Genomic DNA, 57671 nt, shown 5'->3' with positions numbered 1-57671 from the left:
ACCTCTAATTTACACGAAAAATAAGGCATAATAGAACCCGCACGGCTCATTGCTTCACTTTACAAGCCTAGTTTAAGGGCGTATGATGAGTTCAAATGAACTTGAAATGTAATAAAGGGAGGAAAGCAGATGGAGTCTTTTACGCTCACTCGCCGTGATATGGCTCATTTGCTGCAGGCCATGGAAGGTCGCAGTGAATTGCAGCCTTTGGCCGTTCTCCAGGACGCCTGGAGGCGCACTCATAGCCATCTTGCCCGTTCCGGTAGCACTATGCCGACATTTCTGTACACCGAGGTGACGCCTGTGCTGGATAAAATCATCAAGGGCAAGCATAGCGCAGCCTTTTCACTGCAGGAGATCGTTTCTCTAGGCCAACTGGTTGAATATAGTCATGTCTCACTGGCCTCTATGCAAAATTGGGTCAAACGTGATTTCAAGGAGTTCCTCGGGGCTCCAAAGATCGGCAAAAAATACTCAGTCAACCAGGCTGCCATATTGCTTATCGTGGAAGATTTAAAATCATGTCTTGATTTTGAATCCATTCGTCAGCTATTTCATATCCTGTTCCAACAGCCTGAAGATGATACAGATGATCTGATTCAACCGGTCGATCTGTATGCAGCATATTCAACTTTATTTGAAGAACTGGATGCGAACGGAGACCAACTGCTCGATGTGGCAGCAGCAGGGTATGCAAAAGACAACGGAAATTCTGCTACAGGACAGCAGCGTCAAGAGACTGCGACAGAAGAACTGCTGGTTCAGGCCGCAGATCAATATACTTGTCGGCTACAGCATCTGACCTTTAACCAGCGTGAAGCAGTGCGTAATACTTTGCTGGTGGCGGCGGTATCGGTACAAAATAGTTATTTTCTGTCCATGGCGCGTCGGTATGTGAATGCGACATTATTTTTGGATTTTCAAGGGTAGATCAGGATTGGCGTAAGAAGCCGATCCTATTTTTTTTGCTCTTTTTGAGGATTGTCTACCCTTTTGGAGACTGAAAAAGTATACAAAAGAGGTATATACACTCAAACGCTGTCAAAGATACAATAAACATATATAATCCAGCAATTGGAAAAACTTTGAATATCTCTTCCAAAGCATATGGATACACACACAGGAGGTAATGGCATGTCCGATGTCTCCATCATCATTTGTACCCGCAACCGGATTGAAGACCTGACACGCTGTATACAATCTATTGCTGTACAGCAGCAATTGGAGCATACGGCTGTAGAACTGCTGATTGTTGATGACGGTGATATTTCCGACCAACAGATTGAACAGTATCGTCACATGGTATCTGGATTGCCTCAAGGCGTTCTGAAATATTATAAAAAAAGTCGTCCCGGCGTTTGGTTATCCCGCTATGAGGCCTTGTCTCTTGTGAGATATGATATTGTGCTGTATTTTGACGATGATGCCGAACTGGACGATAAACTCTATATCCGGCGCTTGCTCGATACCTACGAACAGGATGAAACGATTGTAGGTGTTGGAGGGATTGCAAAGGGACTACATTCGAGCCGGGCAGGAAAGCTGCTGGGCGTTTTGACTTTTCAGATGTCTTCTTCTCTCGGCAAGCTTTCGCCCAGTAGTCTGGCGGGATCATTGCTGCGTTGGGGTGAAGCAACCGAGACTTTTGATACTGAATTTTTCCATGGCTGCAATATGTCATTTCGGAGGGACGCGCTTCGTGATATGAAGCCGTATCCGTGGATGACCAGCTATGCCGTGGCTGACGATTTGTACATGTGCCAGCTAGCGAGCCGTTATGGCAAGCTAGTGATCAATCCTGACTTAAAAATCATTCATCATGAATCTCCAAGCTCGCGCGATAAGGCAGGCAGAGTAGCCAAGGCTACAGCGATTAATCACTATTATTTTCTTGCCCTGAAAAAGGCAGGAGCCATACAGTATGGAGCTCTTTTATGGACCTTAACCTACTTGATGCTCAAAGAAACGCTGCGTCGTAACTTTAATGCCGCAGATGGATATAAGCAGGGGGTGTTGTTCGTTCTGAACCCGCGTAAGCAAAAATATAACGAATATTTAGGCCCGGCGGTTCAGTAATTCGCTTTATACACATTGACAGGATAAAGGGGGAGTATGATGTTAAGCTTGTCCATTGCTCTGTGCACCCGCAATCGGGTTGATGATCTGACCCGATGCATCAATTCAATTGCCATGGGGGGAGCACCGGAGTCATGTGAAACTGAGCTGTGGATTATTGATGACGGAGAACTGCCAAAGCATGTGCTGGAACGTTATGAGCGTCAGTTGGGCAGAGCGGGAATTACCTACAGATATCATCGTAAGGAGCAGCCCGGATTATGGTTATCACGTGTAAAGACGGTGGAGCTGGCGCAAGGTGACATCATTTTGTTCCTTGACGATGATGTTGAGCTGCCGAGCAACTACTTGAATGAGCTAATACGTACCTATGAGGCATATCCGCAGGCGGCTGGTGTTGGCGGTATAGCACAGGGAATGAGCAACAGCTTTATGGGGACCATTCGCTGCTTGCTTTCGTTCCAGCAGTCCTTGTCCAAAGGAAGATTGTCACTTAGCGGTCAGTCTGGCTCGATGTACAACTGGCACAAGGCCAAGAAGACGTTTAAGACCCAGTTTTTTCATGGTTGTAATATGTCATTTCGCCGTGAGGCAATTCTAAGTCTGGAGCCGGTACCATGGCTGCAAAGCTATAGCGTCGGCGAGGATCTATTACTTTCCCGTATCGCCATGAAAAGTGGCCCCTTATATATAAATCCGGCCCTTACGCTGCTTCATCACGAATCGCCATCCTCGCGTGACAATATGGAGCAGGTTACTTATATGCGGGTGATGAATCATATTCATCTACTGCGTGACGAGGGAGCTGGTCCGATCGGTTATGCAGCATTATATTGGACAACGTTGTATCAGATTTTAAGGGAAAAGCCCAAAAAAAATCATAAAGCCATCCAAGGCTATAGAAGAGCACTGAAAGAGATTTTCTCAAGTACGAAGGAGCCTGTAGGCAGAGGACAGCTGCCAGAACGTAATTCCAAAAAAACGGTAGGCTGATGGAGGTGCGTCAAAAGACGCAAGGTGAGCATAGAGACGAGAGGCTTAATAAGGAACAGGAGTTGGACGTAACATGAGCACATGGACAGCAGCAAGGAAAGTATTCACGGGTGACAGTCTCGCCAAAACGATCATGCGCACGAGCTTTAACAATTTTTTTGTGCTAATCGTCACGACCCTGACTTCCATCCTGACCGCACGTATGCTCGGAGTAGAGGGAAAGGGTGAACTGGCCGCTGTTCTGTTCTGGCCTACGCTGATCGGTAGTGTATTGAGCTTCGGCTTGCCAACCTCGTTAATTTATAACCTCAAGAAGAAAACAGGCACAACAGAAGAACTGCTGGCGTTGTCGCTCTGGATTCAGTTGCCTGCCAGTTTGTTGGCGGGAGCGGTAGCATGGATATGCATGCCGCTGTGGCTGAATGGCTATGGTGCGGACATCATCCAGCTGTCGCAGATTTATTGTGCGGCAGCAGTGCCACTAGCGGTGCTGACAGCACTCACGACGGCATTATCGCAAGGATTGGATCGCTTTAGCGTATATAACGGTCTGCTATTTTACTATCCATTACTAAATTTCATCGGTCTAGTGACTCTCTGGCTGATGGGCTTACTTAATGTGCATCTGGCGGGGACCGTGAATTTTGCCGCGAGCTTCCTTGCGCTCATATGGGCGTTCCTCCGTTTGCGCAAGCATATGAATTTGCGTGCGTTTCGTCCATTGACCAGCCGCCAGGTACTGCGTCCTTATTATAGCTATGGAGCGCGGGTGTATGGGATGGAGTTGATGGGTACGCTGTCCACACAAACGGACAAAATCGTCATTGTGGCACTGTTGTCACCCAAAGCGTTCGGTCTGTACTCTGTAGTTTATGCTTTGTCCCGTGTGTTTAATGTGGTGCAAAATGCCGTCACTAATGTAACCTTCCCGAAGGTGACCGGGATGGAGCACAGTAAAATTGTCGAAACGGTAGGGCGTGCTTTTCGCATCTCCATGGCTGCGATGCTCATCGTCATTGTGCCGGCTCTCTTCATTGGTCGATACATGCTGGGTTTGCTGTACGGCCCTGCTTTTCTGGAAGCATCGCTAACGTTCTACCTGCTGTCGCTGGAATGTATTATCGGAGGCGGCTCATGGATTCTGGCTTCGGCTTTTAACGCACTCGGTCGTCCGGGACTGGTACTGTTCCGGCAAATTGTAGCCTATGCGATCACCGTCGGTCTGTTTTTTATTTGTACACCGATCTTTGGTCTGGACGGCATTGCTATTGCTCTGCTTGTAGGTGCTTGTGTACGCTTAGCGTTCTCGCTGTTCTCGTTCCCGATGTTTTTCAATGTTCCGCTATCCCGGATCATTTTTGATAAAAGTGATATTACATTTGTTTTGCAGACTATACAAAAGAAGCGCAGGAAGGGAGAACTGAAAGATGCCGAATTCGCATCCCATGGCTAAACTGAAAAATAAGCTGAGCGTCATTCTCGACGTAGTCCCTCAAGGTTCGAACATTATTTATGTCGATTATCCCGTCTATAATAACGGTGGGGACGTACTGATCATGAAAGGCACCGAAGCGTTCTTCAAGGATAATGAAATTCGTGTCCGTGCACGTTATAGCGCCATGGATATTCCCGATCAGCTTCATATTCCGGGCGACTGGATTATCGTGTGCCACGGCGGCGGCAACTTCGGCGATTTGTACGCAAATCACCAAAATTTGCGGGAACGCATCGTTCGTGATTTCCCTAACCACCGAATTGTCATCATGCCGCAGACGATCCACTTCCAATCTGAACAGAAGGCTAACGAGGTGGCTGCCCTGTTTAATGCTCACCCGGACCTACATATGTTTGTGCGGGATACACGTTCTTATCAGTGGGCTAAGGATAAACTGGGCCAGTGCAGCATCACCTTATGTCCTGATATGGCGCATCAGCTCTGGCCATTGAAGCCGACTACGGAAACCGTGAAGGACGTATTGTATTTCCTGCGTACGGATATTGAAACGGTAGGGGAACAAAAGAAATTTGATGACGAGGCAGATGTCTCTCACCGTCTGGACTGGGATACTTTATTCACTCCGCTGGAAGTGAAGGGGATTGTCTATTTCCAAAAGTTTTACCGTCTGAATAAGAAAATCGGTGGCCCGTTGCCTACCCGTACATTTTGGTACAAGTATACTGACCATCTCATGAACAAGGCGGTTACGCTGTTCAGTTCTTACCGCGAGGTTCGCACTTCACGGCTGCATGGTCACATTCTGGCCTGTTTGCTTGATATGCCGCATGTTGTCATCGATAATTCCTACGGCAAGAATTCACAATATTATAATACCTGGACACAGCCGAATCCGAAGGCGAAGCTGTTCACTGAAACACCGGATGCATTAGAGCAGCCGTCTTAATCGGAAGAAAAGCTATTTAAAAGACCTCCTGAACACTTCATTGGTTTAGGAGGTTTTTGGTTCCGTGCTATAAAGAGCATAAGTATAATTTAATTAGATTAACAATTAAGGCAGTGAATATTTAATGGCTTAATATATAGAGGGCGGAATCGTTCTGAAGAAGCGCAGCGGTCTCTAATACGCCAACCTTTCTCCCATACCGCTCTATTTTGACAATTCATTTCATGAATAGATATAATTTATGGGATAAAACTTGCAGAAAAGCGGAGAATTCTCCAGCTTTTGCTGTACATCACATGATCGTATATTTATCTAATGAATCGAGGCTGACAAATGAGCAATCAATCGATGGACATGCTTCTCACGAAGGATATCGTGCGTGAAGGGGAACCGATTTTGCGCACAAAGGTTGATCCGGTATGTCTGCCGCTGTCTGAAGAGGATCTTCAACAGATGCAGTGGATGCTGGATTATCTGAAAAATAGCCAAAATGAAGAGCTGGCCACCCGCTATGAGCTGCGCCCAGGTGTAGGGCTATCCGCCAACCAGGTTGGGTTGAATAAAAGAATGTGTGCTATCTATTATGAAGATGGAGAACAAACGGTAGAGTATGCGCTGTTTAATCCGAAGCTGGTCAGTCACTCTACATCGATGATTTATTTGGAACAGGGCGAGGGATGCCTGTCTGTAGATCGGTATATACCCGGATATGTCCCGCGCTACGAGAAGATTCGCATCAAGGCCAATTTACCGGATGGAACCCAGGAGCTGTTAACGTTTAAGGGGTATGCAGCGATTGTAGTACAGCATGAAATGGACCATCTGGATGGCATTATGTTCTATGACCGTATCAATTCGGAAGATCCGCATAAGCTGCCACAGGGAGTGCATATCGAACCTTTTGTACGTAAATAGTTCGTGATCTGTAAAGTGTGGTGACTCCGTTCACCACTTTTTTATTTCGCAAGAAAATATGGATATAAATGTTGTGAAGCTTTAAACTGGAAACACGTAGGCCGTGATAGAGGATATGAAAACGTACATAAATGTAAGCGCTTATCTTGTGGGAGGGATGGCATGTATCGTGGAGTACGGCATCTGATGAATAATATGCGTATGCGGAATAAGCTTCTCTTCTCCTACGTACTGATTGTCATGATCCCAGTGCTGGTGGTTGGCGGCTGTGTTACTTTTTATTTGCGAGAGCAGGCACTGGACAGTGCGATTGCCCAGACGGTAAATAATGTGGAAAAAATTAAAAGCCAGACAGCAAATTTATTACGGGTGCCAACGGATATTTCAAATGGGCTGATGTTCGATAAAAGGCTAAAGGAGATGGCGAACCGTCGTTATTCCGGCATGGTGGAGCTCATGAATGCGTACCATCAATTCAAGGATTTTAATGAGTTTACCCAGCAATATAGAGAGGTTGCTACCATTCGGTTCTATTCGTACAATCCAACAATAGTCAACAATCTGGAGTTTATTCCTGTGGACGCTAACACTGAGCGGCAGCCGTGGTTTCAGGCGGCTTTGAAGGGGACGGCGATTAACTGGTTTTACATTCAGGATAAAGAGGATAACCCGATTAATCGTCTCAGCCTGGTACGGCAAATTCCATTTCCCGAATACAATACCAAGGGAATTTTGATGATTGCACTGAGTCAGACCGAGCTGAATCATATGCTAAGCAAGGAGCCCTTTGAAACATTGATTGCGGATCGTAACGGGATTGTGGTCGCAGCTACCCATCCGCAGTCGGTAGGCCAGACATTGACGGATTTACATTTAGGCTTTGATGTCCAGCGTGCAGGTAAGGGGATTTATGAAGCAAAAATCAATGGAACACCCTCAAACATTATTGTGGATGAGCTATTGCCAGCCTCAAGTGTGAGCGGATTGACAATTATTTCGGTGTTTTCGACGGAACATATCGTGCAGGGGGCGAACCGGGTCAGCCTGATCGGTGCATTATGTGTTCTAGCGGTACTGATCATGGCGCTGATTCTGATTACCATCATTTCCTGGCTTATTACCAAACGGCTTCAGCGGCTGAGCTATGAACTGGGCAAGGTAGCTGCGGGTGATTTTCATGTGGTATCAAGTGTGGAGGGAAGGGACGAGATCGGTGATTTATCACGCCGTTTCAACCATATGGTGAGTAGTATCCGCCAGCTTATGACCCAGGTCTATGAGACGAGTGAGCATAACAACAAGCTTGAATTGGCACAAAAGGATATCAAGCTAAAAATGATGGCAAGTCAGATTAATCCACATTTTCTATTTAATGCGTTGGAATCCATCCGAATGAAAGCACATCTGAATGGGGAAGCGGAGATTGCTACGACGGTACGTTTGCTTGGCAGGCTGATGCGTAGGAATTTAGAGATTGGTAGTGGTAAAACAAACGTATTACAGGAGCTGGATATGGTGAAATCCTATTTGCAAATTCAGCAGTTCAGGTTTGGGAATCGTTTGATCTATGAAGTGAATCTGGAAGAAAGCGCGAAGGACATGTCGATTCCTCCTTTAATCATACAACCGCTGGTGGAAAATGCAGTCATTCATGGCCTGGAAAATAAGGAAGAGCCCGTTACCGTGAAGGTAGATATTACAATAGAACAAAGAGAGCTGCACATTAAAGTGGCTGATGATGGAATTGGCATGGAGGAAGAGCAATTGACCCGACTGTTGGCTAGGATCACGAGTACGGAGGAGCCGGAAGGGAGCAGTATTGGTCTACGTAATGTTCATCAACGTCTGACATTGATGTATGGTGAACGTTATGGTCTGCATATTGAAAGCGCATTACTGGTAGGAACAACCGTATACTTTTCCATACCAAGGGAGGAAGCGTCGAATGTATAAAGCGATGATTGTAGACGATGAGCCTGCGATTCGTGAAGGCTTATCTTCCATTATTGACTGGGGAGATTGTGGATTCCACATTGTTGATACGGCAGAGAACGGACGCGAGGCTCTGGAGAAGTTCGGAGAGCATCGACCGGAATTAGTCATTGTAGATATTCGTATGCCTGGGATGAGTGGACTGGAGGTTATACAAAGCATTCGCCAAATGAACGGGGAGCCGTTTCACTTTCTCATTTTAAGCGGATATGCAGACTTTAATTATGCAAGGCAAGCCATGGGATTCGGGGTGGATGGTTATCTCTTGAAGCCCGTCGATGAGGAAGAAATGACGACAGAGCTGAAACGGGTACGGAAAAGCATTGAGGACGAAAAGGGAGATGGAAAGTGGGGGAGTCCGTCTTCGCATGAGCGCGATTGGATCGAAGCACTGTTGTTCCCGGATCAGCGAGAGCACGGACAACAGCTTGCATTACCAGCATTAGGCTGGAGTAGCTATCAGGTAACTCTGCTGGATTTGCGTATACCTGACTGGGATCGGCAAGCCCGGCAGCTCGCAGCCAAGCAGCGGCTAACGGAATTGTGTCGAGAGCAGGGTACAGGCATTGTGTTTGAGGCTGGAATATATACGGGCCTATTGCTTCCTGGCATGTTAAAAACTGAGGAAGATGCCGTTCAGTTGCTGGCTGCATGGCGACAGGAGCTAAAGCCGTGGGTAACTGAAATTTACGGAGCTGCGGGTACTTCAGTAGACATGCTTGGCGATATCTCCAGATCTTTTGAACAGGCGTTACGATTACTGGAGCGTGCGTTTTTGTTCCGGGCAGAGAGAGTCATGCTTCCCGGTGACCTACAGGAATGGGAGACAGTCCAGGCTGAAACGGATGAAGCGTCTGATAAAGCTTCGGATGATCCTGCGCGTTATGCAGAAAAGCTGTACTATGCGCTGGATATGGCTAACGGTAAAGCGGCGACCCGTGTCATTAAGGAAATGGAAGTCCAATTTCCACAAATTTATCGTACAGAATCTGCAATCAAGGCGGCATTTGCCCAGACATTCACACTGGCACTGAACAAGTACGCAGCTGGACAGGAGCACAGCCGAACTGTGCTGGAGGAGCACTCCAGCTTGATTACCAATGTATATGCTTATTCAACATTGGGCGAACTGGTGGATCACTCGCTTGAGCATGTGTTGCAGTGGATTGGCCAGACTGATACGGGTGGCAAGGAGATCATCATGAAGCAAATGATTGACTTTATACATGGTCATTATGATGAAAATCTTCGACTGGAGTTACTGGCAGATATGTTCAATTACAATAGTGGATATTTGGGCAAACTGTTCAAAAGTCATACAGGCGAGGCCTTTAATGCCTACCTGGATAAGGTAAGGATTGAGCGAGCAAGGGGACTGCTTGCACAGGGGATTAAGGTACACCAAGTGGCGGGACGCGTGGGGTATGCGAATGCAGATTATTTTCATAGTAAATTTAAAAAGTATGCCGGGATGTCACCTTCTTCCTACCGTAATCAGGTTCAAAAGAACGGAGAAACTGATGGCTGCTGATCAATCCCATAGGTTAACGTTATGAGTCTCTCTTGCACATGTCGGAGGTATGTCCTCTGAATGAAGAGAGGCTCTTTTTTATATGTTGAAGAAAGGACAGATCAATAGAAAATGTCACATTGATTATGGAATTTGGAGTGTTTTCATAGAAAAGACATCATTATGACACAACTTTGACACGATGTTCACATTTTTGATTCTATTTCATTTAAATTTATTCTATATAATGGGGATAATCTGAAGCCAAGTTATGGCAACCATGCAATTGAGCTGAGTGAGTCATTTCCTAAATGAGTGACGATTTCATATATAATAATGTGAATACAATCACAAATACAAAAGACTTCAGATTACAAATATCATAAATCGTTGTTAGGAGAAGTAAAGGGGAGGAGCAGCATCATGGACGTATTGGATTTGGCACGGTTGCAGTTTGCAACCACTACAATTCTTCATTTTGTTTATGTGCCGATCTCCATTGGATTGTCGTTGTTGGTGGCAATTATGGAGACTATGTATGTTATCAAGAAAAAAGACTTGTACAAAAAAATGGCTCAATTCTGGGGAACATTTCTGCTGATTAACTTCGCGCTGGGCGTAGTCACCGGGATTTTGCAGGAGTTCCAGTTCGGAATGAATTGGTCGGACTTTTCCCGTTTTGTCGGGGATGTATTTGGTACACCGCTAGCCATTGAAGCATTGCTCGCATTTTTCCTGGAATCAACCTTTATCGGCCTATGGGTATTCGGCTGGGAAAGATTATCTAAAACTGTCCATTTAGTTTGCATGTGGTTGGTAGCGATCGGTACGATGCTCTCGGCTTTGTGGATTCTGGCTGCCAATTCATTCATGCAACGTCCCGTAGGATATGGAGTTGTAAATGGACGAGCAGAAATGCAGGATTTTGCTGCTTTGTTAACGAACGAGCAGCTTTTGTGGGAGTATCCTCACACCATCTTTGCTGCCATTGCAACCGGGGCTTTCCTCGTAGCGGGTATCAGTGCTTGGAAGCTGATGCATAAAAAGAATATGGACTTTTTTAAACCTTCTTTTAAATTGAGCATTATTGTTGCATTAATCTGTGCCATTGCTATTCCTTTGTTTGGTCATGGACAGGCTCAATATTTGATCAAAACACAGCCCATGAAGATGGCAGCCAGTGAAGCTCTGTGGGGAGACAGCGGCGACCCGGCGCCTTGGACGGTTATTGCAAATATTGATCCTGATAAGCAGGAAAATACCTTTGAGATTAAGGTTCCGTTTGCACTGAGCTTTCTATCATATAGTAAGTTTTCCGGCTCTGTGCCTGGGATGAAGGAGCTTCAAGCACAGTATGAAAAAACCTACGGCCCGGGTGATTATATTCCGCCAGTCCGTACAACCTTCTGGAGCTTCCGCATTATGATTGCAGCGGGATGTGCCATGATTGCACTTGCTCTGTACGGAGCTTATCTGAGTTTTCGACAAAAATTGGAGGGCTCTCATCGTTGGTTCTTCCGTCTTATGCTGTGGGGGATATCACTCCCGTTCATTGGCAATACCGCGGGCTGGATCATGACAGAAATGGGACGTCAGCCGTGGACTGTATTTGGTTTGCTGCAAACAAAAGATTCCGTTTCACCTACCGTTGTAGCAGGAGAAGTATTGTTCTCACTGATTGCATTTACGTCGCTGTATCTCATTTTAACGGGTGTACTGGCATTCTTGTTTGCCCGCACCGCTCGTAAAGGTCCAGATATTGAACCGCATCAGCATACGGTAATTCATGATCCATTTGCTCAAGGGGGTGGCAGCATTGACATTAAATGATTTATGGTTCTTATTAATCGCTGTGCTGTTTACAGGCTTCTTTTTTCTAGAGGGCTTTGATTTTGGCGTGGGAATGGCTACTGGATTAGTGCCGCGCAATGATCAACAAAAACGTTTGATGATCAATACGATTGGTCCATTCTGGGATGCCAATGAAGTGTGGCTGATTACAGCAGCAGGTGCGATGTTTGCCGCCTTCCCGCATTTTTATGCGACGATGTTCAGCGGATATTATCTGGTATTTGTGTTTATTTTGCTAGGTTTGATTTTGCGAGGAGTCTCCTTTGAATTCCGTGGCAAGGCCGAAGGGAAAGGGTGGACAGGAACGTGGGATGCTTGTATTCTGATTGGCAGCTTCCTGCCGCCGATGCTATTTGGCATGGCCTTTGCCGCTTTAGTGAAGGGTGTACCTATTCAGCAAAACATGAATTTGAAAGCTGGATTGTTGGATGTGTTCAATGGATACACCGTATGGGTTGGACTGACAGTGGTCGGGATGTGCCTCATGCACGGGCTGACGTTCGTTTCGCTGCGGACGATTGGTGAAGTAAGAGATCGTGCTCGTGTGATCGCGTCGAGGTTTCTTCCGGTGTTGGGAATTCTACTTGCTGGCATGGTGGTATGGACTTATTTTGCAACGGATTTATTTATACGTCGTGGTGCCTTTATGTATGCTGCGGTTGCGGTGGGGATTGTCGCCTATGTGCTAACATGGTATTTCCTGAAGCAGCGCCGCGAAGGATGGGCTTTCGGGATGACAGGTGCCATCATTTTGCTAAGCTTCGTCTCGTTATTCGTTGGATTGTTCCCGAGATTTATGGTGAGCTCGATCAACAGTGCTTTTGATTTGACGATATATAATGCAAGCTCCAGTCCTTACACATTGAAAAATATGACGATTGTTGCAGCAACGCTTTTACCCTTTGTGTTGGCTTATCAGGCGTGGAGCTATTTTGTTTTCCATAAGCGTCTCAGTGAGAAGGATCATCTGGAATACTAATGGATAAAGCCTGGTTTGAATTAAAGGGCATTCGGCCAGTAATGCTGCTGCTGGCCGCCCTTTCCCTGCTCCAGGGAGCAGCGGTAATTGCACAAGCCATCTTTTTGGCAAAGGCTGTTACGATTTTATTTGAACACAATCCGCTGGTAATGGCTTGGCCATCGCTGGCGTTGTTTTTCGCGGCTTTTGCAGTGAGGCATACGACGATCTGGCTGCAACGCCGGACAGCCGGTCGTTTTGCCGAAGCAGCAGGCGCTTCCTTACGGGAGCGTCTGCTTGCGCGTTTGTTCGAGCGGGGCCCGGGCTTTGCTGCGCGGGAAGGAAGCGGCAAGTTGGTGACGCTCGCGCTGGATGGCGTGGATCGATTTCGCAATTATTTGGAAATATCCATTCCTCGTGTAATAGACATGATGGCTGTAACCTTACTTGTGCTTGTGTATGTTTTCACATTGGATATGATTTCAGGTGTGATTTTGACGACTACGATGCCGATTCTGGTGGGCTTCTTTATTTTGCTGGGTTTGGCGGCGCGCAAGCAGGCAGACAAGCAGTGGCGTTCCTATCGTCTGTTATCACACCATTTCACGGATTCGTTGCGTGGGCTACAGACATTAAGGTTTTTGGGGCGCAGTCGGACCCATGGGGAAACCGTAGGGAAGGTCAGCGACCAATATCGTACAGCCACGATGCGTACGCTGCGAGTAGCGTTTCTTTCTTCATTTGCTCTTGATTTTTTCAGTATGCTGTCAGTTGCTTTTGTAGCGGTAGGCTTGGGTCTGCGCCTGATCAGTGGTTCAGTGGGGCTGGAGGCAGCGCTTGCGGTGCTTATTCTGGCACCGGACTATTTTATGCCTATACGCCAGTTGGGATCAGACTATCACGCCTCATTGGATGGTAAAGAGGCTTGGGGAGCGATACGCTCCATTCTCGGTGCAGAGGATGAAGCGCTGGAGCCGAATGCACAGACAGCTAATGATAAAGGATTAGACATCACGGGGCAGGATATCCTCAAGCTGTCCGATGTGTGTCTTCTTAATGAAGATGGCTCCGCCCGACTTGAGCATGTGTCTGCAAGTGTTGAACCGCACATGAACATGATTGGTATCGTTGGAGCGAGTGGTGCAGGCAAAACGACATTGCTTAGTCTGCTTGGCGGCTTTTCTGACCCCACTTCAGGCGAGCTGATCCTTAATGGATGCCGATTATCTGCGGATACCAAAGCTGAATGGCAACGGCATATTGCCTATATTCCACAGCATCCTTACTTGTTTAGCGCTACTTTGGCAGATAATATTCGCTTTTATGAACCGGAAGCATCCAACCAGCAGGTTGAGTGGGCGATTGATGCCGTCGGCCTACGTGAACTGGTGGATGGTCTTCCGAGTGGATTGAATGAGCCTATTGGGGAAGCAGGTCGGACATTGAGCGGAGGGCAGGCACAGCGGATTGCCCTGGCGCGGGCTTTGCTTAGTAACCGTCCGATCATATTGTTGGATGAGCCTACGGCACATTTGGATATTGAGACAGAATGGGAATTAAAGCAGACCATTTTGTCCGTATTGAAACATAAGAGGATGTTTCTTGCCACCCATCGACTGCATTGGATGCCGGATATGGACTGTGTCTGGATGATGAATCAAGGTCGCCTGGAAGAGGTAGGTTCCCATCAGCAGCTGGTTGCACAAAAGGGAGAATATTATCGATTGCTGACGGGAATGTCGGAAGGAGGGAACGGACGATATGAGAGCAACGGGCGATAGCAGCCAAGGCTGGTTTTTGCTTTATCTAAAACAATACTTTTGGGCCTTTCTGGCAGCTGCTCTTTTGGGCGCACTGTCTATTGGATGTGCAGGGGCGTTGCTCTTTACGTCCGGTCATCTGATTACCCGCTCGGCCTTAAAACCTGAAAATATATTAATGGTGTATGTGCCCATTGTGCTTGTGCGAACATTTGGCTTTAGTAAAGCCGTCATTCAGTACCTGGAGCGCTTGGTAGGCCATGATGCTGCCTTGCGCCTGGTGTCCCGTATGCGGGTACGACTATATCGGGCAGTAGAACCGCAAGCACTGATGATTCGCAGCAAATTCCGTACAGGGGATCTATTAGGGTTGCTGGCAGAGGACATTGAGCAGCTCCAAAATATCTATCTGAAGCTAGTCCTGCCTGCGTTATCGGCTTTACTGATTTATGGAGCAGGCATCTTGGCGCTTGGCTGGATGGACGGGACATTTGCCTTGCTGATGGCGCTGTATGGGGGATTTTTGCTTTTTATCGCCCCAGCTATCTCGCTTTGGACCTCACTCGCCAAACGGCGTACGTTCAAGCAGGAACGAAGTAAAACCTATCAGGAACTGACGGATGCTTTGTTCGGCATGAGCGATCTGGTGTTGAGCGGACGAACTGGGCATTTCCTTAGCACCTTTACACAACAGTACAAGAGGGCTGCCATGGTGGAAAATTCACTTCGCCGGAAAGAGTGGCGTTCTCATTGGATCGCACAATGCCTTGTAGGCGGCGGAATTGTGATTATGACTGTGTGGGCTGGAGGACTGGTAGCGCAGAATCGCATTGAAGCCACATGGCTGGCATCCTTTGCCTTAGTAACTTTTCCGTTGCTGGATGCGTTCGTTCGTGCCGGAGAAGCGGTGGTTCATGCGCCGGAGTATCAGGATTCACTTCGACGGCTAAAGGGTTCCGAGAAAAATACATCTGCACTTGCAGCACGATCGGATGCAGGACAATCAGCAGTAGGCGATGCTGCGGACACGATCAAGGAGCAGGCCACCGCTCAGCGATTAAGTCATGGGGGAGACCTGCTGCTGAACAACGTAAGCTACCGTTATGCAGCAACACAGGATTGGAGTGTGCGTAATATCTCCCTACACGTACCCCAGGGGGGCAAGGTTGCATTGCTTGGCCGCAGTGGTGCGGGCAAGTCTACGCTACTGAATTTGATTCAGGGAGCAGTGCAGCCTGATGAAGGGAGCGTTACTGTCGCAGGGAAACCCGTATTTACAGATGGAGCATACTCCAGTCTGTTTGCGGTGTTAAACCAGCAACCGTATTTGTTCGATACAACGGTAGCGAATAATATTCGTTTGGGACGACCCGACGCCACGCTGGATGAGGTTCGTGCAGTGACGGAGCAGGTAGGGCTTGGAACCTTGATTGATTCTTTACCAGAGGGTTACGATACTAGAATGCAGGAGACGGGTCTTCGCTTTTCGGGTGGAGAAAGACAGCGCATTGCACTGGCGCGAATTTTACTGCAAAATCACCCGATTGTTTTGCTGGATGAGCCGACAGTGGGGCTTGATCCGCTGACGGAGCATGAACTTATGCAGACAATGTTTCGCGTGCTGGAAGGCAAAACACTGATCTGGATCACTCACCATCTCACGGGAATGGAGCATATGGACGAGGTGATTTTTATGGAACAGGGCACCATTTCCATGCGAGGCAGTCATGATGAGTTGTGGCGCGATCATACCCGGTACCGCAATCTGTATAAGCTCGATCATCCGGGTCTATAAAATAGTGAGGATTGCCGTACGGATATATGATTATCTGCTAGAAGCTTTGAAACAGGGTATTTAAAATTTCGATTAACTTTTATATACTGGTTAGAGTTGATGCGTCACATGCTCATGTAGACATTCAACTGAAGGGGGCTGATAGGAATGAAAACACTCATCTCTAAACATTGGCATTGGATGCTGATTGGTTTTGTAGCCCTGATCATGGGTGGATTTGTCTTGTTTTATTTTCAGGGGAGTGTTTCGTCGTTTCCGGCCATTCAACCTAAACAAGCTCAGGAAGAGACAGACAAGACCCCATACGAGGTGGTTACAGTGGGTGTAAAAGGGGACGGTTTCTATCCTAAAAATATTGAAGTAAAAGCTGGCGTGCCAACCAAGATCAATTTCAAGAAAATGACATCCTTTACTTGCATTGATGAAGTACAGTCGTTGAAGATCGGAATGGACGTTTACCTGGATCACGAAAATAATTACTTTACCGTCAAGGACTTGAAACCGGGCGTATATGAGTATAATTGTGGCATGTATATGTACTACGGGACGATTACGGTAAAATAAATCAAAAAAGCCTTCTGGCACATGGGACTGACCCCATTGATGCTAGAAGGCTTTTTTTCTTTCAACTAGGTAAATTGCGACAGTAATATACCATCATCCACCTATGGTGCAATATGCATTATCCTTTATCCTTTACCTGTGATCGGCTTACATTGGCTGATCTTTTGCTTTTTACTTCCCTCAGAAAAATTACATGAGAACGGAACAGGCGGAATGGTGCTGTACAAGCAACAGCGATGGGAAGCACCATCCGCATGTGTAGTGGCACGAATATAAATCTTAATCCACTCCCCATATATCTAATTTTGAACTGATTTTTCTCCTAATTCGTCGGGTACCCGCATTGGGGTCAGCAAAGTATGATAATAGTATCTAGAGATGAGGAGGAGCTTGTTATGGGATCTTCAACTGAAACCGCTTCCAGCACTGATGCTGTAATTCCTGAATCCAATCGGGGAAAACCGCGCAAGGTTCGCGGATCGAAGCCTGAACGAGGTGGAAAAGGCTTGTGGTACAGTATGAAGCAGCAGAAGTATCTTTATTTTATGTCCATTCCTTTTGTCATATGGGTGTTTGTTTTCAGTTATTTTCCACTGTGGGGCTGGACAATGGCATTTCAAAATTATAAGCCAGCCAAATCGTTTTGGAATCAAAAGTGGGTAGGGCTAAACAATTTTATTGAGCTTTTTCAGGATGAACGTTTTTATCTGGTATTACGCAATACACTGGCGATGAGCTTGATGGGTATTGTTTTTGGTTTTGTTGTACCGATCTTTTTTGCCATTCTGCTAAATGAGCTGCGTGGTATGCTGTTCAAGCGAGTTGTGCAGACAGTATCCTACCTTCCGCATTTTGTATCCTGGGTAGTGGTAGCCGGACTGGTTACGAAAATGCTGTCCATTGACGGAGGGATTGTTAACGATATACTGGTAGCGCTTCATATTGTGGATGAGCCGATTCAGTTCATGGCCAAGGGCAACTGGTTTTGGTACATTGTAACCGCTTCCGACATATGGAAAGAGACGGGCTGGAATACGATTATTTATTTAGCGGCCATCACCGGAATTGACCAAGAGCAGTACGAAGCTTCGCGTGTGGATGGGGCCAGTCGCTGGAGACAGATGTGGCATATTACACTGCCAGGTATTCGCTCGACTATCGCTATTCTGTTTATTATGGCGATTGGACATCTGGTCAGCAATGGTTTTGAAAAGCAGTTCTTGCTTGGCAATAGTCTCGTAACGGATTATTCGGAAGTACTGGATTTGTATGCACTGAATTACGGGATTAATTTGGGCCGCTTCTCTTACGGGACGGCGATAGGTATTTTCAACTCACTGGTTAGCATTCTGTTGTTGTTTACAGCGAACGGTATATTCAAAAAATTGACCAAAGAAAGCATCATGTAGGGAGGGAGAAGCGAAATGACGAATAAGGCATTTAATGCTACACGGTCTGAAAAGCTGTTTGACCTGTTCAATTATATCCTCATGGCTCTGATCGTGGTGTTGACGCTGTATCCGTTTCTGAACGTACTGGCGATTTCCCTGAACAACTCGACGGACACGGTGCGTGGCGGTATTTATATATGGCCTCGTCAGTTTACACTCGAAAATTACAAGACGATTTTCCAATATGATGGCCTTCTTCGGGGTCTGCAGATATCGATTTTACGTACTGTGGTTGGAACGGTGCTGGGACTTATCTGTGCTTCTATGCTTGCATTTACACTGAGTCGGGTCGATTTCCGCGCGCGCAAGTTCATATCTACGTTTCTAGCGTTGACGATGTATTTTTCCGGTGGGATGGTGCCTGTGTTTATTTTGATGCGTGATTTGCATTTGCTGGGCACGTTCTGGGTGTATATTTTTCCTGGGCTGATCAGCGCGTTTAACGTTTTTGTCATTCGCTCCTTTATGGATGGATTGCCGTATGCGTTACAGGAGTCTGCCAAGCTGGATGGAGCCAATGACTTTACAATATATTTGAAGGTTATTTTACCGCTGTGCAAGCCTGTGCTGGCTACAATCGCTCTTTTTTTGGCGGTAAATCAATGGAACGCATGGTTTGATACGTACTTGTACAACGGGACCGCCGCACAATGGACAACACTGCAATTTGAGCTGATGAAAATACTGCAAAGTACGCAGCAAGGCGGCGCTAATATGGCGAATAGCAACGATATGGCCAAGCAAATGGCCCAAATTTCGCCAGAATCGATTAAAATGGCAATCACGATTACCGTTACGCTTCCCATTTTGCTCGTATATCCATTCCTGCAAAAGTATTTTGTAGGCGGTATGACACTGGGAGCTGTTAAATCATAGCAATCCAATCGTAACACGTAACAGTTCATTCACAACGGTAAAATCTTACGAATGCAGGAGGTTTTGAACATGAAAAAACACTGGACCAGATTTGCACTGATTCCCTTGCTCGCCGTATCGCTTGCCGCACTCGCAGGTTGCGGTGGAAGTGATAAAACAGCGAAGGAGAGCTCATCCAGCGGCACAGATCCGATTACATTTAGCTTCTTTGGAGCAGATACAAGCCCGCAATGGAATGGAATGAAGGATGACATAGGCAAGGAAATCACCAAGAAAACAGGTGTAACCTTGAATGCGGAATTTGATGTCAGCGGCGGAGGTGGGGATGACCGGATCGCTTTGATGGCAGCAAGTGGTGAATACCCAGACCTGGTCTCTCCTAAAGCAAATATTAACAAGCTTGTGGATGCGGGGGCGATGATTGATCTGACCGATCTGATCAACGATCACGCACCCAATCTCAAAAAGCTATACGGACCCTATATGGATCGGCTGAAATACAGCAATAAAGATCAAGCCATCTACGTTATTCCTACGTATGCAGGGGTGGGACAGGAGAGCTTTGACGCGACGGGAGGATTTGAAATTCAGCATAAGGTGCTGAAGGAGCTGGGGTATCCCAAGGTGAGAACATTACAGGATTTTGAAAACGTACTCAAAACCTACATCGCCAAGCACCCGACAATTAACGGCAAAAAAACGATTCCTCTCACGCTGGACGCAGACGACTGGAGAATTATGATTACGGTAACGAACCCTGCCTTCCAGACGACTGGAGCGCCAGATGATGGTGAATATTTTATTGATCCCAAAACTTTTGAAGCCAAGCTTCATTACAAACGTCCGGAAGAAAAAGAATATTTCCGTTGGTTGAACCACATGTACAATGAAGGACTGCTTGATAAAGATTCGTTTGTGCAAAAAAGCGATCAATACAAATCCAAAATTGCCAGCGGCCGTGTCCTTGGTCTAATCGACCAGGAGTGGGGTTATCAGGATGCCGAAAATGCATTAAAAGCGTCAGGCAAGGCTGATGCCAGCTACGCGCACTTTCCAGTAACACTTTCAGAGGAGTACAAGGATCGTTCCTTCCAGGATACAGGCTTTGCGTCCGGTTATGGTGTAGGGATTACGGAAAGTTGCAAGGACCCGGTGCGGGCTATTAAATTCCTGGATTATCTAGCTTCCGATGAAGGACAGGTGCTGGTGAACTGGGGAATTGAAGGTAAGCACTATGAAATTAAAGACGGCAAACGTGTCATTCCTGCCGACGTATTGGAGCAAAAAACGAACAATACAACCAGCTTCAATAAATCCACTGGAATAGACTTGTATACATTAATGAGCGGACACTATGGTGACGGAGTGAAGGACCCTACGGGTAACTACTACACTGCCAAATTCCCGGAACAAATTATCGCGGCTTATTCGAAGCCGGAGAAAGAATCACTTAAAGCGTATGGCGTAAAAACGTGGAAGGAACTGTTTCCAGGAAAAGAAGAATTCGATGTGAAGCCATGGGGCGCAGCCTATAACATAACGACAGACAATGAATCCAACTATAACGTTACATTCAAAAAGACGACAGACATTATCCGCAAACGTATACCGGAAGCTATTTTAGCACCGACTTCCAATTTTGATACGGTATACGACAACATGATTAAAGAACTGGATGCCGCCGGAGCTGTCCAAATGGAACAGCAATACACGCAACTTGTGAAGGACAGAGTGGAGCTATGGAGTGGTAAAGCTACTAAATAGCAAGTCAATGTATCCAAACTTTGAAATCTCGGAGTGACAGAGCGTTACGCCAAGGACAATTTGGGAGCAGCGCTTTGTCTGACCTTGATGAGGGAGGGTTTGATGTGACGAAAGGCGAAAGGCCACAGTCCCTGCGGTTATGGTATCGCCAGCCTGCTGAGGCATGGGAGGAAGCATTGCCAGTCGGCAATGGACGACTGGGTGCTATGGTATTTGGCGGAATCAGGGAGGAGCGTTTGCAATTAAACGAGGATACGCTCTGGTCTGGATTTCCAAGAGATGGCGTTCAATATGATGCATTGCGATATTTGCAGCCTGCCAGAAAGCTGATTGCAGCTGGAAACTACAAGGAAGCAGAACGGCTGATTAATACAAACATGCTGGGTCGCGATACAGAAGCCTATCAGCCTTTGGGAGACTTGTGGATTACGCAGGAGAACCTAGGGGAGATTGCGCATTATGAACGGGAGCTGGATATACAGACCGGAACGGCAACGGTTACTTTTCAGAGTGATGGAGTCCGCTATACCCGTAAAGTTATCGCCAGTGCACCCGATGGGGTCATTATGGTGTCCCTGACTGCGAATAAGGTTGGAAAAATCCATGCATCTGTACGTATTACCACACCCCATCCTTGTGAAAATGAAGCTGGAGAGGATGTACATTATGGTGATTCCTCTGCATGGGCTAGCGATGATGATCCATCCGAGGAACCGACCAAAGACTTCATTACGGTGACTGGACGAGCGCCCAGTCATGTGGAATCTAATTATCACGGCGATCATCCACAGTCTGTCGTTTACGAAAATGATTTGGGGATGGCTTTTTCAGTTCAGGCGAGGGTTATTCCCGAGGGAGGGACCTTAACGTCGAGGGATGACGGGGCATTGACCGTCTCGGGCGCAGATAAAATCACGGTGTATTTGGCAGCAGCTACCGGATTTCGGGGATTTCATGCTATGCCAAATAGTGATGCAACGGAGTCAGCAGAAGCTTGCGAGGTCATTCTAGACGGAGCGATTTCGCTGGGAAGTGAGCAGGTGCGGCAACGCCATGAGCAGGATCACCGGAAGCTGTTTGACCGTGTTGCATTAGACCTGGGAGGTGACACGCTAACCGAGGAGTCCGCTCTCCCGACCGATCTGCGATTAGAACGTTATCAGAATGGTCAGGCAGACCGGGGGCTGGAAGTGCTGTTATTTCAGTATGGACGCTATTTGCTTATGGGCAGTTCGCGTCCGGGCAGTCAGCCCGCCAATCTTCAGGGCATCTGGAATGACCGGGTACAGCCGCCGTGGAACAGTAACTATACAACCAATATTAATACACAGATGAACTATTGGCCCGCAGAGGTATGTAATCTTGCCGAGTGTCATGAGCCATTGCTGCACATGGTTGGAGAAGTCGGTCGTACGGGACGCAGGGTCGCTTCCCTTAACTATGGGGCTCAAGGATGGACAGCTCACCACAATGTAGATGTGTGGCGAAACGCCGGACCGTCAGGTGGCCATGCCAGTTGGGCCTTTTGGCCGCTTGGGGGTGTATGGCTGACCGCTCACCTATGGGAGCGTTATCTGTTCACCTTGGATACAACCTATTTGGCAGAACAGGCTTATCCGCTTATGAAAGGGGCAGCGGCCTTTTGCCTAGACTGGCTGGTGGAGGGGCCGGATGGTCGGCTCGTAACGTCCCCCTCCACTTCGCCTGAAAATAAATTCCTCACGCCCGAAGGCGAGGATTGCAGTATATCCATGGGCTCCACGATGGACATGACGCTGATTAAGGAGCTATTGAGCAACTGTATTCAGGCCGCGGATCTGCTGGAATTAGACGATGAATTCCGTAGACGCTGCGAGGAGACTAGGGAACGATTAATACCCTATCAAATTGGCCGTCACGGCCAGATACAGGAATGGTCGGTTGATTTTGAGGAAGCAGAGCCTGGGCATCGACATGTTTCGCATCTTTACGGGGTTTACCCCGGCCGACAGATCCATATCCGTGACACTCCGGAGCTGGCTGAGGCGGCCCGCATATCGCTACACCGCCGGCTCGATCATGGTGGCGGGCATACCGGGTGGAGCTGTGCCTGGTTGATTAACCTGTACGCCCGGCTGGAAGATGGCGACACTGCGCATCGGTATGTTCGCACGTTGCTGTCGCGGTCGACCTACCCTAATTTATTCGACGCTCACCCGCCTTTTCAGATCGACGGTAACTTTGGTGCGACGGCGGGCATCGCAGAAATGTTGCTGCAAAGCCGACCGGGAGAGCTGACCCTATTACCGGCCCTGCCATCGGCATGGCCGGAGGGACGGATCAGCGGTTTGAGGGGGCGTGGCGGGGTCACTGTCGATCTGGAGTGGACCAACTCACGGCTCGTCCGTGCGAAGCTTATCGCATCCGTCCAGACAGGAAGCTTCACTATTCGCAGTGCACATCCGTTTCGCGATGATACTCGTCAGGCTCAGCTTGATCCTAAGCACGGAGGATTTATTTTGTCATGGATTTTTACCAAAAATCAGGAAAACACGAATGAACACACGATTATACTTGAAGGAGAGGAAGAGACACAATGACTATTTTCCAATTTCCGCAGGACTTTATGTGGGGTACCGCAACCGCAGCTTACCAAATTGAAGGGGCTTATCAGGAGGATGGGAGAGGGCTATCGATCTGGGATACCTTTGCGCATACACCTGGCAAAGTGTTCAACGGGGATAACGGCAATGTAGCATGTGACAGCTATCATCGCTACGAAGAAGATATCCGCCTCATGAAGGAACTGGGCATTCGTACATATCGGTTCTCGGTGTCCTGGCCGCGTATATTCCCTAATGGTGACGGTGAAGTCAACCAGGAGGGATTGAACTATTATCATCGTGTAGTTGATTTGTTGAACGCCAACGGAATTGAACCGTTTTGTACACTGTACCACTGGGACCTGCCTCAGGCGCTGCAAGATGCCGGAGGATGGGCAAATCGCCATACAATTCAGGCATTTGTCCAGTTTGCAGAAACGATGTTCCGCGAGTTTCACGGTAAAATACAGCATTGGCTCACATTCAACGAACCGTGGTGTATCGCCTTTCTATCCAATATGTTAGGAGTTCATGCCCCGGGTCTGACGAATCTGCAGACTGCGATTGATGTAGGGCATCATCTGCTGGTTGCGCATGGTTTATCTGTACGCCGATTCCGCGAGCTTGGCACCAGCGGTCAGATCGGTATCGCTCCCAATGTCTCCTGGGCTGTTCCTTATAGCACCTCTGAGGAAGATAAAGAGGCTTGTGCGCGCACGATTTCTCTGCACAGTGACTGGTTTCTCCAGCCTATTTATCAAGGCTCGTATCCTCAGTTTTTGGTAGACTGGTTTGCGGAGCAGGGAGCTACTGTGCCGATTCAGGACGGGGATATGGATATTATCGGTGAGCCCATTGATATGATCGGTATTAATTATTATAGTATGTCGGTTAATCGCTTTAATCCCGATGCAGGATTTCTCCAATCTGAGGAGATCAATATGGGACTACCAGTGACGGATATCGGCTGGCCAGTGGAGTCGCGTGGGCTGTATGAGGTACTACATTATTTGCAAAAATACGGGAATATTGATATTTACATCACAGAGAATGGAGCTTGTATCAACGATGAAGTTGTGAATGGAAAGGTACAGGATGACCGCCGAATCTCCTACATGCAGCAGCACTTGGTACAGGTACACCGGGCGATTCATGACGGCCTTCATGTTAAAGGCTACATGGCATGGTCACTTATGGACAATTTTGAATGGGCAGAAGGATATAATATGAGATTTGGCATGATTCATGTCGATTTCCGTACACAGGTCCGTACCCCCAAGGAAAGTTACTATTGGTATCGAAATGTAGTAAGTAATAACTGGTTGGAGACTAGACGCTAAACGTAGAGAGATGATATGAAACTGAAGCAGTTTTAGACCTGTCTCTGCTCCCGTTTGTTTAAATAGGAGGTCCTCTGGGGTAATAATAGCCAAGATGAATTTCAAATGGTTCTAGTATGTAGAGACCAGCAGGAATAAAAAAATAAAAAATGTGCATACTGAAAAAAAATACCTGGCGAGGGCGCTTTTTAAACCATTTTAAACTAAAGGGAGTGGAGGGTATGGCTTCGAATTTTAGGAAATCAGGATCAAGTGATAACCAAATGAGCCGCACGGTATCTATTATTGCTTTGATTGCTTGTATTGCAGGTATTATTCTAATTTTGCTTGATATAGGGAATTTAACTGATCGTAATATCTATCTGATGACAGGCATTGGTGCTTTTGCGGCCGGAATTTTTATTTTTCTAATTGGCAAATCATTTGTCATTGCCCGCAAGAAGGAAGACCAAGAGAACGGACGTCATTAATACAATTGAAAATACGGTACAGAAAACGGATAATGAAAACAACAGCGCGGGGCTTCGAGCAGTGTAGCATGATAACTGTAAGGAGTCCCGATTTTTGCTTTAATATAGCTTTTTTAAGATACTTTAAGATGCATAATTAACGTTTTTATATGTCATTTTTGAATTAAAAAGAAATTTTGAATTTGCAAGAGAAATTTTATTTTTAGAGAGGTTTTTCACAAAAATCGGACAAATAATCGACAATTCTGTTAACAATAAAAAAAGTGGCCGCTTTTCTGCTATCTTATATAAGGGCAACATTACAGGAGTTCGTTAGTTTTGAGTAATTTACTATTTTAAGGAGAGGGGAACAACATGAACAAAAAACCAAAAGCGATTATTGCGTTGGTTTTGACCGTGCTCACGGTAGCATTGCTCATCTGGACGTGTTTTTATGCTGGCGGAAAATACGTTGTTTTCGATCCGAAAGGACCAATTGGGCAAGCACAAAAAGAGCTGATCATTCTTACAACTGCATTGTCTGCGCTTATAATTGTACCGGTTATGATTTTGACTTTCTTCATCGTTTGGCGGTATCGCGATACCCCAACAAACAAGGTGAAGTACCAACCTCACTGGGATGACAGCAAAAAGCTGGAGACCACATGGTGGGCTATTCCAATTATCGTTATCCTTATTATTGCGGTCATCACTGCGAGATATACCTACTTGCTGGAGCCTTCCAAGCCGATTGCAAGTACGCAAAAGCCAGTAACGATTCAAGTAACTTCATTGGACTGGAAATGGCTCTTTATGTACCCAGAGGAAGGTATAGCTACTGTTAACCAAGTTCACATTCCTAAAGGTGTTCCAGTCCGTTTTGAGCTGACTGCTGACGCCCCGATGAACTCGTTCTGGATTCCGCAATTGGGCGGTCAAATCTACACCATGTCAGGCATGGCCATGAAACTGCATTTGCAGGCCGATCACGAAGGAACTTACTTTGGCTCGGGTGCAAACTTTAGCGGTGAGCATTTTGGACAAATGCGTTTTGATGTAGAAGTCCAGTCGGATGAAGAGTATAAAAACTGGGTCGCTGACATCAAAAAGCAGTCTAAGCCGCTGACGAAGGACGGCTATTTGGCGCTTGCAAAACCAGGTTTGTCCCAGCCTGATGAGTATTCTTCGATTCCAGATGGCTTGTTCAAAGAGATTGTCAACAAGTATGTAGTGGAAGGTTCTTCTAATCCCCATGCTGGACATGGTGAAGCTACCTCCACAGAAGATTCATCCAAGACCGGCACAGAAGAGCATGCTGAAATGGATATGAGTCATATGAATATGAGCGGACACAATTAAAATGATTATAGGGAAGGAGGCCCCCAATGCTTGACAAAATAAAAGAGTTTGCATCCACTTTCTTCGTTACTGGAGATCCGATGATCTATGGAGCGGACGTTTCCATCGCACTAGCCACGATCGGGATCGTGTTTGTGCTCACTTATTTCAAAAAATGGGGCTGGCTTTGGAAAAACTGGTTGACTACGGTTGACCATAAAAAAGTCGGTATAATGTATATTCTTGCGGCCATCTTGATGTTATTCCGCGGAGGCGTGGATGCATTATTGATGCGTATTCAGCTTGCTACACCGGATGTGACACTCCTGCATCCTGAGCATTACAATCAGATTTTTACAACTCACGGCACAATCATGATCTTGTTTATGGCGATGCCGTTGATGTTTGGTTTGTTTAATATCGCCGTACCTCTTCAAATCGGTGCGCGCGACGTTGCGTTTCCTTTCCTGAACGCATTGAGCTTCTGGCTATTCTTTATGGGTGCGATGTTGTTCAACTTGTCCTTCGTTATCGGCGGTTCGCCAGATGCAGGCTGGTTGAGTTATCCACCGCTCTCAGAACTGCAATTTAGTCCTGGCGTCGGTCAGAACTTCTATATCTGGGGTATTCAGATTTCCGGTATAGGTTCATTGGCTACAGGGATCAACTTTATTGTTACCATTATTAAAATGCGCGCTCCTGGTATGACTTGGATGAAAATGCCTGTCTTTACGTGGTCCGTATTTTCATCATGTGTTATTATCATTTTCGCGTTCCCAATTCTGACGGTTACTTTAGCATTGCTATTCCTTGACCGCTTCGGGGGAGGACACTTCTTTACCCTTGATTTCGGCGGTAACCCGATGATGTATATCAACTTGATCTGGATGTGGGGTCACCCTGAGGTATACATTGTAGTATTACCTGCCTTCGGTATTTATTCCGAGGTCATCAGCGTATTCTCTAAAAAGAAATTGTTTGGTTACAAATCCATGGTTTACGCCATGTTCATTATTGCGATTCTGTCCTTCTTTACGTGGGCGCATCACTTCTTCACAATGGGATCAGGCGCAGATGTTAATGCATTCTTTGCAATTTCGACGATGGTTATCGCAATACCAACAGGGGTTAAAGTATTTAACTGGCTGTTCACGATGTATCGGGGTAAACTCGAGTTTAAAACTCCGATGATGTGGTCTATTGCATTTATTCCGAACTTCCTGATTGCAGGTTTGACGGGCGTCATGTTGTCTGTAGCGCCTGCGGACTTCCAGTTCCATAACAGTTACTTCCTGATCGCTCACTTTCACTCTGCTCTGATTGGTGGGGTAGTGTTCGGTTATCTGGCAGGTCTGTACTACTGGTGGCCTAAAATGTTCGGTTTCACATTGCCTGAAACGCCTGGTAAATGGGCTTTCTGGTTCTGGAATATTGGTTTCTATGTATGTTTCATTCCGCAATATTCTCTCGGTCTGATGGGTATGACTCGTCGTCTGAGCACTTACGGCTGGGATACTGGCTGGCAGCCGCTTAACATGGTTTCCACCATTGGGGCATTCCTGATGGGGATTGGTTTCTTGTTCCAGGTTCTTCAAATTCTTCTGGGTATCAAAAATTACCGCAAGCTGAAGGATACAACTGGCGACCCTTGGGGTGGTCATACGTTGGAATGGTCCATTCCTTCACCTGCACCGGAATACAATTTTGCTACCATTCCACAAGTAGAAGAACGCGATGACTGGTGGGCAGAAAAAGATAAACGTGCAAAAGGTATTTTCAGAAAGCAACCGCCAATTGAAGCGATTCATATGCCGAAAAACTCGGCGATTCCATTCATTATGTCGGTATTCTTTTTCATTGCAGGTTTTGGATTCGTATTTGGATGGTCGTTCTTCTATATTCCAGGACTGATCGGTGTGGCAATTTGTATGATTTGCCGTTCGTTCTTCTCCTATGATGGCGACTACTATATCCCTGCGGATGAAGTAAAACGCACGGAAGCGGCAATAAGGGGGTCTGTATAATGGCACAAGCAGCAGCACATCACAGCCATGATCATGACCACGGGCATCACGATCCGCAAGAGCTGAAGATGCTTGGTTTTTGGATCTTCCTCGTAACGGACGTAATCCTGTTCAGTACCTTGTTCGCAACCTTCGTTGTCCTTCGGAATAACACAGCCGGAGGACCAGGTGGCGCAGAGCTGTTTAACATGACGGGCGTTATTATTGAAACGTTCCTCTTGCTCACAAGCAGCTTCACAAGTGGTCTGGCTGTGTTGGCTATGAACAAAGGAAGCATGAAGGGATTAATCAGCTGGTTAATCGTAACCGCGATCCTGGGTCTTGGTTTTATCGGTTTTGAGGTTTACGAGTTTGTTGAAATGGTACACGAAGGAGCCAATTACGGAACAAGTGCGTTCCTGTCGGCATTCTTCACACTGGTTGGTACACACGGACTTCACGTTTCCTTGGGTCTGGTATGGATGATTGGACTCATGTTCCAGGTGAAAAAACGTGGGCTTATCCCTGAAACCAAGGGTAAAGTTTCGGCATTGAGCTTGTACTGGCACTTTTTGGACGCTGTCTGGATCTTCTTGCTGACAGTCGTCTATTTGATGGGGGTGATGTAGATGGCACAGCATCAATCAGGAGCAGGTTCGCATGGTCATGATGATTCTCACGGTTCAGTGAAATCCTATGTTATCGGGTTTATTCTGTCCATCGTACTGACCATCATTCCTCTCGGCGTGGTTATGAATCATATGTTGAGCCGCACTTCGACCATGGTTGTTATTTTAGCCGCGGCAGTGCTGCAATTTCTGGTTCAGCTTTTCTTCTTCATGCACATCCGTGAAAGCAATGGACCACGTTGGAATGTTATGACTTTGATTTTTGGTGTAGTGATCCTGTTGACTGTCGTTGGCGGTTCTGTATGGATTATGGAATACAACATGGTAGCACACTAATAAATCACACTTATTTAATTAAGAAGAAGCGGCTCTGTACCGCTTCTTCTTTTTTTATAAGGAGCCTGCCTAAATTTAAACTGTGGCTTCTTGAACTCAAGTTTGCATATGTGTAAAATGGAATTGTATAACAGAAGAGTGAAAAAGATAATACTAAATGAAAAAAGATAATACTAATGGAGAGTGAGGAAAACGTCATGAACACCGAAATATTGTTTAAACCTTTTAAGATAGGGAACTTATCTCTTCCCAATCGGATCGTTATGGCTCCCATGACACGGAGTTTTTCTCCTCAAGGTATTCCGGGGCCTGAGGTTGCCGCATATTATCGGCGCCGTGCGGAAAATGCTGTTGGATTGATTATTACAGAGGGAACGGCTATCAATCATCCCGCAGCTGTGGAGCACACAGGTATCCCTAACTTTTATGGTGAGGGGTTAAAGGGGTGGGCCAAGGTAGTAGAGGAGGTCCATGCGGCAGGCGGCAAAATTATACCGCAGCTCTGGCATGTGGGTACAGCCCGGAAAATAGGTGCGGATAACCAACCGAATCCCGAGGCCTTGCCTGTTGGCCCCTCAGGTATTTCTCCCGCAGGTGAAAAGGTAGTTGAGCCATTGACAGAGGCCGAAATTGCGGATATCATTGCAGCCTTTGCTCAAGCCGCTGCCGATGCCAAGCGGGTGGGATTTGACGGCATTGAGCTTCATGGAGCACATGGTTATTTAATAGATCAATTTTTCTGGGAAAAAACGAATAAGCGTACGGATCAATATGGAGGCGATTTGGTTCAACGCACCCGATTTGCTGTCGAGGTTATTGAGGCTTGTCGTCGTGCAGTGGGTCCGGATTTCCCAATTGTACTGCGGTTCTCCCAGTGGAAGATGTACCATTATGGAGAAAAGCTGGCACAGACACCGCAGGAGCTTGAACAGTTTCTTGCACCATTGGTACGAGCCGGGGTGGATGTATTCCATTGCTCAAGCCGCCGTTTCTGGGAACCAGAATTTGAAGGATCAGATTTAAACCTAGCAGCTTGGACCAAAAAGATAACCGGCAAGCCAGTTATTACAGTGGGGTCAATTGGCTTGGAGAAGGCCTTTTTAAGTGATTTGGAGAAAAATGATAATCGCCAGACTGAGCAATCCAGTAATGTAGAGGCCAGATTAGAGCAGCTCGTGGAGTTACTAGAACGAGAGGAATTTGATTTGGTTGCAGTTGGACGTGCATTGCTGGTTGATCCGGCATTTGCAGTAAAATTGCGTGATCAACAGATAAAAGAAATAATTCCTTACAGTGATGAAGTATTAAAAACGTTGAAATAAGAAAATTTCCGTTACAGGGCAAGCTGTAATATAAGCTATTCGTAAACTCTACGAATTTGCTATAATAGAAGCATCAAGTCGAAATACACGGGGTGAAAAGGATGAATTCTGAAACGGAAGCTTTGGATTGCGAGCCGGCTTGTCACGGTTCAGATCAGGAAATTGAGCGTATAAAATCTTCCCTTGTTGAGGATTCCATCGCATACAAAATGTCGGAGCTGTTTAAGGCGCTGGGTGACCCGACACGGATCAAGCTGATTTATGCCCTGGCCCAAAAGGAACTATGTGTTCATGATCTAACCCAAGTGTTGAACATGGGCCAATCTGCGGTATCTCACCAGCTTCGTTATTTGCGCAACCTGCGTATTGTCAAACGACGCAAGGAAGGCAAGACAGTGTTTTATTCACTGGATGATAATCATGTGGAGCAGATTTTTTTGCAGACCCATCAGCACATATCGCATCAATGATGTTTGAAAAAACAACAGTAGGGCGCCAAGTTATTGGCGCTCTTTTGGTGTTAACCCATTGAATTCGACTTTTTTGTTAAAAAGGGCTAGGATCATTGACTTTTGCCCCTAAACCTGAATATAATGGCTTTAACAAATAATATATGAACAGTTGCTCATATATAGTTAATTGGAGGCCAATTATTATGGATGCTCTAAAAAGAAATGAACGGCATGAATGGATTTTGGAAGGTTTGGATTGCGCCAACTGTGCTCTAAAGATTGAAAATGGGGTCAGTAAGATAGAAGGGGTCATGGATTGCTCGGTCAATTTTGTTACAAAAACGTTGACGATGACCACAAGCTCGGATCAAAAAGAAGAGGTTTTACGCCAGACGGAACGGAAGATTCACAGACTTGAGCCTCATGTTCGGATGGTTGCTAAAAATGCCAGTGGACGCCTGCGGGAAAGCAGTCGAAGTAATGCTGGTGCAGTAGAGGCAAGCTGCACAGAGGATTGCGCATGCGGTCATGAGCATGATGGTGAAGGACATAATCACAAGGATGGACAACATGCTGCTCACAGTCATGTTGGCCATAGTCATGAAGCACATGGCACGCATGGTGGGCACGACCACGATAATCATACACACGTACATCACAATCATCATGCAGTGCATGAACATGGTGAAGCTACCCATACTCATGCTCATTCACATGGTGATGATAGCCATGCTGGGCATACACATGATCATGGTACGGGCGGTATGCGCCGCATGATTGCGCGTCTGTCCATAGGTGCGGTTATTGCAGCTGTTGCCTGGTGGTTACCTGTCGAAGGTGTGGGCAAGCTGGCTCTATTTTTAGTGGCATACATCATCGTTGGCGGTGATGTTGTCTTGCAGGCTGCGCGCAGCTTAGTGCGTGGAATGGCCTTTGACGAGTACTTCCTGATGACACTGGCTACTGTCGGCGCATTTGCTATTGGGGAATACCCCGAAGGCGTAGCTGTCATGTTCTTTTATCAAATCGGAGAGCTATTCCAAGGCATTGCAGTCAACCGTTCACGCAAGTCCATCAGTGATTTGATGGATATTAGACCAGACTATGCCAACTTGAAGACCGCTGAGTCTGTACGGAAGGTTTCCCCAGATGAGGTTCGCGTTGGAGATCTGATCGTGATCAAACCGGGTGAGAAGATCCCGCTGGATGGTAAGGTTGTAGAAGGCAAGTCGCATGTTGATACCTCAGCGTTGACTGGTGAATCTGTGCCTCGTACCGTTGAGCCGGGAAGCAGTGTGATGAGTGGATTTGTGAATACGAACGGACTTCTGACGGTAGAGGTCGGCAAAGAATTTAGTGAATCTGCAGTCTCTAAGATTTTGGAACTGGTGCAAAATGCGAGTGCCAAAAAAGCGCCGACCGAAAAGTTTATTACGAAATTTTCCAGATACTATACTCCTATAGTGGTTATTGTAGCGTTGTTGCTGGCGGTTGTTCCCCCGCTTGTTGTGCCGGGTGCACAGTTTGCAGATTGGTTATATCGGGCGCTTGTTTTCCTCGTTATTTCTTGTCCATGTGCACTGGTAGTGTCCATTCCACTGGGCTTCTTTGGCGGAATCGGGGCTGCCTCCCGTTCTGGTGTGCTGATCAAGGGTGGTAATTATCTTGAAGCCCTGAATCACGTGAAATACGCTGTTTTCGATAAAACAGGTACGCTCACCAAAGGTGTTTTCCACGTGACAGGGATTTATCCTGCCGAAGCTTTCACGAAGGAAAACCTGCTGGAGATCGCTGCATTGGCCGAGATGCACTCCACGCATCCTATCGCTGCCTCCCTGCGCGAAGCTTATGGCAATGAACTTCAACCGGAGCGAGTGCAGCAATATAGTGAAATATCCGGTCACGGGATTCAGGCACAGATCGATGGGCGCCTGGTTTTGGCCGGGAACGCTAAGCTGATGGAGCGGGAGCATGTTGCTTTGAATGCAGTACAGCAAGCAGGATCAATGGATGAAGGAACGGTCGTACATGTGGCTGTAGACGGAACATATACCGGGTGCATTTTGATATCGGATGAGGTTAAGGAGGACGCGGCCAAGACGATTGCTTCGCTGAAAAAGCTAGGGGTGGTAAAAACCATCATGCTAACAGGTGACAATCGGACAGTTGCCGAGGCTGTAGGGCGTCAGCTAGGCCTGGATGAAGTACGGGCAGAATTGTTGCCTCAGCATAAAGCCGAAGCCATTGAGCAGTTGTCTGCAAGTAAAAAACCGAGCGATAAAATTTTGTTTGTAGGCGATGGGATTAATGATACGCCTGTGCTTGCTTTGGCAGATGTCGGCGTAGCGATGGGCGGTTTGGGCTCAGATGCTGCGATTGAAGCAGCAGATATTGTAATCATGAATGACGAGCCTTCAAGACTGGTGACGGCGATTCATATTGCCCAGCGAACACGCCGTATCGTATGGCAAAACATTATATTTGCGCTAGGTGTCAAAGCAGTATTCCTCACATTGGGCGCATTCGGTATTGCTACTATGTGGGAGGCTGTATTTTCCGATGTAGGTGTGACACTGCTAGCCGTATTAAATGTAATGCGTGTACTGAAGGTTGGTTCTGACGAATAAAATGGGAGCACCCCCGTTAGCATAGGAATGCTAATAGGGGGTGTTTTTTTATAGCTGCCTTTTTTATGTAGGCATGTCCTATCAGTAGTGTAGAGGATTATTTTTATCCTATATAGCAGTTGTGCAGAGATGTATAAATGTGGGGAGGTCCTAATACGTTAAGGTAGGGACTTTATACGTAAGGCCCATGGAACATTCGGTTGCTCATAAATGAGTAAGCGTTTTCTTTGTCTGGAAGGGTACTCGAATTCGTGTGTGCCAACTTGCTGAAGAAAGAAAGGATGGATTAATAGCATGGAGGCTAAGCTGATGCATGTATTCGCAGAGCTGTTGAGTGGCATAAACAGCCGGGATTGCAACGTTCCAGAGCCAGGAATGGTGTCTGCTGCACGGAAATTGGCTATGGAGACACTAAGAGCAGGAAGCCGTCAAGTGTCTGCTGCACAGGAGGAAGATCCATTAGGCTGGCTGGTTGGTTTAGCCGAGCAGGGTGCAATCAGTCGAGCGGAGGCATTACTGGCTGTAAACCCTGAATTACTTGGGGAATCGATGCTGAATAACGGCAATGATACGGGGCAAGCCAAAGACACTCTTTTAAAATGGAGCGATGAATACAGCCACACCTCCATACGGCTTTATGCTGACGCTCCTGCAAGTATGTTTCGTAAAAGTACAGAGGAAGCATCAGGGCTAGGCGGTCTTGACGGTTATAGTCTTCTGCATGGTCCATTGTCACTGGCATCCGGCCGCGTGAGGGAATTATGCTATGCCTATTTGGACGCGGCAGAGTCTGGACAAAAGATTCATGTCCCTGACGGAGAGCCTGATCCCATCCTTGTCCCCGGTTCCCGTGCATCCGAGACGTACACAACATTTAATAAAGCATCCGGTTTGCCTGGATTGTGTGAGCACCTGTCTCGAAGAATCATTGGCCTGCTGGAAGCAGAGTACGAGGGCTTGTTTGAATTGCTGGACGGATTGCCGCTGACGATAGCTTTGGCTGAGCAGAACAATGCGGTGGGCATTGGAAGCCTGCAAGATATGCAGTTGGAGGCATTACTGCGTGCAGCGTTGCGGAGCATACACCAAGGGAGAGAACCACGGCTGGAGATTATTGTGCGCAATCCGGCTGACGTAAATCAGTTCCAAATCATCCGAGACTGGATTGACGGGGTTGCCGAGCAAACGTTATGTGGTCGTCTGCGGTGCGTTCCATATCGGGTAGGCGTACTTTTGACGGTTGATGCAAGTTTGGTGCCTAATGCAGGCCAAACAGGGGATGAGCAATCCACACAGCCGGGGAAGTCAGTCAATGCCATTAACATGTCCGAAGTCAGCGCGCGACAGACCAAGCAGGCGGCTCAGGCCGCAGATTTGGCGCGTTTTGCCGATACGGTCATTTTAGAAGTCATACCAGCTCCTTCTTCCTATGATAGCGAAGCTGGCGAGCAGTTAATTCCAGCCACTGTAGATGGGCATGAGAATGCTAATGATACGATAAAATGCATAATGGAAGCTGTTCGGCGTGTAAAGCTCGAGCTTCCTATATGGGTGGCGATAGATGAGATTCACCAGATTCTGGATGGTATTTGGATCTGTGAGAACGGGCTGACGGGCATCATTTGCTCAGACCCAGCAGTTCCGGCTGTACGCCTTACCGCTGCACGTTGGAGACTGCAACAGCAAGCCAATTGCCAACATGTTGCACGGTCTGCACACACCCATACTTGGAAGTTTCCACTGTAGTCTAAAGATAACCTCAATGTATGTAATAGAATGCTTTGAAATATAGAGGATACCTGCGTTGTTTGCGCAGGTATTTTTTTTATTTTGGCTATTAGCAGTTTACAAGCGGAAAAGAAAGGGTATATAATAAAACAAAAGTTTCACTAAACCAAAATAATTGTATAGACGCAAAAATGATTATCATTCTCATTGCCAAACATGCTGCTTCGGGCTTCCCGAAGCAGCATGTGCTATTTTAGGGCACTTAACAATGGGTATCATTCTCAATGAGATGGAAGTAAAAGGACTAAAAAAATGGAAAGGAACGTGACATGATGCAAGCAGTTCAACGACTACAAGATACATTGTCTCCCTCTAACCAAGCACTTCAAAAGAACAGTGGCAGCGGACGGCCTGGTCCCAATCGCAAGCCGCAATTTCAGCTTAAAAGCATGCTGAAAAACAAGGAGATGCAGGCTGCCCTAGGTAGTGGAATGCTAATGCTGATGGCATGGGGGATCTCACACTGGTGGCAATGGCTATCCGTAATTCTCTATGTCGTGTCTTATGCACTTGGAGGCTGGTCCAAAGCCAGAGAGGGGGTTGAGACCTTGGTCCGAGAGCATGATCTGGATGTTAATTTGCTCATGATCGCTGCGTCTTTAGGAGCCGCGGCCATTGGCTACTGGAATGAAGGGGCCATGCTGATCTTTATTTTCGCACTCAGCGGTGCGCTGGAGAGCTATACGACCGAGCGTAGTAGCAAGGACATTTCCGAGCTTATGGCGTTAAAGCCGGAAACGGCTTTGCGCTTGTCTCACGAGGGCACAGAAACGGTCGGCATTGAGCAACTGCTGCCAGGCGACCTGTTGCTAGTTAAGCCGGGCGAATTAATTCCGGCAGACGGCCGGATCTCTAAAGGCGTGTCTGCTGTGAATCAGGCATCCATTACCGGGGAATCTGTTCCGGTAAACAAGGTGGCAGGTGACGAGGTATATGCAGGCACCATCAATGGAGAAGGTGTGCTATATGTTGAGGTCAGCCAGTCCTCGGAAAACACTCTATTTTCAAAAATCATTCGTATGGTAGAAGAGGCCCGGACCGAGGTCCCCGATTCCCAGCGGTTTATCAAAACATTTGAATCGGTATACGCCCGAATTGTTGTTGCCGTCACGCTGATCGTCATTGTGGGTGCACCCCTAGCATTAGGCTGGACGTGGGCAGCGGCGTTTTACAAGGCGATGGTGTTCCTTGTCGTGGCCTCACCTTGTGCGCTTGTGTCATCCATTATGCCCGTGATGCTATCCGCCATCTCGAACCGTGCCCGTCGAGGCATTCTGTTCAAAGGGGGCGCACATGTAGAGAATATGGCATTGGCATCTGTTGTTGCTTTTGACAAAACGGGCACGTTAACGAAGGGGTCGCCTGTGGTCACGGATTGGATCATCGCCCCGGATTACGATGCTGATGAGCTATTGCACATTGTCTCGACAATCGAAAGCTATTCCTTACATCCGTTAGCACGAGCGATTGTAGCCAAAGCCGAAGCTGAATTGGGACAGAGAGAGCTTCTCACAGCCGAGCAAGTGCAGGCACTTACCGGATGGGGAATGGAAGGCATTATAGGCGGGATAAAATGGAAAATCGGCCGCACCAATGTGCTGGATGAACCTGATCTTCTCGCAGAGCCAGAGTGGGCGGAATATCGGGCCCGCCTGGAAGCTGAAGGCAAAACCGTATCCATCATTCTCGCGGATGAGCGGATTGTTGGAATGCTGGCGCTGCGTGATGAGCTGCGTCCACAGGCGCGCGAGTCTGTGAAACGTCTGCAAGCACAGGGGATCCGGGTCGTCATGCTGACTGGAGACCGGCCAGAAACGGCTACTGTAATTGCGGCCCAGGCTGGAGTCGATGCTGTATATGCCGGTTTAATGCCAGAGGACAAAGTCAGTCATATTCGTATGCTGCGGGAGGAATACGGGCATGTTGTCATGGTTGGCGACGGTGTGAACGACGCTCCGGCTTTGACCGCAGCAACTGTAGGGCTGGGTATGGGAATGCATGGAAGTGGAGCAGCCCTGGAGGTCGCAGACGTGGTGCTAATGAATGACGGAATCGAGGAGATTGCTCCGACGATCGCATTGGCGCGCAAGGCTCAGCGAGTGGTCAAACAAAATATGATCTTTGCGGTAAGTGTCATCGTGCTGTTGGTGATTAGCAACTTTGTGCAAAATATAGCGCTGCCATTTGGGGTCATTGGGCATGAGGGCAGCACACTGCTTGTTATTTTGAACGGTCTGCGCTTATTGCGATCATAGGCTTAACTATCCAATTCACAAATCACAAGTTTACAAACAGGCAGGAGCATTCAACCCTCTTACAAATTCCAATCCAAGGGGGATGAATGCTCCTTTTTTGCATTTTTGCAGGGTCAGTCTATCTTGTGTCCAAGACAAGTCGATTTCATATCTCATACATATCTCTGATCACGACTGCCATGCGCCTATCTGCGGCGCGGTGTAGACCGCCGCAAGAACAGGGAAAACAACAATCCCGCCAGCGCAATCCCGGTTGCTATGATGAAGGCATCATTAATGCCATGGATCGTCGATTCTGTAACAGCCCTTCCGTATATCTGTTGTACCGCGAGTGCAGAGCCGCTTTCTGTAGAAATACCCGCTGTTTGTGCAAGGGTTTGTCCCAGTTGTGATACTCCTTCCGTTACAGAAGCATTGGCGGTGGTAGCGACATTCGCATAATCTGCTATATGAACCGTAGTTCGGCTGCTCATTACCGTAATGAGCCAAGCGGTACCGATAGATCCGGCGATTTGCCGTACTGTATTGGACATGGCAGTACCATGGCTGCCGAGTTGGGCCGGCAACTGGTTTAGCCCTTCCGTCTGAACGGACATCATTAGCAATGACATCCCGAAGCTGCGGATCGTGTAGATAATCATAATATGTCCATAGGTGGTGGCATCAGTCAGCAGACTGAATTCCCATGTCGTGACTGCTGTAATGATCAATCCGATGATCGCCAACGGCCTCGCGCCAATACGATCGAATATGGCCCCTGATATCGGTGACATTACCCCCATCAGCAGTGCACCTGGTAACAGCAGCAAACCGGATTGCAGCGGCGTAAAACCGCGTATATTTTGCAAATAGATCGGCAATAGCAGCATCCCGCCGAACATAGTCATATTAACGGTTGCCCCAACCAGCGTAGATACCGTAAAAATGTCGTATTTAAATACACGGAACTCGAGCATGGGCTCCAACATGTTCAGCTCGCGTACGACAAAAAATACAATAAACAAGATCCCGAAAGCGAGCGAAAGTATTACCGTATTGCTGCTCCAGCCCTTGTCTCCGGCTGAACTAAAGCCATACAGGAGAAGGCCAAAACCAAGGGTGGAAAAAATGGTTCCCAGCAGGTCAAAATGCGGTTTTGTCAGCTTGGACACATTTTTGAGCCAGCGTACAGCAAACAGAATATCAATGATCGCCAGCGGAATCACTAACAGAAATAGCAGCCGCCAACTGTAGTGCTCCACAATCCAGCCAGATAGAGTTGGTCCTACCGCCGGGGCAAACATCATGGCGATCCCCATGGTCCCCATAGCTGCACCCCGTTTTTCGGGAGGGAATACGGTCAGGAACACGTTCATCACTACAGGCATAATAATACCGGCACCGCTGGCTTGAATCACACGTCCAACCAGCATAGGAGCAAAGCCAGTGCTGATCGTACAGACGACAGACCCGGCAGTAAATAACCCCATCGCGGATATGAACAGCGCACGTGTCCCAAAGGACTCAATGAGAAAAGCGGTGATAGGAATCAAAATTCCGTTCGTCAGCATATATCCGGTAGATAACCATTGAACGGTTGTGGCAGACACATTGAAATCATTCATTAAGTGCGGAATGGCCACGTTAAGCAGCGTTTGATTCAAAATCGAAATGAAGGCGCCTAGCAGCAGCACGGACAGAATTCGTCCGACGGACATTTTTTGATCCATGACAGCCTCCTACTTGTGAACTCTGATCGTCGCACTCATTCCCGGGATAATACCCAAGCCCTTATAACCTTGAATGGAAATGTTGACAGGCACGACCTGCGTCACCTTGGTATAGTTGGCAGTGGTATTGGAAGTGGGCAGCAGTGAAAAGGTGGATGCGGTCGCCAGACCGATCTTTTCGAGTTTACCAGTCAGGGACGTATCCGGGTAAGCATCGATATACACATCTACGGTCTGTCCTACTTGGAGATCTTGTACAGCCGTTTCATCTATATTGGCGGTAATCCAAAGATTGTTCAGATCAAATGCTTTCGCCAAAGGAGTACCCGCTCCGACAATTGAGTTGTTGACAGCAGTTTGCTGTACGATGGTACCGTCAGTCGGGATTGTAACGCTGATCCGGCTTCCGCCTCCTTCTACGCTACCAAGCGTACTGCCAGCGGTGTACGTTTTACCAACTTCCGCGTTCCAGCCCGTTAGCTTTCCCGCGCTTGGAGAGGCAACAGTAACCGCTTGTCCGCTCACTTGTGCATTGTCGGTTTTTATGTAGTTTGCGGATTGATTGTAGTAGTAGGCGGCGGCTCCACCTCCTGCCAGAATAATGATGATTACCAGCAGGTTGACTAATATAGCGCGTGAATTCATTGATGCTTGCCTCCCTAGTGTTTTTGGATGTTCAAAGTATGCGTCAAACAACTCATAATATTCAGATGGATTTTGGGAAAGGTTAAGAGCGTATGCAAAAAGGATGATCTTGCTGATAAAGGATGATGCGCATAATGACGACCAGAATTATGATTGTATATGACAGTGAAAATGGACATACCGAACGTCTCGCTCAATCGATCGCAGAAGGCGCACACCTGGATCACACAGAAGTGCTGCTGAAACATGTGAATGAGGCCGATGTGAATGAGCTAGTCAACGTGGATGCGATTATTTGGGGGTGCCCGGGACATTTTGGTACCATCAGCAGTGGCCTGAAGAGCTGGATTGACAAGCTTGGATATCTGTGGGCGCAGGGCAAGCTAGTGGACAAAATCGGCGCAGTGTTTTGTACAACCGCTACCGTTCATGGTGGACTGGAATCAACGCTGTTGAATTTGATTACTCCAATGCTTCATCAAGGTATGATTATTGTAGGACTACCCGCCAGTATTACGGAAAATGCGCTCTACGGCTCCTATTACGGTGTGGGGGTAACATGTCCGGTGGAGACAGATCCCAATGGGCCACCCAACCTTCCAAAGGATGATGATCTTGCTTTAGGTCGCTCTTTGGGCAAACGGGTCGCTGAAATGGCGGGACGGTACCGTAGCGCTGAAAGAGAATAGGAGGCCGAAGCAATGACCATTGCTTTTATCGCAGTAGCTGTGGTTGCCTTGATCTTTTTGCTGGTATTTAATACGAAGATGACGCGCAAGTCCTCGCCCAAAACCAAGAATCGCTCTACTCAAGAGGATTCAAGGCAGAGAAGCAAGCGTCCCTATCCTGTGCAAGTGGAACCCCAGGTGCATGAATTGACAGAGCCTGCGGTAGAGAGAACTCCTCAAGATGCCAGCGCTGAAGAGCATCATGCCGAGGAGCATCACAAGTTGCCTCATGTTCAAACCGATATGAAGGTGGAAAAAGATTCAGAGAAAATGGAAGGTGCTTATGGGGATCGGGATTACCGTGCGGCTTTGCGTGGTTTTGCTGGAAAGGACGGGGAAAAGGATGGAAGTTCTCAAAAATCCAATGGGGAGAAAGGGACTTCCAAAAGTAACGATGAGCAGTACCGGGAAGCATTACGCTCCATGAACCAAAAAAAATGAGATTCCTCCATTTAAACATGTTAAAAGGCTGCTTTTCTGTCTGAATTACAGGCAGAGAACAGCCTTTTTGTGTTGCACGGCTATAGCCATTCGGTTAGTCCGATCATTGTAATTAAGCCGAGAATAAAAGAAAATGTGGCGATCCGCTGGTTACCGTCCCCGTGACTTTCGGGAATCAGTTCCTTATAGACGATAAACATCATAGCCCCAGCGGCAAAAGCAAGACCATAGGGCACCAGTCCATTTACCCAGCTGCTTAAATAAAAGCCGATGAGACTGGTGATGATTTCCACGGCTCCTGTAAGGGTGGCAATACCCAATGCCTTGAAGCGACCGATATTTTGGTTTACAAGGAATAACGCTACGATAAAGCCTTCCGGCGCATTTTGCAGACCGATAGAAAAGGCAATGAGATTGCCAAGATTCTGAGTCTCACTCGCGTAGCTGACCCCAACGGAGAGCCCTTCTGGCAAGTTGTGCAGCGTAATGGCTGCAATAATGAGGAAAGATTTGGACTCTAGTTGAAAGGTTTTGGAATCCGGGTCCTCCAGATCAGCATGGGGGATATACATTTCCATCACCAGTAATACGAGGCAGCCGAGCAAGATACCTGCAGTCAGCACGAACCAATTGGAATGCTGGATCGCTTCGGGGATCAGATTATACACGGATGCAGAGGTCATAATTCCTGCGGCATAAGCCAGCAGAACATCACGAAGCCGATGCGTGATATTACGCATAAACAATATAGGCACGGCGCCGAGTCCGGTGGACAGGGCAGAAATTAAGCTACCTACAAAAACGTCATTCATAATCGGGATAATCCCTCCATACCTCATTATCTTTAAACTTCGCTTCATGAAAACTTCATTTGACTGTTTACAGCTCTTTCCGCATAATGAAATTAGGATTTAGAATCAGTCTAAGTCATAAAAGTTACAAACAAGTGATTTGCTTTTCTACATCCGGGTGTCCACATTTTGGTATAAGCTTTGCTGGCAGAACTACTTGTAGAGTATATGCAGCAGCCCAGCACCCGGTACCGAAAACTTGCTATATAATACTTATGATATTTTAGGAGGAACCAAGATATGTACAAGTCCATTATTATAGGCACCGGCCCTGCCGGTTTGACCGCCGCTATTTACCTGGCACGCGCTAACATGAACCCGCTCGTGATCGAAGGACCACAGCCAGGCGGGCAATTAACGACAACTACGGAAGTTGAAAATTTTCCGGGCTTTCCTGAAGGAATCATGGGACCCGATCTGATGGATAATATGCGTAAGCAAGCGGAGCGTTTTGGCGCTGAATTCCGTACAGGCTGGGTGAACAAGGTAGACACAACTGCTCGTCCATTTACATTAGATGTGGAAGGTCTGGGTGAACTGGTTACCGATACGCTGATTATTTCCACAGGGGCGACTGCCAAATATCTGGGGATTCCTGGCGAACAGGATAATATCGGACGTGGTGTGAGCACTTGCGCTACCTGTGACGGGTTCTTCTTCCGTGGCAAAGAAATCGTTGTTATTGGCGGTGGAGACTCTGCACTGGAAGAAGCCAATTTCCTGACTCGTTTTGCTTCCAAAGTAACGTTGGTACATCGTCGTGAAGAATTGCGAGCTTCCAAAATTATGCAAGACCGTGCTCGTGCGAACAGCAAAATTGAATGGGCACTCAATCGTACTCCTGTAGAAGTGATTGCAGACGAAAACGGAGTAACTGGCTTGAAAGTGCTGAACAATGCCACAGGTGAAGAGGAAATCATCACAGTGAGCGGCGTATTCGTGGCAATTGGTCATCATCCGAATACAGGCTTCCTTGAGGGGCAAATTACTACGGATGCGAACGGTTATATCGTCGTTAATCCGGGTACCTCCGAAACTAACGTGCCTGGCGTATTCGCTTGTGGCGACGTACAGGATACACGCTACAGACAAGCGATTACCGCAGCGGGTAGTGGTTGTATGGCTGCTATGGACAGCGAGAAATACATTGAAAGCCTGGAGCACAGTGCACTGGCCCTGTAATACTTGCAAGTGTGAATAAATATGATGTAACAAAATAAATGATGAGGTGATATTCATGGAAAAAGCAATCGTATACACATCCACAAACTGCCCACATTGTCGTCAAGTAAAGAGTTACCTGACTGAAAAAGGCGTGGAATATGAAGAGCGCAACATTGAAACGAATGAAGCTTTTGCTCAAGAGGTGTGGGATATGGGCATTCGTGCCGTTCCATTGACTTTGATCGGGGAAGAACGTATTTCCGGTATGAACAAAACCAAGTTTGAAAAAGTGTTGAACGCTTAATACAACCTAACAGCATGTGATTTTCATATGGTTTAAACAAGGCCCTCGCCGCAGTTCCATACTGCAACGGGGGCCTTGTTTATTAGACTGGGGACGATCAATAAAACGGGTTGCAAACAGAGGGTTTGGTAAAATCCTAAGCAAAAAAAGCGTACAGGAACCTGGGTGTTCCCGTACGCTTTTTTTATAAAGATACGCGTACACGCCCGAGAAAAGGGGCTGTTGCCGCATAGGCGGCACCTAGCATCGTCGAACGGCTGCCAAGCGTGGAGAAACGAATCTGTAATTGCCGACGGTGATAGGGCAGGGCGCGCTCTTCGATTACTGCACGCATACTTCGCTCCAACCAAGGTCTGGCTTCCGCAAGTGGACCGCCAATGATAAGCATGCCGGGGTTTAGACTGTTCACAATGTTGGTAATACCCACACCCAAATATCGCCCAATTTCATCAAGGACGCTTATTGTACTCGCATCATCTTGCTGAGCAAACGGTAGTAATTCCGCTGTACTATGTGCGGGCAGCTTCAATGTGGATGCTACATACGCCTTCTCCGATGCATACAGCTCCCAGCAGCCTCGGCTGCCGCAAGAGCATAGCCGTCCATTCCAGTCAATGGACATATGACCAGTCTCGCCTGCGTATCCCCAAGCTCCTTGGTACGGCTTGCCGTCAATAATAATTCCGGCCCCGATCCCGGACCCTGCACTAATGTAGACCAGATCCCGTACCAGCTGACGATGATCGGCGTCCATACCATAGTACAACTCGCCTTGTGCACCGACGTTGGCCTCATTATCCACCACCACGGGCAGACCCAGCTCTGTCTCAAGCTGCTGCCGCAGTGGAACCTCTTCCCAGCCCAGATTGGGTGCGAATAAAACGTTTCCGCTTTCGTCCACCATCCCTGGCACCCCCAGCCCAATGCCGACAATGCCGTGAGGGGAGGGAGGAGCGACCTGAACAAGCTGTTGAACAAGCTTACGAATCTGTTCGATGATAAAGTCAGGGTCGCGCTGGGCTAGGGAAAGGGTAAGCTCTGTTTCAATGGTACCTGACAGATCGGTCAGAGCACCCTTGATGTACTGCACACTAACCTCGATACCGAGTACAAAGCCTGCACGGCTGTTGAACAGCAGCATTAAAGGCTTACGCCCACCGCTGGATTCACCCAATCCCGTCTCATACACCAATCCATCGGTGATAAGCTCTGCAACCAGGTTGGACACGGTGGCCTTGTTTAAGCCGGTTTGACTGGATAACTGTGCCCTGGATAGTGGAGCATGAAGGCGGATACGCTCCAACACAATGGATTTATTCAGCTTTTTGACAAGCGCCTGATCGCCAGTAACATTCATGGTTATTTCACTTCCTGTTGATGTAATTCCCGTTATTATATCATAAAAATAAACTTAGTTTAAGCAATAGACAAAGTTTCTTGGCTGTGCTAGAATCGTTTTTGTAAACGTTTACTACAAAGGAGGAACTTATAATGGCTTATTTCGAACAAGTATCTAAAATTAAATTCGAGGGCAAGCAATCCGATAATCCTTTCGCATTTAAATTTTATAATCCTCAGGAAATGATAGCGGGAAAAACGATGGAGGAGCATTTGCGTTTTAGTATGGCGTATTGGCATACGCTGGTTGCAGGTGGCTCTGATCCTTTTGGAGTAGAGACTGCGGAACGCCCATGGTCCAAGTTTACTGGACTAGATTTGGCGAAAGCACGTGTGGAAGCTGCCTTTGAGCTGCTGGATAAGCTGAATTTGCCTTATTTCGCCTTCCACGATGTGGATATTGCGCCTGAAGGTGCGTCATTGAAGGAATTTTACAGCAATCTGGATACCATCGTGGACCTGATTGAGGAGCATATGAAGGCTACGGGGAAAAAGCTGCTGTGGAACACGGCGAATATGTTTAGCCATCCACGTTATTTACATGGAGCTGCGACAACTTGCAATGCAGATGTATACGCACATGCAGCTGCTCAAATCAAAAAAGGACTGGAAGTGGGCAAACGTCTGGGCGCAGATAACTATGTTTTCTGGGGAGGTCGCGAAGGCTACGAGACACTGCTGAATACAGATTTGAAGCTGGAGCAGGACAATTTGGGACGGATGTTCCATATGGCCGTGGACTACGCGCGTGAAATCGGCTTCGATGCTCAGTTCCTGATTGAGCCAAAACCGAAGGAGCCAACCAAACATCAGTATGATTTTGATGCGGCGACGACGATTGCCTTCCTGCAAAAATATGATCTGGATCAGCATTTCAAACTGAATCTGGAGGCTAACCATGCCACTTTGGCGGGTCATACTTTTGACCATGAAGTCCGTGTAGCACGGGTTAACGGCATGTTGGGTTCCCTGGATGCCAACCAAGGTGATTTGCTGCTGGGCTGGGATACGGATGAATTCCCGGTTGATCTGTATGATGCCACACTAACCATGTATGAAGTGTTGCAAAATGAAGGACTGGGCCGTGGCGGTATCAACTTTGATGCCAAGGTGCGCAGAGCATCGTTTGAGCCAGAAGATTTGTTCCTTGCGCACATTGCAGGTATGGATACGTATGCGAAGGGGTTGAAGGTTGCCGCCAAACTGATTGAGGATCGTGTGTTTGAGGACTTTATTGAGAAGCGTTACAGCAGCTTTAAAGAAGGCATTGGAGCGGATATCGTATCCGGAAAAGCAACGCTTGCTTCCCTGGCTGAATATGCTCTGGCGAACGAAGCACCACGCAAAAACGTGTCCGGTCGTCAGGAATATCTGAAGGCAACATTAAACCAATACATTTTGGCTGATTAATGCCACAATTTATGTATGAATAAGGGCTGCACGATTATAGGGAAGGAGGAACTCCAATGCAGGAGAAGCTAAATCAGGAGCAGGAACGCTATGTTATCGGCGTGGATTTGGGTACCAGCGCGGTCAAAACGGTGCTGGTCAACCGCAAGGGCCAGGTGGCTTATGAAACCTCTCAGTCATATCCTCTTCATCAGCCGAAAGCAGGGTATAGCGAACAGCAACCCGAAGACTGGGTGCGTGGGACGTTGGCATCACTGAAACAGCTTGTGGAGAAGGCCGGAATCGGCGGAACAGATGCTGTGGACGGCATTAGCTTTTCGGGACAGATGCACGGACTTGTGCTGACTGACAAGGAAGGCAAAGTGCTTCGTCCAGCTATTTTGTGGAATGACACGCGTACAACAGCCCAATGCCGCCGTATTGAAGAACAGCTCGGGCCAGCGCTGCTAAGTATCGCCCGCAACCGCGCGCTGGAAGGCTTCACGCTGCCCAAGCTGCTGTGGGTGCAGGAGCATGAGCCAGACGTGCTGGCTCGTGCGGCCCATTTTATGCTGCCCAAAGATTATGTGCGCTATTGTCTCACTGGAGAGTTGGCGATGGAGTATTCGGATGCGGCGGGCACACTACTGCTGGACATCGCGAACAAGCAGTGGAGCGAAGAGATCGCAGCTACGTTTGATCTGCCGTTGTCGCTGTTCCCGCCGCTGGTGGAATCCTTTGACCAGACGGGTACACTATTGCCGGAGATTGCGGAGCAGAGCGGGCTTTCGTCTGAGACCAAGGTCTATGCAGGTGGAGCAGACAACGCATGTGGCGCGATTGGCGCTGGCATTTTGAGCGAAGGCCGCACCTTGTGCAGCATCGGCACCTCAGGAGTTGTACTTTCCTATGAGGAACGTAAGGATATCGATGTTCAGGGACGAGCCCATTTTTTTAATCATAGTGAGCAGGATGCTTATTATATCATGGGGGTTACACTCGCGGCCGGATACAGCTTGACCTGGTTTAAGGATACCTTTGCGCCGGAACATTCTTTTGATGCGTTGTTGGAAGATGTCAATTCGATCGAGCCAGGCAGCCGTGGACTGCTGTTCACGCCTTATATTGTAGGCGAACGCACTCCTCATCCGGATGCTACAATTCGAGGCAGCTTTATCGGGATGGATGCAGGGCATAAGCTTGCGCATTTTTCACGGGCGGTGCTGGAGGGAATTACGTTTTCGCTCAAGGAATCCATTGATATTCTTAGGGGCACAGGCAAAACGGTGAATGAAGTGATTTCCATCGGCGGCGGAGCGCGTAATGAGGCATGGCTGCAAATGCAGGCAGATATTTTTAACGCGGATATCGTCAAGCTGGAAAGTGAGCAGGGACCTGCCTTGGGGGCGGCCATGCTGGCTGCCTATGGTAGCGGGTGGTTTGAATCGCTGCAAGCGTGCGCCGAAGCTTTTCTGCGTGAAGCAGCAAGATATTCGCCGAACCCGGAACGTGTGGCACAGTATGAAGGCTTATACGAGCTATACCGTGAAGTGTATCTGCATACGCGGGAGCTAAGTGAGCATTTGGCGGTTTATCGGTAGTACAGTGTGTTTTGAGCCTAAATGGAAAGCGGCTTTGGGGGTAGAAACCTCCAAAGCCGCTTTTTCTATGTGATGATATTATGAATTAAAGACTTTTCTTCATTTTCACATGATCCTCATTCACTGAGCTCCCGGCACAGCCTGGACATGACTTGCTCGATGAACAGCCAGCACAAGCGCCTTGGCGGCTTTTTCGCAAAAATCGTACCAACACCCACGCACTATAACCGAGGATCACCAATAAAATAATGATATTGACCACGGAATCCACTTCCTTCTATATACTGTAGGGCTTGACTTACCCCCAACCTAATAATCTGCCACACTGATAGATCAAGACGGTGATGATATATGCCACAGTCAAAGGATAGATCACAGAAAATGCAGTCCATCGCCAGGAGAGTGTCTCTTTGCGAATAACCGCTACCGTGGCGAGACACGGAACATACAACAGAATGAACACCATAAAGCTAAATGAGGCAAGCGGTGTAAACGCATGACTGACTTGCAATTCCAATCCCTGCATATCAGGAACGTGGTAAATAATATTCATGGTTGATACGATAACCTCTTTAGCCATAAAGCCTGTGAGCAGGGACGCGCCTGCTTGCCAGGTGCCAAAACCGAGAGGGGCTAATACAGGTGCAAACCATCCTCCAACGGTGGCAAGCAGGCTGTCATTCATTTCAGCTCCGTAGCCCTGCGCACCGAAATTGGACAAGAGCCAGATGCCAACCGAGCCTGCAAGAATAATCGTTCCGGCTTTACGGACGAAGCCCTTGACCTTCTCCCATGTGCTGCGAAATAGTGTAAGAGCCTGTGGCACCCGATAGGGAGGGAGCTCCACGATGAAGAGGGAAGGCTCGCCTGATAAAATAGATACTTTGGAAAAAACTTTGGCAAGTATTAACGATACGATGATCCCTAACACATACATTAGCATGATGATGCTTGCCCCGTGTGATGGGAAAAACACACCTGCAAACAACGCATACACCGGCAAACGGGCCGAACATGACATAAAGGGTACCAGCAACGTTGTAATGAGGCGTTCTCTTGGTTGTTCGATGGTGCGTGCCGCCATAATTGCTGGAACATTACAGCCAAATCCGATAATGAAGGGAATAAAGCTTTTCCCGTTCAAGCCAACAGCCTGCATCAAGCGATCCATGAGTATCGTGACCCGTGCCATATACCCAGAGTCTTCAATTACCGAGATAATCAAAAATAAGATAGCAATTTGAGGTAGAAAAACAAGCACACCCCCGACTCCAGCCACGATGCCGTCCACGACTAGACTTTGCGTAAAAGCGGACGCGTTCAAGTGAACAAGTAATTCAGAAATCCAGCCGCTGAGTGTGCCTGAAAAAAATTCATCCAGCATATCTGATAGCACAGTACCCGCCCAATCAAAGGTAAATTTAAAGGTGGCGTACATCAGCAGTAAAAAGATTGGAATCCCCAAATACCGATGAGTCAGCAGTGCATCCAGCTTATCAGTCAGACTGTGAGTTCTGAGTTTGGAGGTGTCAATTGCCTTGGCGCAGAGATCAGCAATCCAGGTTGTTCGTACAGACCGAATATGCTGAGCGGGGGTGCCGGCATTACCTTCACTGAGAAGTTCCTCCTCGCAGCGCTGGATGCGTGCAGTCACTTGTTCACGCTGTTTCTCATTCGTCAGCCATTCCATGACGACCGGATTGTCTTCAAGACATTGTAATGCAGCCCACCGGAGCTGAGGCACAGATGTATGCGGCAGCAAGTTGCAAATATCCGCAATAGCAGCTTCGACAGCAGTACCGTAATCCAGTTGAAAAGCATTGGATGCATGTCTGACTTCTCGAAGGGAAGCAAGCATCTGCTTACTTCCACTACCTGTACGTGCCACCATTGGAATAATGGGAACGTTCAATTGGTCAGCCAGCAGTTCCTTGTTTACCCGAAGACCGGTGGCATCGGCGACATCAGTCATGTTTAAGCCGAGTACAAGCGGACGGCCATATTCCAATAGTTGTACGGTCAGATATAGATTGCGCTGGAGCTGGGAGGCATCGACAATGTTAATCAGCGCCGCAGGCGGTTCCTCCAGCAAATAACGAGTTGCGACGCCCTCATCCAGCGACAGAGGGAGTAAAGAGTAGGCACCCGGCAAATCGACCAGTACGGCAGACTTGTCACGCAAGATTCCTGTTTTCTTTTCCACCGTGACACCGGACCAGTTTCCTACCTCTGCATACGTACGAGTCAGCTTGTTGAATAATGAGGTTTTTCCTGTATTGGGATTGCCGAAAAGCGCGATCATGTCCATGTCGGAACGACCTCCAGTTGCTTCACTTGATTTTGACGGAGGCCAACCAATTGGCCATTGCATTCAATGACGATCGGGCCGCCCAATAAACTGATCTTTTTTAAGCGTATAATGGAGCCTTCGTTGATGCCCATGTCTGTTAAGCGGCGGCGCAATGAGGGATGAAGGGGAGCGAGAGATTGCAAACGCACGGTTTTTCCTAACGGCGTACGAAGGAGTGAGATACATTCTGGCATGGTGCTCAGCCTTTCTGATCTAGAATGAGAATCAATATCATTTACTTCCGATGCCAGTACCATATCATGAGAAGTACTAGATTGCTGTGATAAAATTCTCTGCGAATGAAATGCTTGCCTATGGTCCCAACTGTTATATAGCAGTGCATGGTGTCACGACTCGCCCTTAAATGCATTCTTACTCGCCTGCAACCGACAAAACTAGAGCGTTTGGGGCAACTGTTTTTATGGTAAGATAGAGCTGTTTACAACTATGCTAAGAAGGGCAGGAACGCTCTGTATGAACAGAAAAATCGGGGTTAGGCTTGTAAAATGTCTGGTTGCAGGTGCGGCGCTGGCGGTATTGCTGCCGCAGGCTGTGGAGTGGGGAAACGATGTGTATGCGGCGTCAGTCAAGCCGACTCCCTCCGTATCATCGCAGCAGCTTCAGAACAAGCTTTTACAGGCAATGGCTACGCGGAGTGAAACGCTGACCTTTACATATCAAGGGCGAGTGAACGGTCTCAAGCAGCAGTTACAGACGGCCATCCAGCAGGCGATGGAGAGCGATCCGTATGTGAATTATACGATCAAAAGCTACGCATTCAGCTATACAGGCACAACCACCTCCGCCCAGGTTACGATTCGTTTAAGCTACCGGGAGACGAAGGAACAGACGGCATATGTGGATAGCACAGTGCAAGCTGTGCTGGGGGATATCATTACGAAGGGAATGACGGATCATGAAAAGGTGAAGGCCATTCATGACTGGATCGTCGTTCGTCTGAAGTATGATGAAGCACAGCAAAAGTACACAGCCTACGATGGTCTGAAAACGGGCAGCACGGTATGCCAGGGTTATTCGCTGTTGGCCTATAAAATGCTCGAACGAGCAGGCATTACGAATCGAATTGTGGAAGGTAGAGCAGGAGGGCAACTCCATGCGTGGAATCTTGTTTTATTAGATGGGCGATGGTATCACATGGATACGACATGGGATGACCCGACCCCTGATCGCGCGAACGAGGTAAGCACTTCATATTATCTGCTGACAGACTCAGAAATGCGACGGGATCACTCATGGGTGAAACAGTACCCTCAGGCGAACACGTCGTATCGCGAAACCTTATCAGCATTGATAGCTGCTGGAGGTTCAAAGGCAGCCGCGTATCAAAAACAGTACAACAACCTGGAATATCCACTGCAAGACGGCAAGGGGCTGGTCAAATCATCCGCCGATATCAAGGAACAGGTTCATAAGGTGATAAATAAGGGAGGAACGTCACTTACCTTCGGCTATCAGGGGACGGAACGAAGTCTCAAGGAGGATCTGCAGTCCTTATATCAACTTGGCTTGAAGTCCATTTCCTATCAGATTACGGATCTCGGAAGTACTGGTAATCTTCGTGTAACCCTAAAATGGACTTAATTATTCGGCTGTAAAAAAGCTACATTAACAAAGGAGTATTCTAATTTATATGCACAAGCGTTCCTTTACCTATTTGCTTGGCACGCAGACGATGTCCAATGCGGCCGACATTCTTTACATTATGGCACTTGTGTCTCTGGTTTTTCACGAAACGGACTCGATCTTCTCTTCGGTGCTCGTTCCGTTACTGCGAATGGGAGCACAGATGATTAGTGGCTTTTTGGCACCGCTCATTTTGGCTCGATTCCAGCTTCCATTTATTTTATTTGTTTCCCAGTTCGGACAACTGGCTTTCTTCGCTATTCTGCTGGGTCACTTGTGGTCAGCGGGCACGGAGCCCGTATGGGTGATTGTGTTTGCGTTGGTGGCAGCCATGTCCTTTCTGGACGGCTGGACTACACCTGCGCGCAATGCACTGATTCCCCGCCTTGCTTCCGGGGAAGGGCTCATGCGGGCAAACAGTCTGGTATCGGTCAGCGATCAGACGGTGCAATTAGCAGGGTGGGGTCTTAGTGGCGTGCTCGTAGCTATGCTGGGCTCGGAAAAAACATTGCTGGTCGCTGGCGGTCTGTATTTGATAGCGCTGATCTTCACCAGCTTGATTCGAGATCCCCTAGAGGGCAAAGCCCATTATTTGCTTCAGCCTGGAACAAGAGTGCAGAATGGAGATGTCTCAGCTTCTGAGGCTGTAACCGAACTGGGACAAGGGCATCATGACTTGCCTCCCGCACAGTTGGAAGATAAGCTGTATGGTCCAGAATCAGAGAGCCCATCGGTGCCTCCTAAACGTAAAAAGGAAATACTGCGTGAAGGCTGGAGTCTCATTGGAGCCAGTCGTAGACTGAAGGCTCTTATTTTTATGGATATGATTGACCTGTTAGGGGGATCGGTTTGGGTAGGCGCGTTCACGCTTGCCTTCGCTCAGCAGGTCTTACACAAGAGTGAGGCATGGTGGGGATACATTAATGCCGCGTATTTTGCAGGGGCGATTGGCGGCGGCATCGTAGTCCTTGCCTGCGTCAAGCTTTTGCAGCGCAGACTGCTGCCTGCCATGCTGGCAGGGATGGCAGGCTACGGGCTGCTGACGGCTTGGTATGCACTAAACACATTACCGCCACTAACCCTTCTTATCGTGCTATTGATGGGACTACCTGCGGAAATGTCGGTCGTCTCCCGCCGCACGATGATGCAGATGAGTGTGTCGGTACATGATTTGCCCAAGGTGCTATCCGCCCAGGCTACACTGACAAGCCTGACATTTTGTATTTCGCTGCTGTTAATGGGCTGGATTGCAGATCATCTGGGTATCGTTAATTTGTACTTGTTTTCAGCAGTGTTGACGCTGATTGCTGTCATATATGGTATTTTCAGTCGTCGTGCCTTATCTATGTCTTTGTCAACTGAAGTAGCTGCTTCTTCCAAATAAACAGAAAAAGCCCGTCTCCGGGCATATACAGGGCAACATGCGGATAACGGTCTCGGGACCAGATGTACCAGCGTGTTTTCCCTGATATGTGGAGACGGGCTTTTTATTACAGTGTTCTATTATTTATCCGAAGGCGGATTTGAACTCAAATCACATTCTTTTAATGGAACGATTTTAGTACGTTTGATCCATTTGTAGCCGAGCCACAGCAGAAGGAACAGTGGTACACTCATGTACGTAGCGATCATCGTTTTCCAGTCAATCTCCTGTCCGGTGAAAGCATCTGTCCCTTGCCCAATAATGACAATGATACATAGAGCAAAGGCGAACAATGGTCCAAACGGGAACCAGCGGGCTTTGTAGGGAAGCTCACTCAAACTGTGACCCTGTGCAGTAAAGGCACGGCGGAAACGATAATGGCTGACTGCAATCCCGACCCACGTAATAAATCCGCACATTCCCGAGGCATTGAGCAGCCAGTTATAGACTACACCGTCTCCATACAGGGAGGCGAGAAAAGCGAGCATACCAACAGCTGTCGTGATCAGAAGTGCATTCATAGGAATGCCTCGTCGATTGATACGCCCAAGGAAACGGGGGGCTTTACCTTCTCGCGCCAAAGCGTACAGTACCCGAGTCGCTGCATACATACCCGAGTTGCCCGCCGACAATACGGAGGTCAAAATAACGGCGTTCATGACAGAGGCAGCAATGGCAAGCCCTGCTTTTTCAAATACGAGCGTGAACGGACTGACTCCGATATCACTAATATCTCCCCGTAGCAGATTCGGATTCGTATACGGAATGATCAATCCAATAACGAGAATTGCGAAAATATAAAAGAACAAGATACGCCAAAAGATCTGGCGGATAGCACGCGGCACATTTTCACGAGGATTTTCGCTCTCGCCTGCGGCTACCCCAATCAGCTCCGTTCCCTGAAAGGAAAAGCCCGCAGCCATGAACACGCCCAATACAGCGAAGAATCCGCCATGGAAAGGGGCATCTCCTACCGTGAAGTTGGCAAAGCCAACCGCTGGACCCCCCATGATGCCGAAAATCATCAGCACCCCTACAGCCAAAAAGATGATTACAGTCACAATTTTAATCATCGCAAACCAGTATTCGGACTCACCGTAGCCTTTGACCGTCAACGCGTTTAGCAAGAAGATTATGGCCAGAAATAACAGACTCCACCAGGCAGAGTGGCTTTCCGGGAACCAGTATTTGATGAGCACGGTCGCTGCTGCCAATTCGGCAGCAATCGTCACGGCCCAGTTGTACCAAAAGTTCCATCCCATGGCAAAACCAAAGGCTGGATCGACAAAGCGACCTGCATAGGTATTAAAAGAGCCGGATTCAGGCATGAATGTAGCCAATTCACCAAGGCTGGTCATTAAAAAGTAGACCATGAGACCAACTGCTGCATAAGCCAGCAGGGCACCGCCAGGTCCGGCTTCGGCGACCGCCCCTCCACTGGCGAGGAACAGGCCGGTTCCGATAGAGCCGCCGAGGGCGATCATCGTCATATGGCGGGCTTTGAGACTTTTCCGCAAGGTTGCGTCAGGTGTTGCTTTGTGTTGCACGTTCAAACACTCCTTCATGAAATTGTATTTCATGTCAGGGCAAGAGCCGGAAGGAGGGGGAGTATATAAATCAAAAGACCACAGGGAATACGCCTGCGGTCTTGTCTATGCATTCCGCACCATACCTTCTTCTATAACAAGATAGCTCAACACACGTGTCTGTGTTAGGACATCGCGTGACAGTTCTGCTCCTTTCGGTTAGCAGCCCCAGCATACGGAGTATTTACAAAGAGTCAACTCCGCATACTTCGGCGGGTGTACCTTTCTACTGGAATCTCAGACGGCTCTTGGCGTCTCCTCCGGTATACTGATTACATCCGCGACCTCTACCTCATCATAAAACAGGATTGATGAGGTGTATGACATGATATTTTATTGTATAGCGAACTACAGTATATCGTACCTGTACACCTTCTGACAATCGACAATTTTTTGAAAATCCACTTCATGGCCCTTAAATCAAGAGTTCCGTTTGGCCATCTGCTGCCAAACCGTACCTGCGGCTTGTTCGCCTGATTCGATGCGCTCCAGCGCCATTTTAGCCTGTAGACTGACCTCGAATTCGGGGTCATCGACGGCTTTCTCCAGCGCATCACGCGCATCCTCGGTTCCAACCTCGTATAGAAAACGGGCTGCACGCCAGCGAACCAGCTTGCTGCTGTCGGACAAGGCTCCGATCATAGCTTTGGTAGCGGCGGGATCACCAATGTCCGACAATGTGTCGCCAGCGGTGCGGCGTACTGCCGCTGAAGGATCGCGCAGCGCCTCGAACAGCAGTTCCATCGCCTCCGGTGAGCGAATATCGCCCAGATAGACGACTCCCAGCCGCCGCAACTGCATTTTGTCGTCATGCAGCGCTTGCCGGATCAGCGGCAAATGCTCGGGCGTCGGCTCCAGTCGATCCAGCGCAGCGTAGCGTGTGCGCCAATCCTCGTGTTGGAGCGCCTGCTTCAGCTCGGCATCGCTCCACTCACGGCGTTCCTCCACGAATTCACTGTTGTCCGCGCCGTGGGCAATCGCCTGCTGGATAATTTGTTCCAGCCGATCCTGCGGAAAGGCTGCCTCCAATTCCTGCTCAACCTCGCGGGCAATATCCGGTAGTTCACCGTAACGGACGCCGTAATCACTCAGCTTGCGTTCCTTGATTAGCGTTGCACTCGCTACGCGAGTAACGGCTTGCACGAAGCGGTCGGACAAGGAAATTCGTTCCTCCTGCTGTCCTGCTTTAACCCGGATTTGCATGGGAAGGCCGCGAAAAAATTGTACGAAAACTTGTGCTTCGCCAAACGCTTCCCCAGAGGTTTCCTCCGGTAAATCCCAATTAGCATCAGCACCTTCCTCGCCTAGCTGATCCCGGACCTGCCCCAGAATAGTAGACCAATCCGCATTTCCTTTACGGTCCAGGGCTACAAAATCAGTCGTGTGAAACACGCTTTTAACCCCTTCAATGGCCAGCATACGCCGGATAAATGGGGGAGCGGAACGCTCGTTGTCTCGTGTATATGTTCTGCGGATACCCGCTTCCAGTCGCTCATCCAGATGCAGCATCATGGTGTTCGGACTGGGAGTTGGCTCGATCGATGTTATCTTCATAGCTCGGTACAGCCTCCTGTTCAAAAGTTCTCTATATATCATGTATCGCTTATCTGTATTGTACCTCATTCTGTGTATGTCTCCAAAGAGAGAGTTTTAATTTATGCAGAAAATACAATGACTTATATCACATGATTTAGATAAGTATACCTGTTAAATAGGAATATTTTTGAATGAAAACAGGATGCTATATAAGCCAAACTCGAAAAAATGAACATGAAAGCGGAGTAGGCGGAATGGTGCTGTACTATGAATTCCGTTTCTGACGAATCAGCAGAGAGGCGATAAATCCCAAAGAAAGAACAGCCGCCAGCAGCATAAATGTAGTCATCTGATTGCCGCCATTGCCCATCAAACGAATGGAAAGCATAGGGGCTAGACTCGTACCAGCAAACAGGATGAAGGTGTATAGTGATACAGCTATGGCCCTAGCTGACCCGCCGAGCTGGCCAACAATTGTGATGAGTGAAGGGACACTTAAAGCGATGCCGCTGACAAAACATACACTTAATACCACGATAGCTATGAGAGAATGCGTTATTCCCATCAGTGCCAAGCTGAGAATGGAAAGAAGAAGAGCAGCACGTAATAAAAGATGCACACTGAATTTCAGCGCCAGTTGACCCGCGAATGGTGAGAGAAGCATGCCGATGATGCCAGCCGATCTAACGTATAGCATCTGTTTGCTATTTAGGCCAAATTCGGAACCGCCAAGGTAGCTTCCCAAAACCGTATACATGCTCACAAAGGACATCAGAAGAACAAAAGCGATTGTGTAGCTTAACCATAAAGGATACGAACGCAGAACCGTCCCCAACTGACCGAAGGCTGCCCAAATGCGAACTCCTCGTTGCGG

General features: G+C 47.8%; 46 protein-coding genes and 1 riboswitch (1 of these 47 only partly in view). Of the genes, 36 read left to right on the top strand and 10 right to left on the bottom strand.

Translation table 11 applies throughout. From position 1 onward, the window contains the following. The first annotated feature begins 129 nt into the window (after nucleotides 1–129). The 28 genes from ABEW32_RS23310 (at nucleotide 130) to ABEW32_RS23175 (ending at nucleotide 38028) form a co-directional block, all read left to right on the top strand. Nucleotides 130–930, top strand: a complete 801-nt coding sequence (locus ABEW32_RS23310; protein ID WP_430192248.1) for a DUF1836 domain-containing protein — start codon at nucleotides 130–132, stop codon at nucleotides 928–930. 204 nt (nucleotides 931–1134) lie between these two features. After that, entirely contained in the window at nucleotides 1135–2076 is a 942-nt protein-coding gene (locus ABEW32_RS23305; protein ID WP_430192246.1) for a glycosyltransferase family 2 protein, read from the top strand. Between the two features lie 39 nt (nucleotides 2077–2115). Next, complete coding sequence (locus ABEW32_RS23300) at nucleotides 2116–3069, top strand: glycosyltransferase family 2 protein (RefSeq protein WP_430192421.1); 954 nt, start codon at nucleotides 2116–2118, stop codon at nucleotides 3067–3069. Nucleotides 3070–3142: 73 nt separating this feature from the next. Further along, nucleotides 3143–4522 (top strand): lipopolysaccharide biosynthesis protein, encoded by a 1380-nt coding sequence (locus ABEW32_RS23295; RefSeq protein WP_430192244.1) that lies wholly within the window; start codon nucleotides 3143–3145, stop codon nucleotides 4520–4522. Beyond that, complete coding sequence (locus ABEW32_RS23290) at nucleotides 4497–5471, top strand: polysaccharide pyruvyl transferase family protein (protein WP_430192242.1); 975 nt, start codon at nucleotides 4497–4499, stop codon at nucleotides 5469–5471. Before ABEW32_RS23295 ends, ABEW32_RS23290 begins: the two co-directional genes overlap by 26 nt. Nucleotides 5472–5804: 333 nt before the next feature. Then, nucleotides 5805–6386, top strand: a complete 582-nt coding sequence (gene def / locus ABEW32_RS23285) for a peptide deformylase (protein ID WP_430192240.1) — start codon at nucleotides 5805–5807, stop codon at nucleotides 6384–6386. A 162-nt stretch (nucleotides 6387–6548) separates the two neighbouring features. Then, nucleotides 6549–8339: a cache domain-containing sensor histidine kinase gene (locus ABEW32_RS23280; protein ID WP_430192238.1), complete on the top strand. Its 1791-nt coding sequence runs from the start codon at nucleotides 6549–6551 to the stop codon at nucleotides 8337–8339. Continuing rightward, the gene (locus ABEW32_RS23275; RefSeq protein ID WP_430192236.1) at nucleotides 8332–9909 is read left to right on the top strand and encodes a response regulator; all 1578 of its coding nucleotides are present in this window, start codon (nucleotides 8332–8334) and stop codon (nucleotides 9907–9909) included. Before ABEW32_RS23280 ends, ABEW32_RS23275 begins: the two co-directional genes overlap by 8 nt. 402 nt (nucleotides 9910–10311) lie before the next feature. Continuing rightward, nucleotides 10312–11718: a cytochrome ubiquinol oxidase subunit I gene (locus tag ABEW32_RS23270; protein ID WP_430192234.1), complete on the top strand. Its 1407-nt coding sequence runs from the start codon at nucleotides 10312–10314 to the stop codon at nucleotides 11716–11718. Beyond that, nucleotides 11705–12718, top strand: coding sequence for a cytochrome d ubiquinol oxidase subunit II (gene cydB / locus ABEW32_RS23265; RefSeq protein WP_430192232.1), 1014 nt, complete (start codon nucleotides 11705–11707; stop codon nucleotides 12716–12718). Before ABEW32_RS23270 ends, cydB begins: the two co-directional genes overlap by 14 nt. Further along, nucleotides 12718–14478 (top strand): thiol reductant ABC exporter subunit CydD, encoded by a 1761-nt coding sequence (gene cydD / locus ABEW32_RS23260; protein ID WP_430192230.1) that lies wholly within the window; start codon nucleotides 12718–12720, stop codon nucleotides 14476–14478. The genes cydB and cydD overlap by 1 nt, the downstream gene beginning before the upstream one ends. Beyond that, on the top strand, nucleotides 14459–16252 hold the full coding sequence (gene cydC / locus ABEW32_RS23255; protein WP_430192228.1) for a thiol reductant ABC exporter subunit CydC: 1794 nt from the start codon (nucleotides 14459–14461) through the stop codon (nucleotides 16250–16252). Before cydD ends, cydC begins: the two co-directional genes overlap by 20 nt. A 147-nt stretch (nucleotides 16253–16399) precedes the next feature. Then, nucleotides 16400–16816, top strand: coding sequence for a cupredoxin domain-containing protein (locus ABEW32_RS23250; protein ID WP_430192226.1), 417 nt, complete (start codon nucleotides 16400–16402; stop codon nucleotides 16814–16816). A 395-nt stretch (nucleotides 16817–17211) separates the two neighbouring features. Then, complete coding sequence (locus tag ABEW32_RS23245) at nucleotides 17212–18225, top strand: ABC transporter permease (protein ID WP_430192225.1); 1014 nt, start codon at nucleotides 17212–17214, stop codon at nucleotides 18223–18225. 15 nt (nucleotides 18226–18240) lie between these two features. Continuing rightward, nucleotides 18241–19143, top strand: coding sequence for a carbohydrate ABC transporter permease (locus tag ABEW32_RS23240; RefSeq protein ID WP_430192223.1), 903 nt, complete (start codon nucleotides 18241–18243; stop codon nucleotides 19141–19143). Nucleotides 19144–19212: 69 nt separating this feature from the next. Continuing rightward, nucleotides 19213–20907, top strand: coding sequence for an ABC transporter substrate-binding protein (locus tag ABEW32_RS23235; RefSeq protein WP_430192221.1), 1695 nt, complete (start codon nucleotides 19213–19215; stop codon nucleotides 20905–20907). 104 nt (nucleotides 20908–21011) lie between these two features. After that, nucleotides 21012–23486 carry a glycoside hydrolase family 95 protein gene (locus tag ABEW32_RS23230; RefSeq protein WP_430192219.1) on the top strand — a complete coding sequence of 825 codons (2475 nt, stop codon included), beginning with the start codon at nucleotides 21012–21014 and terminating at the stop codon, nucleotides 23484–23486. Further along, nucleotides 23483–24829: a GH1 family beta-glucosidase gene (locus tag ABEW32_RS23225; protein WP_430192217.1), complete on the top strand. Its 1347-nt coding sequence runs from the start codon at nucleotides 23483–23485 to the stop codon at nucleotides 24827–24829. Before ABEW32_RS23230 ends, ABEW32_RS23225 begins: the two co-directional genes overlap by 4 nt. A gap of 221 nt (nucleotides 24830–25050) precedes the next feature. Continuing rightward, nucleotides 25051–25299: a hypothetical protein gene (locus ABEW32_RS23220; RefSeq protein ID WP_430192215.1), complete on the top strand. Its 249-nt coding sequence runs from the start codon at nucleotides 25051–25053 to the stop codon at nucleotides 25297–25299. A gap of 354 nt (nucleotides 25300–25653) precedes the next feature. Beyond that, nucleotides 25654–26637 (top strand): ubiquinol oxidase subunit II, encoded by a 984-nt coding sequence (gene cyoA, locus ABEW32_RS23215; protein WP_263560816.1) that lies wholly within the window; start codon nucleotides 25654–25656, stop codon nucleotides 26635–26637. A 26-nt stretch (nucleotides 26638–26663) separates the two neighbouring features. Then, nucleotides 26664–28640, top strand: a complete 1977-nt coding sequence (locus ABEW32_RS23210; protein ID WP_430192212.1) for a cbb3-type cytochrome c oxidase subunit I — start codon at nucleotides 26664–26666, stop codon at nucleotides 28638–28640. Beyond that, a complete protein-coding gene (gene cyoC / locus ABEW32_RS23205; RefSeq protein ID WP_305166899.1) occupies nucleotides 28640–29248 on the top strand; it encodes a cytochrome o ubiquinol oxidase subunit III in 609 nt (202 codons plus the stop codon). Before ABEW32_RS23210 ends, cyoC begins: the two co-directional genes overlap by 1 nt. Next, nucleotides 29249–29584, top strand: coding sequence for a cytochrome o ubiquinol oxidase subunit IV (gene cyoD, locus ABEW32_RS23200; RefSeq protein WP_430192210.1), 336 nt, complete (start codon nucleotides 29249–29251; stop codon nucleotides 29582–29584). A 197-nt stretch (nucleotides 29585–29781) separates the two neighbouring features. Beyond that, the gene (locus ABEW32_RS23195) at nucleotides 29782–30906 is read left to right on the top strand and encodes an NADH:flavin oxidoreductase (RefSeq protein WP_430192208.1); all 1125 of its coding nucleotides are present in this window, start codon (nucleotides 29782–29784) and stop codon (nucleotides 30904–30906) included. Nucleotides 30907–31007: 101 nt separating this feature from the next. Then, nucleotides 31008–31376, top strand: coding sequence for an ArsR/SmtB family transcription factor (locus tag ABEW32_RS23190; protein WP_007432172.1), 369 nt, complete (start codon nucleotides 31008–31010; stop codon nucleotides 31374–31376). Nucleotides 31377–31561: 185 nt separating this feature from the next. Continuing rightward, nucleotides 31562–33985, top strand: a complete 2424-nt coding sequence (locus tag ABEW32_RS23185) for a heavy metal translocating P-type ATPase (protein WP_430192206.1) — start codon at nucleotides 31562–31564, stop codon at nucleotides 33983–33985. Nucleotides 33986–34279: 294 nt separating this feature from the next. Then, complete coding sequence (locus ABEW32_RS23180; RefSeq protein WP_430192204.1) at nucleotides 34280–35731, top strand: PEP-utilizing protein; 1452 nt, start codon at nucleotides 34280–34282, stop codon at nucleotides 35729–35731. A 314-nt stretch (nucleotides 35732–36045) separates the two neighbouring features. Then, on the top strand, nucleotides 36046–38028 hold the full coding sequence (locus tag ABEW32_RS23175) for a heavy metal translocating P-type ATPase (protein ID WP_430192419.1): 1983 nt from the start codon (nucleotides 36046–36048) through the stop codon (nucleotides 38026–38028). Nucleotides 38029–38213: 185 nt separating this feature from the next. Here ABEW32_RS23175 and ABEW32_RS23170 read toward each other — a convergent pair whose 3' ends face one another. After that, entirely contained in the window at nucleotides 38214–39737 is a 1524-nt protein-coding gene (locus ABEW32_RS23170; RefSeq protein ID WP_430192202.1) for a DHA2 family efflux MFS transporter permease subunit, read from the bottom strand. Nucleotides 39738–39746: 9 nt separating this feature from the next. Beyond that, nucleotides 39747–40382: an HlyD family secretion protein gene (locus ABEW32_RS23165; protein WP_430192200.1), complete on the bottom strand. Its 636-nt coding sequence runs from the start codon at nucleotides 40380–40382 to the stop codon at nucleotides 39747–39749. Between the two features lie 134 nt (nucleotides 40383–40516). Between ABEW32_RS23165 and ABEW32_RS23160 the strand changes: the two genes are divergently transcribed. Both ABEW32_RS23160 and ABEW32_RS23155 read left to right on the top strand, forming a co-directional pair. Further along, on the top strand, nucleotides 40517–41071 hold the full coding sequence (locus ABEW32_RS23160; protein WP_430192198.1) for an NAD(P)H-dependent oxidoreductase: 555 nt from the start codon (nucleotides 40517–40519) through the stop codon (nucleotides 41069–41071). A gap of 12 nt (nucleotides 41072–41083) precedes the next feature. Further along, entirely contained in the window at nucleotides 41084–41551 is a 468-nt protein-coding gene (locus ABEW32_RS23155) for a hypothetical protein (RefSeq protein ID WP_430192196.1), read from the top strand. Nucleotides 41552–41631: 80 nt separating this feature from the next. On the opposite strand, the gene ABEW32_RS23150 is transcribed toward ABEW32_RS23155, so the two are convergent. Further along, nucleotides 41632–42363 carry a ZIP family metal transporter gene (locus ABEW32_RS23150; protein WP_013373094.1) on the bottom strand — a complete coding sequence of 244 codons (732 nt, stop codon included), beginning with the start codon at nucleotides 42361–42363 and terminating at the stop codon, nucleotides 41632–41634. A gap of 279 nt (nucleotides 42364–42642) precedes the next feature. On the opposite strand from ABEW32_RS23150, the gene trxB reads away from it, so the two are divergent. Next, nucleotides 42643–43584 carry a thioredoxin-disulfide reductase gene (trxB, locus tag ABEW32_RS23145; RefSeq protein ID WP_064797230.1) on the top strand — a complete coding sequence of 314 codons (942 nt, stop codon included), beginning with the start codon at nucleotides 42643–42645 and terminating at the stop codon, nucleotides 43582–43584. 55 nt (nucleotides 43585–43639) lie between these two features. Continuing rightward, nucleotides 43640–43870, top strand: a complete 231-nt coding sequence (locus ABEW32_RS23140; protein WP_430192193.1) for a glutaredoxin family protein — start codon at nucleotides 43640–43642, stop codon at nucleotides 43868–43870. Between the two features lie 184 nt (nucleotides 43871–44054). Here the strand turns inward: ABEW32_RS23140 and ABEW32_RS23135 are convergent, their stop codons facing one another. Then, the gene (locus ABEW32_RS23135; protein ID WP_430192191.1) at nucleotides 44055–45227 is read right to left on the bottom strand and encodes an ROK family protein; all 1173 of its coding nucleotides are present in this window, start codon (nucleotides 45225–45227) and stop codon (nucleotides 44055–44057) included. Nucleotides 45228–45361: 134 nt separating this feature from the next. Here ABEW32_RS23135 and xylA point away from each other — a divergent pair, with 134 nt between their 5' ends. Both xylA and xylB read left to right on the top strand, forming a co-directional pair. Beyond that, a complete protein-coding gene (gene xylA / locus ABEW32_RS23130; protein WP_430192189.1) occupies nucleotides 45362–46678 on the top strand; it encodes a xylose isomerase in 1317 nt (438 codons plus the stop codon). A 56-nt stretch (nucleotides 46679–46734) separates the two neighbouring features. Next, the gene (gene xylB / locus ABEW32_RS23125) at nucleotides 46735–48258 is read left to right on the top strand and encodes a xylulokinase (RefSeq protein WP_430192187.1); all 1524 of its coding nucleotides are present in this window, start codon (nucleotides 46735–46737) and stop codon (nucleotides 48256–48258) included. Between the two features lie 85 nt (nucleotides 48259–48343). On the opposite strand, the gene ABEW32_RS23120 is transcribed toward xylB, so the two are convergent. From ABEW32_RS23120 to ABEW32_RS23110, 3 genes are read right to left on the bottom strand one after another with little or no spacing between them, the layout of a single operon-like run. Beyond that, nucleotides 48344–48520 (bottom strand): FeoB-associated Cys-rich membrane protein, encoded by a 177-nt coding sequence (locus ABEW32_RS23120; RefSeq protein WP_430192185.1) that lies wholly within the window; start codon nucleotides 48518–48520, stop codon nucleotides 48344–48346. Between the two features lie 36 nt (nucleotides 48521–48556). Beyond that, the gene (gene feoB / locus ABEW32_RS23115) at nucleotides 48557–50566 is read right to left on the bottom strand and encodes a ferrous iron transport protein B (RefSeq protein WP_430192183.1); all 2010 of its coding nucleotides are present in this window, start codon (nucleotides 50564–50566) and stop codon (nucleotides 48557–48559) included. Further along, entirely contained in the window at nucleotides 50557–50802 is a 246-nt protein-coding gene (locus tag ABEW32_RS23110; protein WP_290403215.1) for a FeoA family protein, read from the bottom strand. The genes feoB and ABEW32_RS23110 overlap by 10 nt, the downstream gene beginning before the upstream one ends. A 280-nt stretch (nucleotides 50803–51082) precedes the next feature. Here ABEW32_RS23110 and ABEW32_RS23105 point away from each other — a divergent pair, with 280 nt between their 5' ends. Together ABEW32_RS23105 and ABEW32_RS23100 are read left to right on the top strand one after the other, a co-directional pair. After that, nucleotides 51083–52210 carry a transglutaminase domain-containing protein gene (locus tag ABEW32_RS23105; protein ID WP_430192181.1) on the top strand — a complete coding sequence of 376 codons (1128 nt, stop codon included), beginning with the start codon at nucleotides 51083–51085 and terminating at the stop codon, nucleotides 52208–52210. Between the two features lie 49 nt (nucleotides 52211–52259). Next, complete coding sequence (locus ABEW32_RS23100) at nucleotides 52260–53636, top strand: MFS transporter (protein ID WP_430192179.1); 1377 nt, start codon at nucleotides 52260–52262, stop codon at nucleotides 53634–53636. A gap of 119 nt (nucleotides 53637–53755) precedes the next feature. On the opposite strand, the gene ABEW32_RS23095 is transcribed toward ABEW32_RS23100, so the two are convergent. From ABEW32_RS23095 to ABEW32_RS23085, 3 genes are all read right to left on the bottom strand, one after another. After that, on the bottom strand, nucleotides 53756–55222 hold the full coding sequence (locus tag ABEW32_RS23095; RefSeq protein WP_430192177.1) for an amino acid permease: 1467 nt from the start codon (nucleotides 55220–55222) through the stop codon (nucleotides 53756–53758). Nucleotides 55223–55356: 134 nt separating this feature from the next. After that, a riboswitch (Lysine riboswitch) is annotated at nucleotides 55357–55559 on the bottom strand. Between the two features lie 122 nt (nucleotides 55560–55681). Beyond that, on the bottom strand, nucleotides 55682–56815 hold the full coding sequence (locus ABEW32_RS23090) for a virulence factor (protein ID WP_430192175.1): 1134 nt from the start codon (nucleotides 56813–56815) through the stop codon (nucleotides 55682–55684). Between the two features lie 247 nt (nucleotides 56816–57062). Continuing rightward, nucleotides 57063–57671, bottom strand: partial view of an MFS transporter gene (locus ABEW32_RS23085; protein ID WP_430192173.1) — the 3' portion only. The gene runs 606 nt beyond the window's last position; the window shows 609 of its 1215 coding nt (coding positions 607–1215); its start codon lies beyond the right edge, outside the window; its stop codon occupies nucleotides 57063–57065.

This window comes from Paenibacillus jamilae, from assembly GCF_050482105.1.
GTDB lineage: Bacteria > Bacillota > Bacilli > Paenibacillales > Paenibacillaceae > Paenibacillus > Paenibacillus jamilae_B.
Note: the sequence above shows the minus strand (reverse complement) of the source record. Positions and strands in the feature narration are given on the sequence as shown.

Coding starts and splice junctions, on each gene's coding strand:
- ABEW32_RS23290 (WP_430192242.1), top strand. CDS start 4,497: ATGCCGAATTCGCATCCCATGGCTAAACTGAAAAATAAGCTGAGCGTC.
- ABEW32_RS23270 (WP_430192234.1), top strand. CDS start 10,312: ATGGACGTATTGGATTTGGCACGGTTGCAGTTTGCAACCACTACAATT.
- ABEW32_RS23140 (WP_430192193.1), top strand. CDS start 43,640: ATGGAAAAAGCAATCGTATACACATCCACAAACTGCCCACATTGTCGT.
- ABEW32_RS23185 (WP_430192206.1), top strand. CDS start 31,562: ATGGATGCTCTAAAAAGAAATGAACGGCATGAATGGATTTTGGAAGGT.
- trxB (WP_064797230.1), top strand. CDS start 42,643: ATGTACAAGTCCATTATTATAGGCACCGGCCCTGCCGGTTTGACCGCC.
- ABEW32_RS23310 (WP_430192248.1), top strand. CDS start 130: ATGGAGTCTTTTACGCTCACTCGCCGTGATATGGCTCATTTGCTGCAG.
- ABEW32_RS23175 (WP_430192419.1), top strand. CDS start 36,046: ATGCAAGCAGTTCAACGACTACAAGATACATTGTCTCCCTCTAACCAA.
- ABEW32_RS23100 (WP_430192179.1), top strand. CDS start 52,260: ATGCACAAGCGTTCCTTTACCTATTTGCTTGGCACGCAGACGATGTCC.
- ABEW32_RS23180 (WP_430192204.1), top strand. CDS start 34,280: ATGGAGGCTAAGCTGATGCATGTATTCGCAGAGCTGTTGAGTGGCATA.
- cyoD (WP_430192210.1), top strand. CDS start 29,249: ATGGCACAGCATCAATCAGGAGCAGGTTCGCATGGTCATGATGATTCT.
- ABEW32_RS23195 (WP_430192208.1), top strand. CDS start 29,782: ATGAACACCGAAATATTGTTTAAACCTTTTAAGATAGGGAACTTATCT.
- ABEW32_RS23220 (WP_430192215.1), top strand. CDS start 25,051: ATGGCTTCGAATTTTAGGAAATCAGGATCAAGTGATAACCAAATGAGC.
- ABEW32_RS23155 (WP_430192196.1), top strand. CDS start 41,084: ATGACCATTGCTTTTATCGCAGTAGCTGTGGTTGCCTTGATCTTTTTG.
- feoB (WP_430192183.1), bottom strand. CDS start 50,566: ATGGACATGATCGCGCTTTTCGGCAATCCCAATACAGGAAAAACCTCA.
- cydC (WP_430192228.1), top strand. CDS start 14,459: ATGAGAGCAACGGGCGATAGCAGCCAAGGCTGGTTTTTGCTTTATCTA.
- cydD (WP_430192230.1), top strand. CDS start 12,718: ATGGATAAAGCCTGGTTTGAATTAAAGGGCATTCGGCCAGTAATGCTG.
- ABEW32_RS23110 (WP_290403215.1), bottom strand. CDS start 50,802: ATGCCAGAATGTATCTCACTCCTTCGTACGCCGTTAGGAAAAACCGTG.
- ABEW32_RS23190 (WP_007432172.1), top strand. CDS start 31,008: ATGAATTCTGAAACGGAAGCTTTGGATTGCGAGCCGGCTTGTCACGGT.
- ABEW32_RS23170 (WP_430192202.1), bottom strand. CDS start 39,737: ATGGATCAAAAAATGTCCGTCGGACGAATTCTGTCCGTGCTGCTGCTA.
- ABEW32_RS23105 (WP_430192181.1), top strand. CDS start 51,083: ATGAACAGAAAAATCGGGGTTAGGCTTGTAAAATGTCTGGTTGCAGGT.
- xylB (WP_430192187.1), top strand. CDS start 46,735: ATGCAGGAGAAGCTAAATCAGGAGCAGGAACGCTATGTTATCGGCGTG.
- ABEW32_RS23165 (WP_430192200.1), bottom strand. CDS start 40,382: ATGAATTCACGCGCTATATTAGTCAACCTGCTGGTAATCATCATTATT.
- ABEW32_RS23090 (WP_430192175.1), bottom strand. CDS start 56,815: ATGAAGATAACATCGATCGAGCCAACTCCCAGTCCGAACACCATGATG.
- ABEW32_RS23305 (WP_430192246.1), top strand. CDS start 1,135: ATGTCCGATGTCTCCATCATCATTTGTACCCGCAACCGGATTGAAGAC.
- ABEW32_RS23240 (WP_430192223.1), top strand. CDS start 18,241: ATGACGAATAAGGCATTTAATGCTACACGGTCTGAAAAGCTGTTTGAC.
- def (WP_430192240.1), top strand. CDS start 5,805: ATGAGCAATCAATCGATGGACATGCTTCTCACGAAGGATATCGTGCGT.
- ABEW32_RS23245 (WP_430192225.1), top strand. CDS start 17,212: ATGGGATCTTCAACTGAAACCGCTTCCAGCACTGATGCTGTAATTCCT.
- ABEW32_RS23225 (WP_430192217.1), top strand. CDS start 23,483: ATGACTATTTTCCAATTTCCGCAGGACTTTATGTGGGGTACCGCAACC.
- cyoC (WP_305166899.1), top strand. CDS start 28,640: ATGGCACAAGCAGCAGCACATCACAGCCATGATCATGACCACGGGCAT.
- ABEW32_RS23150 (WP_013373094.1), bottom strand. CDS start 42,363: ATGAATGACGTTTTTGTAGGTAGCTTAATTTCTGCCCTGTCCACCGGA.
- xylA (WP_430192189.1), top strand. CDS start 45,362: ATGGCTTATTTCGAACAAGTATCTAAAATTAAATTCGAGGGCAAGCAA.
- ABEW32_RS23250 (WP_430192226.1), top strand. CDS start 16,400: ATGAAAACACTCATCTCTAAACATTGGCATTGGATGCTGATTGGTTTT.
- ABEW32_RS23300 (WP_430192421.1), top strand. CDS start 2,116: ATGTTAAGCTTGTCCATTGCTCTGTGCACCCGCAATCGGGTTGATGAT.
- ABEW32_RS23280 (WP_430192238.1), top strand. CDS start 6,549: ATGTATCGTGGAGTACGGCATCTGATGAATAATATGCGTATGCGGAAT.
- ABEW32_RS23275 (WP_430192236.1), top strand. CDS start 8,332: ATGTATAAAGCGATGATTGTAGACGATGAGCCTGCGATTCGTGAAGGC.
- cyoA (WP_263560816.1), top strand. CDS start 25,654: ATGAACAAAAAACCAAAAGCGATTATTGCGTTGGTTTTGACCGTGCTC.
- ABEW32_RS23210 (WP_430192212.1), top strand. CDS start 26,664: ATGCTTGACAAAATAAAAGAGTTTGCATCCACTTTCTTCGTTACTGGA.
- ABEW32_RS23235 (WP_430192221.1), top strand. CDS start 19,213: ATGAAAAAACACTGGACCAGATTTGCACTGATTCCCTTGCTCGCCGTA.
- ABEW32_RS23160 (WP_430192198.1), top strand. CDS start 40,517: ATGACGACCAGAATTATGATTGTATATGACAGTGAAAATGGACATACC.
- ABEW32_RS23295 (WP_430192244.1), top strand. CDS start 3,143: ATGAGCACATGGACAGCAGCAAGGAAAGTATTCACGGGTGACAGTCTC.
- ABEW32_RS23135 (WP_430192191.1), bottom strand. CDS start 45,227: ATGAATGTTACTGGCGATCAGGCGCTTGTCAAAAAGCTGAATAAATCC.